The organism is Anabaena sp. UHCC 0399 (assembly GCF_034931465.1).
Taxonomy (GTDB): Bacteria; Cyanobacteriota; Cyanobacteriia; order Cyanobacteriales; family Nostocaceae; genus Trichormus; species Trichormus minutissimus.
Window position 1 is genome coordinate 1 of record NZ_JAYGGZ010000011.1, and the last position, 57478, is coordinate 57478.

Annotated in this window: 57 protein-coding genes, 1 tRNA gene, 2 pseudogenes and 1 riboswitch (1 of these 61 cut by a window edge); of the genes and pseudogenes, 33 read left to right on the top strand and 27 right to left on the bottom strand. The window is 41.5% G+C overall.

From position 1 onward, the window contains the following. Window positions 1–408 precede the first annotated feature (408 nt). Window positions 409–481, bottom strand: a tRNA-Phe gene (locus tag VB693_RS08205). A 78-nt stretch (window positions 482–559) separates the two neighbouring features. Further along, window positions 560–1429, bottom strand: coding sequence for a metal ABC transporter permease (locus VB693_RS08210; protein ID WP_323265833.1), 870 nt, complete (start codon window positions 1427–1429; stop codon window positions 560–562). A 233-nt stretch (window positions 1430–1662) separates the two neighbouring features. On the opposite strand from VB693_RS08210, the gene VB693_RS08215 reads away from it, so the two are divergent. After that, window positions 1663–1929, top strand: a complete 267-nt coding sequence (locus VB693_RS08215; protein WP_242039523.1) for an ArsR/SmtB family transcription factor — start codon at window positions 1663–1665, stop codon at window positions 1927–1929. Window positions 1930–1975: 46 nt separating this feature from the next. Here VB693_RS08215 and VB693_RS08220 read toward each other — a convergent pair whose 3' ends face one another. Beyond that, window positions 1976–2746, bottom strand: a complete 771-nt coding sequence (locus VB693_RS08220; protein ID WP_323265834.1) for a metal ABC transporter ATP-binding protein — start codon at window positions 2744–2746, stop codon at window positions 1976–1978. Between the two features lie 109 nt (window positions 2747–2855). Beyond that, window positions 2856–3839, bottom strand: coding sequence for a metal ABC transporter substrate-binding protein (locus VB693_RS08225; protein ID WP_323265835.1), 984 nt, complete (start codon window positions 3837–3839; stop codon window positions 2856–2858). Here VB693_RS08225 and VB693_RS08230 point away from each other — a divergent pair. Together VB693_RS08230 and VB693_RS08235 are read left to right on the top strand one after the other, a co-directional pair. Beyond that, window positions 3826–3954, top strand: coding sequence for a hypothetical protein (locus tag VB693_RS08230; RefSeq protein ID WP_323265836.1), 129 nt, complete (start codon window positions 3826–3828; stop codon window positions 3952–3954). The two genes, VB693_RS08225 and VB693_RS08230, sit on opposite strands and share 14 nt — an antisense overlap. 391 nt (window positions 3955–4345) lie before the next feature. Continuing rightward, window positions 4346–5944, top strand: a complete 1599-nt coding sequence (locus VB693_RS08235) for an iron uptake porin (RefSeq protein ID WP_323265837.1) — start codon at window positions 4346–4348, stop codon at window positions 5942–5944. A 60-nt stretch (window positions 5945–6004) separates the two neighbouring features. Here the strand turns inward: VB693_RS08235 and VB693_RS08240 are convergent, their stop codons facing one another. Further along, window positions 6005–6832 carry a carbohydrate ABC transporter permease gene (locus VB693_RS08240; RefSeq protein ID WP_323265838.1) on the bottom strand — a complete coding sequence of 276 codons (828 nt, stop codon included), beginning with the start codon at window positions 6830–6832 and terminating at the stop codon, window positions 6005–6007. Between the two features lie 349 nt (window positions 6833–7181). On the opposite strand from VB693_RS08240, the gene VB693_RS08245 reads away from it, so the two are divergent. The 5 genes from VB693_RS08245 (at window position 7182) to folE (ending at window position 12236) form a co-directional block, all read left to right on the top strand. Continuing rightward, complete coding sequence (locus tag VB693_RS08245; RefSeq protein WP_323265839.1) at window positions 7182–7877, top strand: aldehyde oxygenase (deformylating); 696 nt, start codon at window positions 7182–7184, stop codon at window positions 7875–7877. Window positions 7878–8201: 324 nt separating this feature from the next. Then, window positions 8202–9221, top strand: coding sequence for a long-chain acyl-[acyl-carrier-protein] reductase (locus VB693_RS08250; RefSeq protein ID WP_190709868.1), 1020 nt, complete (start codon window positions 8202–8204; stop codon window positions 9219–9221). A gap of 149 nt (window positions 9222–9370) precedes the next feature. Then, on the top strand, window positions 9371–10351 hold the full coding sequence (locus VB693_RS08255) for an acetyl-CoA carboxylase carboxyltransferase subunit alpha (protein WP_190709866.1): 981 nt from the start codon (window positions 9371–9373) through the stop codon (window positions 10349–10351). Between the two features lie 362 nt (window positions 10352–10713). Further along, window positions 10714–11439: an SDR family oxidoreductase gene (locus VB693_RS08260; protein ID WP_323265840.1), complete on the top strand. Its 726-nt coding sequence runs from the start codon at window positions 10714–10716 to the stop codon at window positions 11437–11439. An 89-nt stretch (window positions 11440–11528) separates the two neighbouring features. Continuing rightward, the gene (gene folE / locus VB693_RS08265) at window positions 11529–12236 is read left to right on the top strand and encodes a GTP cyclohydrolase I FolE (RefSeq protein ID WP_237989810.1); all 708 of its coding nucleotides are present in this window, start codon (window positions 11529–11531) and stop codon (window positions 12234–12236) included. A 401-nt stretch (window positions 12237–12637) separates the two neighbouring features. Here folE and VB693_RS08270 read toward each other — a convergent pair whose 3' ends face one another. Then, window positions 12638–13270 carry a phosphoribosylanthranilate isomerase gene (locus VB693_RS08270; RefSeq protein WP_323265841.1) on the bottom strand — a complete coding sequence of 211 codons (633 nt, stop codon included), beginning with the start codon at window positions 13268–13270 and terminating at the stop codon, window positions 12638–12640. Window positions 13271–13423: 153 nt separating this feature from the next. Between VB693_RS08270 and psaK (VB693_RS08275) the strand changes: the two genes are divergently transcribed. Both psaK (VB693_RS08275) and psaK (VB693_RS08280) read left to right on the top strand, forming a co-directional pair. After that, window positions 13424–13678 (top strand): photosystem I reaction center subunit PsaK, encoded by a 255-nt coding sequence (gene psaK, locus VB693_RS08275; protein ID WP_190709858.1) that lies wholly within the window; start codon window positions 13424–13426, stop codon window positions 13676–13678. Window positions 13679–13929: 251 nt separating this feature from the next. Further along, window positions 13930–14208 (top strand): photosystem I reaction center subunit PsaK, encoded by a 279-nt coding sequence (psaK, locus tag VB693_RS08280; RefSeq protein WP_323265842.1) that lies wholly within the window; start codon window positions 13930–13932, stop codon window positions 14206–14208. Window positions 14209–14372: 164 nt separating this feature from the next. On the opposite strand, the gene csaB is transcribed toward psaK (VB693_RS08280), so the two are convergent. Then, window positions 14373–15413, bottom strand: a complete 1041-nt coding sequence (csaB, locus tag VB693_RS08285) for a polysaccharide pyruvyl transferase CsaB (protein WP_323265929.1) — start codon at window positions 15411–15413, stop codon at window positions 14373–14375. 221 nt (window positions 15414–15634) lie between these two features. Between csaB and VB693_RS08290 the strand changes: the two genes are divergently transcribed. From VB693_RS08290 to hisA, 3 genes are all read left to right on the top strand, one after another. After that, window positions 15635–15982 carry a DUF2499 domain-containing protein gene (locus tag VB693_RS08290; RefSeq protein WP_323265843.1) on the top strand — a complete coding sequence of 116 codons (348 nt, stop codon included), beginning with the start codon at window positions 15635–15637 and terminating at the stop codon, window positions 15980–15982. Next, complete coding sequence (locus VB693_RS08295; RefSeq protein ID WP_190709852.1) at window positions 15979–16284, top strand: DUF3593 domain-containing protein; 306 nt, start codon at window positions 15979–15981, stop codon at window positions 16282–16284. Before VB693_RS08290 ends, VB693_RS08295 begins: the two co-directional genes overlap by 4 nt. A gap of 79 nt (window positions 16285–16363) precedes the next feature. After that, window positions 16364–17137, top strand: coding sequence for a 1-(5-phosphoribosyl)-5-[(5-phosphoribosylamino)methylideneamino]imidazole-4-carboxamide isomerase (gene hisA / locus VB693_RS08300; RefSeq protein ID WP_323265844.1), 774 nt, complete (start codon window positions 16364–16366; stop codon window positions 17135–17137). A gap of 408 nt (window positions 17138–17545) precedes the next feature. Here the strand turns inward: hisA and VB693_RS08305 are convergent, their stop codons facing one another. Next, the gene (locus VB693_RS08305) at window positions 17546–18121 is read right to left on the bottom strand and encodes a GNAT family N-acetyltransferase (RefSeq protein ID WP_323265845.1); all 576 of its coding nucleotides are present in this window, start codon (window positions 18119–18121) and stop codon (window positions 17546–17548) included. Between the two features lie 229 nt (window positions 18122–18350). On the opposite strand from VB693_RS08305, the gene bioB reads away from it, so the two are divergent. After that, window positions 18351–19364, top strand: a complete 1014-nt coding sequence (bioB, locus tag VB693_RS08310) for a biotin synthase BioB (protein ID WP_323265846.1) — start codon at window positions 18351–18353, stop codon at window positions 19362–19364. A 124-nt stretch (window positions 19365–19488) separates the two neighbouring features. On the opposite strand, the gene petL is transcribed toward bioB, so the two are convergent. Continuing rightward, window positions 19489–19584, bottom strand: a complete 96-nt coding sequence (petL, locus tag VB693_RS08315) for a cytochrome b6-f complex subunit PetL (protein WP_190709847.1) — start codon at window positions 19582–19584, stop codon at window positions 19489–19491. Window positions 19585–19742: 158 nt separating this feature from the next. Here petL and VB693_RS08320 point away from each other — a divergent pair, with 158 nt between their 5' ends. From VB693_RS08320 to VB693_RS08330, 3 genes are all read left to right on the top strand, one after another. Further along, window positions 19743–20345 carry a Uma2 family endonuclease gene (locus VB693_RS08320; RefSeq protein ID WP_323265847.1) on the top strand — a complete coding sequence of 201 codons (603 nt, stop codon included), beginning with the start codon at window positions 19743–19745 and terminating at the stop codon, window positions 20343–20345. Between the two features lie 110 nt (window positions 20346–20455). Then, a complete protein-coding gene (gene aroB, locus VB693_RS08325) occupies window positions 20456–21547 on the top strand; it encodes a 3-dehydroquinate synthase (protein WP_323265848.1) in 1092 nt (363 codons plus the stop codon). A gap of 113 nt (window positions 21548–21660) precedes the next feature. After that, window positions 21661–22233, top strand: a complete 573-nt coding sequence (locus VB693_RS08330) for a Uma2 family endonuclease (RefSeq protein ID WP_323265849.1) — start codon at window positions 21661–21663, stop codon at window positions 22231–22233. Between the two features lie 291 nt (window positions 22234–22524). On the opposite strand, the gene VB693_RS08335 is transcribed toward VB693_RS08330, so the two are convergent. Further along, complete coding sequence (locus tag VB693_RS08335; protein WP_323265850.1) at window positions 22525–23157, bottom strand: exopolysaccharide biosynthesis protein; 633 nt, start codon at window positions 23155–23157, stop codon at window positions 22525–22527. A 267-nt stretch (window positions 23158–23424) separates the two neighbouring features. Then, window positions 23425–24300, bottom strand: coding sequence for a lipid kinase (locus tag VB693_RS08340; protein ID WP_323265851.1), 876 nt, complete (start codon window positions 24298–24300; stop codon window positions 23425–23427). A 734-nt stretch (window positions 24301–25034) separates the two neighbouring features. Here VB693_RS08340 and VB693_RS08345 point away from each other — a divergent pair. The 3 genes from VB693_RS08345 (at window position 25035) to VB693_RS08355 (ending at window position 28899) form a co-directional block, all read left to right on the top strand. Next, window positions 25035–25463 (top strand): hypothetical protein, encoded by a 429-nt coding sequence (locus VB693_RS08345; RefSeq protein ID WP_323265852.1) that lies wholly within the window; start codon window positions 25035–25037, stop codon window positions 25461–25463. A 564-nt stretch (window positions 25464–26027) separates the two neighbouring features. Continuing rightward, on the top strand, window positions 26028–28721 hold the full coding sequence (locus VB693_RS08350) for a S8 family serine peptidase (RefSeq protein ID WP_323265853.1): 2694 nt from the start codon (window positions 26028–26030) through the stop codon (window positions 28719–28721). Beyond that, window positions 28714–28899, top strand: a complete 186-nt coding sequence (locus VB693_RS08355) for a hypothetical protein (protein WP_323265854.1) — start codon at window positions 28714–28716, stop codon at window positions 28897–28899. Before VB693_RS08350 ends, VB693_RS08355 begins: the two co-directional genes overlap by 8 nt. 5 nt (window positions 28900–28904) lie before the next feature. Here VB693_RS08355 and cobJ read toward each other — a convergent pair whose 3' ends face one another. From cobJ to VB693_RS08390, 7 genes and pseudogenes are all read right to left on the bottom strand, one after another. Continuing rightward, complete coding sequence (gene cobJ, locus VB693_RS08360) at window positions 28905–30593, bottom strand: precorrin-3B C(17)-methyltransferase (RefSeq protein ID WP_323265855.1); 1689 nt, start codon at window positions 30591–30593, stop codon at window positions 28905–28907. Window positions 30594–30673: 80 nt separating this feature from the next. Further along, a complete protein-coding gene (locus tag VB693_RS08365; protein WP_323265856.1) occupies window positions 30674–31051 on the bottom strand; it encodes a hypothetical protein in 378 nt (125 codons plus the stop codon). Beyond that, on the bottom strand, window positions 31023–31610 hold the full coding sequence (locus VB693_RS08370) for a Panacea domain-containing protein (protein ID WP_323265857.1): 588 nt from the start codon (window positions 31608–31610) through the stop codon (window positions 31023–31025). Before VB693_RS08370 ends, VB693_RS08365 begins: the two co-directional genes overlap by 29 nt. A gap of 174 nt (window positions 31611–31784) precedes the next feature. Further along, window positions 31785–32489: a precorrin-2 C(20)-methyltransferase gene (locus tag VB693_RS08375; RefSeq protein ID WP_323265858.1), complete on the bottom strand. Its 705-nt coding sequence runs from the start codon at window positions 32487–32489 to the stop codon at window positions 31785–31787. A gap of 2 nt (window positions 32490–32491) precedes the next feature. Then, window positions 32492–33118: a precorrin-8X methylmutase gene (locus tag VB693_RS08380; RefSeq protein ID WP_323265930.1), complete on the bottom strand. Its 627-nt coding sequence runs from the start codon at window positions 33116–33118 to the stop codon at window positions 32492–32494. A 150-nt stretch (window positions 33119–33268) separates the two neighbouring features. Then, window positions 33269–34636: pseudogene (cobG, locus tag VB693_RS08385) on the bottom strand (precorrin-3B synthase); the annotation flags it as partial. Between the two features lie 37 nt (window positions 34637–34673). After that, window positions 34674–34811: riboswitch (cobalamin riboswitch) on the bottom strand. 24 nt (window positions 34812–34835) lie between these two features. Continuing rightward, window positions 34836–35921 (bottom strand): SGNH/GDSL hydrolase family protein, encoded by a 1086-nt coding sequence (locus VB693_RS08390; protein ID WP_323265859.1) that lies wholly within the window; start codon window positions 35919–35921, stop codon window positions 34836–34838. 187 nt (window positions 35922–36108) lie between these two features. Here VB693_RS08390 and cbiE point away from each other — a divergent pair, with 187 nt between their 5' ends. Further along, window positions 36109–37341 (top strand): precorrin-6y C5,15-methyltransferase (decarboxylating) subunit CbiE, encoded by a 1233-nt coding sequence (gene cbiE, locus VB693_RS08395; RefSeq protein ID WP_323265860.1) that lies wholly within the window; start codon window positions 36109–36111, stop codon window positions 37339–37341. Between the two features lie 44 nt (window positions 37342–37385). On the opposite strand, the gene VB693_RS08400 is transcribed toward cbiE, so the two are convergent. Next, on the bottom strand, window positions 37386–37799 hold the full coding sequence (locus VB693_RS08400; RefSeq protein ID WP_323265861.1) for a hypothetical protein: 414 nt from the start codon (window positions 37797–37799) through the stop codon (window positions 37386–37388). 125 nt (window positions 37800–37924) lie between these two features. Next, window positions 37925–38446 carry a universal stress protein gene (locus tag VB693_RS08405; RefSeq protein ID WP_323265862.1) on the bottom strand — a complete coding sequence of 174 codons (522 nt, stop codon included), beginning with the start codon at window positions 38444–38446 and terminating at the stop codon, window positions 37925–37927. A 374-nt stretch (window positions 38447–38820) separates the two neighbouring features. Between VB693_RS08405 and VB693_RS08410 the strand changes: the two genes are divergently transcribed. Next, window positions 38821–39027, top strand: coding sequence for a hypothetical protein (locus VB693_RS08410; protein ID WP_323265863.1), 207 nt, complete (start codon window positions 38821–38823; stop codon window positions 39025–39027). 188 nt (window positions 39028–39215) lie between these two features. Here VB693_RS08410 and VB693_RS08415 read toward each other — a convergent pair whose 3' ends face one another. Then, entirely contained in the window at window positions 39216–39437 is a 222-nt protein-coding gene (locus VB693_RS08415; RefSeq protein WP_190700857.1) for a DUF4327 family protein, read from the bottom strand. A 205-nt stretch (window positions 39438–39642) separates the two neighbouring features. Then, on the bottom strand, window positions 39643–40104 hold the full coding sequence (locus tag VB693_RS08420) for a hypothetical protein (RefSeq protein WP_190700860.1): 462 nt from the start codon (window positions 40102–40104) through the stop codon (window positions 39643–39645). Between the two features lie 517 nt (window positions 40105–40621). On the opposite strand from VB693_RS08420, the pseudogene VB693_RS08425 reads away from it, so the two are divergent. The 6 genes and pseudogenes from VB693_RS08425 (at window position 40622) to VB693_RS08450 (ending at window position 46975) form a co-directional block, all read left to right on the top strand. Then, window positions 40622–41658 (top strand): annotated as a pseudogene (locus VB693_RS08425) (AI-2E family transporter). Between the two features lie 78 nt (window positions 41659–41736). Next, on the top strand, window positions 41737–41889 hold the full coding sequence (locus VB693_RS08430; protein ID WP_323265864.1) for a hypothetical protein: 153 nt from the start codon (window positions 41737–41739) through the stop codon (window positions 41887–41889). Window positions 41890–42520: 631 nt separating this feature from the next. Then, a complete protein-coding gene (gene dnaK / locus VB693_RS08435) occupies window positions 42521–44416 on the top strand; it encodes a molecular chaperone DnaK (RefSeq protein ID WP_190700868.1) in 1896 nt (631 codons plus the stop codon). A 248-nt stretch (window positions 44417–44664) separates the two neighbouring features. Then, entirely contained in the window at window positions 44665–45597 is a 933-nt protein-coding gene (locus VB693_RS08440) for a TIGR04222 domain-containing membrane protein (protein WP_323265865.1), read from the top strand. After that, entirely contained in the window at window positions 45585–46436 is an 852-nt protein-coding gene (locus tag VB693_RS08445; protein WP_323265866.1) for a DUF692 domain-containing protein, read from the top strand. Before VB693_RS08440 ends, VB693_RS08445 begins: the two co-directional genes overlap by 13 nt. Continuing rightward, window positions 46427–46975 (top strand): hypothetical protein, encoded by a 549-nt coding sequence (locus VB693_RS08450; protein ID WP_323265867.1) that lies wholly within the window; start codon window positions 46427–46429, stop codon window positions 46973–46975. The genes VB693_RS08445 and VB693_RS08450 overlap by 10 nt, the downstream gene beginning before the upstream one ends. Here VB693_RS08450 and VB693_RS08455 read toward each other — a convergent pair. Further along, window positions 46972–48435, bottom strand: coding sequence for a PLP-dependent aminotransferase family protein (locus VB693_RS08455; RefSeq protein WP_323265868.1), 1464 nt, complete (start codon window positions 48433–48435; stop codon window positions 46972–46974). The genes VB693_RS08450 and VB693_RS08455 overlap by 4 nt on opposite strands. Window positions 48436–48540: 105 nt before the next feature. Between VB693_RS08455 and VB693_RS08460 the strand changes: the two genes are divergently transcribed. The 3 genes from VB693_RS08460 (at window position 48541) to VB693_RS08470 (ending at window position 50043) form a co-directional block, all read left to right on the top strand. Then, on the top strand, window positions 48541–49218 hold the full coding sequence (locus VB693_RS08460; protein ID WP_323265931.1) for a pyridoxamine 5'-phosphate oxidase family protein: 678 nt from the start codon (window positions 48541–48543) through the stop codon (window positions 49216–49218). 136 nt (window positions 49219–49354) lie between these two features. Then, window positions 49355–49618, top strand: coding sequence for a hypothetical protein (locus tag VB693_RS08465; RefSeq protein ID WP_323265869.1), 264 nt, complete (start codon window positions 49355–49357; stop codon window positions 49616–49618). After that, complete coding sequence (locus VB693_RS08470; protein WP_323265870.1) at window positions 49615–50043, top strand: type II toxin-antitoxin system VapC family toxin; 429 nt, start codon at window positions 49615–49617, stop codon at window positions 50041–50043. Before VB693_RS08465 ends, VB693_RS08470 begins: the two co-directional genes overlap by 4 nt. A gap of 66 nt (window positions 50044–50109) precedes the next feature. Here the strand turns inward: VB693_RS08470 and VB693_RS08475 are convergent, their stop codons facing one another. Beyond that, on the bottom strand, window positions 50110–51930 hold the full coding sequence (locus tag VB693_RS08475) for a tetratricopeptide repeat protein (protein WP_323265871.1): 1821 nt from the start codon (window positions 51928–51930) through the stop codon (window positions 50110–50112). A gap of 264 nt (window positions 51931–52194) precedes the next feature. On the opposite strand from VB693_RS08475, the gene VB693_RS08480 reads away from it, so the two are divergent. Next, window positions 52195–52389, top strand: coding sequence for a hypothetical protein (locus VB693_RS08480; RefSeq protein ID WP_323265872.1), 195 nt, complete (start codon window positions 52195–52197; stop codon window positions 52387–52389). Window positions 52390–52698: 309 nt separating this feature from the next. Here VB693_RS08480 and VB693_RS08485 read toward each other — a convergent pair whose 3' ends face one another. Continuing rightward, window positions 52699–54255, bottom strand: coding sequence for a hydantoinase B/oxoprolinase family protein (locus VB693_RS08485; protein WP_323265873.1), 1557 nt, complete (start codon window positions 54253–54255; stop codon window positions 52699–52701). A gap of 190 nt (window positions 54256–54445) precedes the next feature. Here VB693_RS08485 and VB693_RS08490 point away from each other — a divergent pair, with 190 nt between their 5' ends. Further along, window positions 54446–54940, top strand: a complete 495-nt coding sequence (locus VB693_RS08490; RefSeq protein WP_323265874.1) for a GNAT family N-acetyltransferase — start codon at window positions 54446–54448, stop codon at window positions 54938–54940. Between the two features lie 123 nt (window positions 54941–55063). On the opposite strand, the gene VB693_RS08495 is transcribed toward VB693_RS08490, so the two are convergent. Both VB693_RS08495 and VB693_RS08500 read right to left on the bottom strand, forming a co-directional pair. Continuing rightward, window positions 55064–57160, bottom strand: a complete 2097-nt coding sequence (locus tag VB693_RS08495; protein WP_323265875.1) for a hydantoinase/oxoprolinase family protein — start codon at window positions 57158–57160, stop codon at window positions 55064–55066. Between the two features lie 161 nt (window positions 57161–57321). After that, window positions 57322–57478, bottom strand: the final stretch of a protein-coding gene (locus VB693_RS08500) for an ABC transporter substrate-binding protein (protein WP_323265876.1). 1670 nt of this gene lie beyond the right edge of the window; only the last 157 of its 1827 coding nucleotides appear in the window; its start codon lies off the right edge, out of view; it ends in the stop codon at window positions 57322–57324.

Genomic DNA, 57478 nt, shown 5'->3' on the forward strand with positions numbered 1-57478 from the left:
TCCTAATCAGAGACTTAATAAAATTATCAATAATCTTGAGTATTAAACCGCAACTGATGGTTCTTTACGTGGTCGTGTTACAGTTCAGTTTTTTTTAACAATCGGGTATCGGTTTTTACGGTAACGCTTTTTTCCTGGTTACTAATCACTGCAAAAAATCCCCCATAGCTTGAGCAACTCTTCCAGGGGTTAATTTCTCAAGAGATTTCTGCCTTGGTGCTAGCCTCTTCCTTTGGGAGAAGGTAGAGGATTGTCGGGAACAATATCACGAGCTAACCACAGCCTACACCATTTGATAGTCTAAACTCACCTTAAAATATCCAATATTTTAAGGTCATAAGCTATCAACCAGACTGGGAGAAAGCTTACAACCCTTGTTATGTCCATGTATTTTTTAGTGTTACTAAATGCCAGGAACGAGACTTGAACTCGTGACACGAGGATTTTCAGTCCTCTGCTCTACCAACTGAGCTATCCCGGCGTGTTTTTTTATTGGCCACGATTAATAATCTTAGCAAACTAAAAATGATTTGCCAAGGGGTTTCAGCAAAAAAAACATTTAGGCAGATTTCCAGCGCAATTTTACCCAGGTGAACACAGCCACAAACAAAAGAAACTGAACCAGCACAATGCTAGGGCCTGAGGCTAGGTTAAAAGCACCGGACACAATAATCCCCACTAGGCTACTAGTAGCACCAACTATTGTTGATAAGACGAGAAAGTTGCTGAAGTGGTGACTCATTAATTTAGCTGTAGAAGCAGGAATGACTAAAAAGGCATTCACCAATAAAACACCTACAGCTTTAATTGCGACAGCTACAGCCAGTGCCAGCAGCACCACAAACCCGTAGCGATACAATTGGACGGGGACAGCTTGAACTTTTGCCACATCTAAATTTAGCGTTAACAAAATTTGCTGTTGCAGCGTTGATAGTAAGAATATGCTGCTAGCTACCAGTACCAGCATTGTTAAAATCAAGTCTGTAAAATCAATTGCCAAAATATCCCCAAACAACACACTCATTAAGTTGCCGCGATAACCTTGGATGAGATTCGTCAGAATTACACCGATCGCTAATGCTCCCGAAAGCACTATACTAAGTACGCTATCACTGGCTAAATCGGTCTTATCAATCAAGTAAAGAACAATCACCCCAAACACTAAGGTAAAAGGTAGCAGCATCCAAGTGGGGTTGATCTGTAGCAGCACACCCAATACTACGCCTACTAATGCGGCATGACCAACAGCATGGCTAAAAAATGATAACTGGCGTAAGGTAACAAAACTACCTAGCAAGCCTCCAAGTATGCCCATGAGAATAGCACCTGCGATCGCACGCTGCATAAATGGGAATTGTAATAAATCTATTAAATCACTGCTACTGGCTACAGCTATCCAGTTGAGATTGCAACTATAAATTAGATACATAATATGAATTTTTACAACTTTTAAAGTGATAAATAAAGTATATATTTGTTTGTGTTTACATAATTGGACAAAAAAAATGTAATATATAAGTATAAATTTAAATACTTTTTAATATAGAAAATTAAATTCTACTAACCCAAATGTTGCAATCAAATACCAAATACTCTCTTATAGATACTAATGTTGTTCAATCCATACCAAATGAGCTACTCACAACAGAAAAAGCTCAACGTATGGCAGATTTTTTTAGCTTTTTGGGAGATGCTAATCGACTCAGAATTCTCTCTTTTTTATCAAATAAAGAGCTTTGTGTCAGTGATTTAGCAGCTTTGTTAGAAATGAGTGAATCGGCTGTTTCTCATCAGCTACGCAACTTACGAGCTATGCGTTTAGTGACGTATCGTAAACAAGGACGTAATGTATTTTATAGCCTTCACGACAATCATATTTTTCATCTTTATCAAGCTGTAGCTGAACACTTAGATGAAAAGGATGAATAATAATTCGTAATTCGTAATTAAGGGATACAGCAAATTTATTTTGAATTTAATGATGATGTTGGTAGCGGCTAAATCCTGGGCCGTAGGTAGCTAAAAGATTTTGGGGTGAGAGAGCAATTTCTGGTTGTCCGGTACAGACAACGGTTTGATTGAGGCAAAGGACGCGATCGCAATGACGGCTGACCATATCAATATCATGGGAAACTTGTAAAACCGTCCAATTTTCTTCCCGCTTCAATTCATTTAGCAACGCATAAAAATCTGCTGCACCTTGCATATCAACTCCAGCAAAGGCTTCATCTAGTACCAACAATTTCCTAGGGATAACTAAACAGTAAGCTAGCAACACTCGCTTGAGTTGACCACCACTCAGTGTTCCAATCGCTTGATTTTGCAAGTGATAAGCATCTGTTCTCCTCAGAGCTTCGGCTACTGCTAAAGATTTTTCCCTGGGTTGACTTCGTAGTTGAGATAAAAATGAATATTTATTTCTATCTGTGGCTACCCACCCTAAACCTACCAACTCTCTGACCGAAATAGGAAAGCTGCGATCAAAGACAAAATTTTGTGGCATATAGCCTAAAAAATGACGTAAATTCCCCAATCTAGCTAGAGGAAGGCCAAATATTTCAATCTTCCCACTACTACGGGGAATCAAATTTAACACTGCTTTAACTAATGTACTTTTACCCGCACCATTGGGGCCAACTATAGCTGTGTCAGTTCCCGGTATTAACTCAAAGGAAACATCCCGCACAGCTAAATAATTACCTTGATATACAGTTAATCCCTCAACTTTGAGAACAGGGGATGTCACGTCGCTTCACTCCGAATTCAAATTACAAAATATTTTGGATTTTAGATTTTAGTAGGGGTGGGTTTACTAGAATCATCGTGAATAATTGAGGATATCTGTGAACCCACCCCTACTTACAGGCTGTTTCTATGGTTTCTAAGTTAGCTTTCATGGCTTGGAAATAATACTGGGGGTCTTTTTCGCCACTTTCTAAAGGATTTAGTGAACCCAAGGTTAACTTTAGGTCTTGGGAAAGACTGGTGAGTAATTTGTTGTCTACTCCTGGCTCACTAAATAAAGCTTTGACGTTGTACTTTTTCACCGCTTTGATAGTATTTTGTATATCTACTGGAGAAAGTTGATCTTCTGGAATTTGCACTACTGCCACTTGTTTGAGGTTATAACGTTGAGCTAAGTATGGATAAGCATCATGAAAGGTGACAAAGGTGCAGTTAGGAGTTTTTTGTAATGTCTGTTGAAATTCAGTATTTAAATTTTCTAGTTCTTGAATGTAAGCACTAGCATTAGCCTCATAGGTAGCTTTATTTGCTGGGTCAGCTGCAATTAAGCCATCACGAATATTTGTTACCTGCTGTTTTACCAACACTGGATCTAACCAAACGTGAGGATTACCCTCAGCATGGTCATGGTCGTGGTCTTTTTCACCTTTTGTGGCTTTCACAACTGGTGAGATTTCATTTAAGGGTTTAATTCCCGCGCTAGCATCAATTTGCTTCAATTGAGAATTTTGGGCATTTTTGATGGTATTTTCCAGAAATTCCTCTAATCCCAACCCATTTTTGACTAAAACATCTGCTGTAGCGATCGCTTTGACATTATCTGGTGTTGCTTGGTAGTCATGTACTTCCGTCCCTGGAGACACTAATATGTCTACCTCTGCTGCATCTCCAGCCACAGCTTTTGTAAATAGATAAGTCGGTAAAAATGTGGCTACAACCTTGATATTTGGTGGCTGTGCTACAGGATTAGATGCAGCTTCCTGTGTCTTTGGTGACTGTTGAGCAGATGTCTTTTCAATGTTGTTGGATGAGTTACAACCAAATGTCACTGACAACATTAGTAAGGTGATTAAGGACAGAATGCCTTTTTGCATAGTATTTTCCTTCCGCAACCATGCTGAAACTGCTGCGATAGCCAAAGGCTTAAGCTTCGCTTATCGCCTACGGCGGGGCGCAGCCCATCGCAATTTAAGTATAGATTTTGAGTGAGAATGAAATTTATTATCTTGGTAATAATAATTCTCATTCTCATTTCGATGATAACATGACTCTGCGTAAGTAATCACAAGAATGTGCTGTACTAGCAACCCTATGCGGAAATTAAATGATATTTTGCAACTTGCTTCTACTGCCTACCTACACAGGTAAGTATGAGTAGGCAACGCTGCGTGAACAACAATCAAAGCAGATTACTAAGCTTAACCTTTACATAACTCCTACTTAAAACAAGAAATTTATGAATTCTTGATTTTTACTGTTACAAAATTTGTTAGGTACTGCTAATATCTTGGGAATCCATTTTCAGAACCTCTGTGATAGCCAAGGCTTGGTATTGGTGTTACCAAGTAAAAATTCAGTATATTTTGAGTGTGAGGATAAAATGCAGAAATTATCGAAGTATTTACTAGCTAGTCCAGTCTTTTGCAGCATGGTGCTATTTTCTGGTACTGCTGCATTTGCGGGGGAAATATCCACCCCAACAGAAATCAATGAATCATCAAGCACCACCACACCAGTTGTCAAAACTGATAACTCTTCTCAAGACCAGGTAATGTCACAAGTTACCTCTGTGTCTCAATTATCAGACGTACAACCGACAGATTGGGCATTCCAAGCATTGCAATCATTAGTAGAACGTTATGGTTGTATTGCAGGCTATCCCAACGGGACATATCGTGGTAATCGCGCTATGACACGGTATGAGTTCGCCGCGGGTGTAAATGCTTGTCTTGACAGAGTTAACGAATTAATTGCTACCGCCACTGGTGATCTAGTCACCAAAGAAGATTTAGCTACCTTGCAAAAACTGCAAGAAGAGTTTTCCGCAGAACTAGCGACACTTAGAGGACGAGTAGACGCATTAGAAGCACGCACTGCTGAATTGGAAGCCAATCAGTTTTCTACCACAACCAAACTACAAGGACAAGTTGTAGCTGTGGTCAGTGACGTGTTGTCAGGCGATCGCGTCAATGATGCGGAAATCACAGACAAGAATACCACTCTGGCATACAGAGCGCGTCTTGAACTTGTCACTAGCTTCACTGGTCAAGATACCCTGTTTACCAGAATTGAGGCTAATAATATTGCCACACCTAACATTAATACTCCAGAGGGTAACCTATTTTTTGCTAGTGCTGAACCCAGTTCCAACGCTAACATAGGTACTTTATGGTACGGATTCCCCGCCACCAAGAATACTCAAGTTAAGCTGATTGCTGTCGGAGGTGCAGCAGACGACCTCACCAGCACAGTAAATCCTTTTGATGGTGATGGAGCTTTCGGTGCTTTGTCTACCTTTGGTACACGTAACCCAATTTACGGTCAAATCGGTGGGACTGGTTTAGGCGTTACCCATCAATTCAGTGATAAGTTAGCACTGAGTCTAGGTTATTTGAGTGGTACAGCTAATAACCCAGCAGCCAAAAACGGTTTGTTTGATGGTGCTTACGGAGCATTGGCACAGCTAACAGTCAAACCAAGCGATCGCATCACTGTAGGGTTAACATATATTAATTCCTACAGACAGCCACTAGTTACAGGTAGCAATGCTGCAACCTTCCAGACTTTGGGTGAAACCTTTTCTAGTAACTCCTACGGTCTTCAAGCATCCGTTGGTATCAGTGAGAAAATCATCTTAGGTGGTTGGGCTGGCTATACCACTAGCCGTACCTTGACAGGGGCTGATCGGGGAGATATTGATATTTGGAACTATGCTGTGACTCTAGCCTTCCCTGACCTTGGCAAGAAAGGCAATTTAGGCGGGATTATCGTAGGCATGGAACCTAAAGTGACAAGTTCCAGTGTTGCTCCGTTACCTGAAGATAGTGATACTTCCTACCATGTTGAAGCATTCTATCAATACAAAGTTAGTGATAATATCACCATCACACCCGGTGTTATCTGGCTAACAGCACCAGATCATAAAGATAACAGCGATAGCGTAGTGATTGGTGCATTGAGAACCACATTTAGTTTCTAATTTTTCACATTTCACTAAAGAGACGCAAAGTTGTTCTTTGCGTCTCTTTTTTGTGTAGGGTTAATTTTTCATTCCTGTTGTGGCAATACCTCTAATAAACTGACGCTGACCAATTAGAAATAGCAACATCACCGGAACAGTCGCAATTGTCACCGCCGCCATCATCAAAGGCCAATTATTGGTAAACTGTTCCTGAAATTCAGCCAACGCTAGCTGCACCGTTCTTAATTCCGGTCGCGTTGTAAACACAAGTGGCTTAAATAAATCATTCCATTCAGCAATAAATGTAAAGAGAAACAGCGTCACTAAGGCGGGACGAGCTAAAGGTAACATGACTTGCCAAAGAATTTGTAGTCTATTCGCCCCGTCAATAGTTGCAGCTTCTTCCAACTCTACAGGAATTGTCTGGAAATATTGACGTAACAGAAAAATCCCAAAACCGTTGACCGCAGTTGGTAAAATCAATGCGCCGTAGGTATTTATCAGGTGTCCCCACTTCAATACCAAAAAGATAGGAATCACTAATAACTGAAAGGGGATGACTAAGGTTGCTAAGACTACCAGTAACAATGCTTGTCTACCGCGAAACTTCAACCTTGCCAACGCATAACCCGCCAACGCCGAAGTCACAATTTGAAATGCCGTCACGGCGATCGCTACCAAGGTAGAATTAGCAAATGCCAATAAAAACTGCCCTCGCTGCCACGCATCGCGGTAATTAGCAAAAGACAAATTCTTTTTGGGCAAAAGTTCTATGTTTGCTCCTGGAGGTGCAAAGGATGTCAGAAAGACCACAAACAGTGGTGACAGGACAATCACCGCACCCAGTATTAGTCCTGCTAGGCTCAAAAAATTGGCAGATTTCAGACTCCAGTTTGTTTTAGGCATGAGTTACACAACAAAGCTTCTCTTCTTTTCTTGTGGCAATAATATATCTGAAAGGGGACTGGGGACTGACTGGAGATAGAGGATAAGAAAGCAGGGGGAGTAGGGAGAGAAAAACACAATCTCCAATACCCAATGCCGATTGTCAGCTAATTACAGCACTAAATTTCAGGAATATTGGGCGCGACCTATTGAATTGGTTAAATTGATATAACTATCACACCCTACAAAAGCTAATCTATAACATAGTGACTTGTTAAGTAAAATTAAACAACAGTGAACATTACCCTAAATTTATGGGGTAAATTTAATTCTGGTATTAAATGATTCAGTTTACAGGAGTAAACATACTATGCAGCAGCTTGCAGCCAATTTAGAACTTGATTTCAAGAGCGAAAAATATAAAGATGCTTATAGTCGCATTAATGCGATAGTAATTGAAGGTGAACAAGAAGCTTATGAGAATTACATCACACTAGCTGAACTGCTGCCAGAACAAAAAGATGATCTGATTCGCCTCTCGAAAATGGAAAATCGCCACAAAAAAGGGTTTGAAGCTTGTGGACGGAATCTGGAAGTGTCGCCAGATATGCAATTTGCTAAAGAATTTTTTGCCGGGTTGCATACTAATTTCCAAGTAGCAGCCGCAGAAGGTAAAGTGGTTACTTGCTTGTTAATTCAATCTCTGATTATTGAATGTTTTGCGATCGCAGCATACAACATCTACATTCCCGTAGCCGATGATTTCGCTCGCAAAATCACCGAGGGAGTCGTCAAAGATGAATATAGTCACCTCAACTTTGGCGAAGTTTGGCTAAAAGAACATTTCACTGACTCTAAGGCAGAATTAGAAGCAGCCAATCGTCAAAATCTGCCCATAGTTTGGAAAATGTTAAACCAAGTAGAAGCAGATGCGGCAACTCTCGCTATGGAAAAAGATGCCCTAGTGGAAGATTTTATGATTCAGTATGGAGAAGCCTTAAGCAATATAGGCTTCACTACCAGAGATATCATGCGCTTGTCAGCCTACGGACTCGCATCTGTTTAAAGAGTGCTGAGTGCTGAGTCCTGAGTCCTGAGTCCTGAGAGAGGAGTCCTGAGTAGTTCTATCCGTAGTGCAACACAAAAAGTCCGTCAAGAAGAACTAAACCCAAATTTAAAAGGACTTTCTACATAAAAACTCAAAACTCAAAACTCAAAACTCAGCACTCAAAACTCAGCACTCAGCACTCAGCACTCAGCACTCAGCACTCAGCACTCAGCACTCAGCACTGTATTCTGACGCTTTGTATAGTATTTTTAAGAGTTAGGTATAGTCTCTTACCCACCGAATCCACGCTTTTGACAAGGCACGCGCCTAATATATCACTACATGTTTGGTCTAATTGGACATCTGACAAGTTTAGAACACGCTCAGGCGGTAGCTCAAGAATTGGGATACCCAGAATATGCCGATCAAGGGCTAGATTTTTGGTGTAGCGCACCACCCCAGATTGTTGATCACATTAAAGTTACTAGTATTACTGGGGACACAATTGAAGGACGGTATGTAGAGTCTTGTTTTTTACCGGAGATGCTAGCAAATCGCCGGATAAAAGCAGCGACAAGGAAAATCCTCAATGCAATGGCTCATGCTCAAAAGCATGGTATTGATATTACGGCTTTGGGTGGCTTCTCTTCAATTATTTTTGAAAATTTTAACTTGGAGCAGTTTAGCCAAGTCCGTAACATCAAGCTAGAGTTTGAACGCTTCACCACAGGCAATACTCACACAGCCTATATTATCTGTCGTCAGGTAGAAGCGGCATCCCAACAAATAGGAATTGACCTTTCCCAAGCCACAGTAGCTATATGTGGGGCTACAGGTGATATTGGCAGTGCAGTGACTCGGTGGCTGGATGCTAAAACTGATGTGAAGGAACTGTTACTGATAGCACGTAACCAAGAGCGTCTCCAGGAATTGCAAGCTGAACTGGGACGCGGAAAAATCATGGTTTTGGATGAAGCCCTACCCCAAGCTGATATTGTAGTTTGGGTGGCAAGTATGCCTAAAGGTGTGGAAATTGACCCCAAGACCTTGAAGCAACCTTGTCTGTTGATTGATGGTGGCTATCCCAAAAATCTAGGAACTAAAATTCAGCATCCTGGTGTGTATGTGTTGAATGGTGGCATTGTTGAGCATTCTTTGGATATTGACTGGAAGATCATGAAAATCGTCAATATGGACGTGCCAGCACGCCAGTTATTTGCTTGTTTTGCTGAATCAATGCTCTTGGAATTTGAGAAGTTATACACGAACTTTTCTTGGGGGCGCAATCAGATTACCGTAGACAAAATGGAGCAGATTGGTCGAGCTTCAGTCAAACATGGGTTTAGACCACTGCTGGTTTAATAAATGGAGAATCAGGAATGGGGACAAATTAATTCAAAATTCTTGCATCTTGCCCTCGAACGAAGTGAAGGGTCAAAATTTTTGCATTAAATACCCCATTCCTAATACCCAATACCCAATACCCAATCCCTAATACCCAATCCCTAACTATGGCTACTACCGAGCGCAAACCGCTACTGTTGGATTTTGAAAAACCGTTAGCTGAACTAGCAAACCGGATTGACCAAATTCGGCAACTTGCAGAGGAAAATGGTGTCGATGTTTCTGGTGAAATTCGCAAACTAGAAGCACGCGCTACGCAACTGCGGGAGGAGATTTTTAGTACACTATCTCCAGCCCAACGCTTACAAGTTGCTCGTCATCCTCGTCGCCCCAGCACGTTAGATTACATTCAGGCTATTAGTGATGAATGGATGGAGTTGCATGGCGATCGCTCTGGTGGTGATGATCCGGCTTTAATTGGTGGTGTGGCTCGTTTGGGTGGGCAACCTGTGGTGATGTTGGGTCATCAAAAAGGACGCGATACTAAAGATAATATCGCCCGCAATTTTGGCATGGCTACCCCTGGCGGTTATCGTAAAGCAATGCGCTTGATGGAACACGCCAATAAGTTTAGTATGCCAATTTTGACGTTTATCGATACGCCAGGAGCTTTGCCAACGGTGGTAGCAGAACGCCAAGGTGCAGGGGAAGCGATCGCCTACAACCTGCGGGAAATGTTCTCTCTGGATGTCCCCATTATCTGTACAGTCATTGGTGAAGGTGGTTCTGGTGGTGCTTTGGGTATTGGTGTCGGCGATCGCTTATTGATGTTTGAACACGCCGTCTACACCGTAGCTACCCCCGAAGCTTGCGCCGCAATTTTATGGAAAGATTCTAGCAAAGCTCCCCAAGCAGCAGTAGCCTTGAAAATTGTCTCCCATGACCTGAAAAACTTGGGCATTATTGACCAAATTCTGACTGAACCTATCGGTGGCGCACACACCGAGCCTCTTCAAGCCGCTAACACCCTTAAACAAGCATTACTAGATAACTTAGAAGAGCTTAATCGTTTAACATCCCCAGAAAGACGGCAACTACGCTATGAAAAATTCCGCAAAATTGGCGTTTTTACGGAAGTTGCTCATTAACAAGCGTTAGAAAATGACTCAATGACACCATAGCAGTGTTATAATGCCTGTGGCTCTTAACGATTTTTAACAATCTTACCAGCCATAGGCATTTGTATGTATATCTGACAAATCAACTCTTTGGGAGTAGTTTGAACAGTATTCATTAATTAGCTTTAATTACATGACCTGAGTTTTCAGGTTATTATTTGTCGTCCTTTGCGGGAAAACGCTTAATTAGGACGCTAATAATAACAAACAATAGTAGCACTTTTCAAGGAAAATTATCGGAATTTAAGATTAAATTAATCTATTTGCTCCGAAAGATTTTCATAATTGAGTGGCAAGGGCTTGCAAAACTGCCAAAAAAATTGGGAGACAGCATGAGTTTTGAGCAGAAACGACGCGCTTTAATCACAGGGGCGAGTAGGGGAATTGGGAAAGCAACAGCATTAGCTTTTACAAAAGCCGGCATAGATGTAGCTTTAGTGAGCCGTTCTCTAGATGAGTTGGAGGCTGTAGCAGCAGCAACACAACATACCGGAGCAACAGCAAAAGTCTATGCTGTAGACCTAGCAGAAGTATCGCAAGTAGAAGCGAAAATGCAAGCGATCGCGCTAGATTTTGGAGATATAGATATTTTGGTCAACAACGCGGGGATAGGCTACACAGCTACCTTAAGTCAAACCCCTCTAGTAGACTGGCAAAAAGTGATGGACTTGAACCTGACGAGTGTATTTCAGTGTATTCAAGGGATTCTGCCTGGAATGCGAACTAGACTTACAGGAACAATCATCAATGTAGCCTCCATTGCTGCCAAACAAGCCTTTCCTAACTGGGGAGCTTATTGTGTGAGTAAAGCTGGTTTATTAGCTCTTTCTCAAACCCTGGCACAAGAAGAACGCGCCCACGGTATTCGTGTCACTACTATTTTCCCTGGTTCTGTCAACACCTCATTGTGGGACACAGAAACTGTTCATGCTGATTTTGACCGTTCCCAAATGCTTACCCCAGAAATTGTGGCTCAATCGATTCTCCATACTGCTTTATTACCACCACAAGCAGTCATTGACGAATTGATTCTTATGCCCAGTGGTGGCGCACTTTAACTAGTCTTTGGTTGTTGCTCATTTGTTTGTGTTGACCAATAACTAATGACTAATAACTCACAATTAAACCATAACCAAGTATTGACATCATGACTATTGCTAGTTCCAACGGTTCTAATCGCTCTCAATCGCCACTAATTCCTGACTTAGCAGAAGCCATCAACACCAGACCAGACCGTAATACTCACGATGGGCGAACACCAGAGTTGCATCCACCTTCTGAGGAAGATATGGAGCAAATGAAGGATGCAGTAAGAGCAATATTAGTAGGCGTTGGCGAAGACCCCGAACGGGAAGGCTTGTTAAAAACACCAAAGCGCGTAGCAGAAGCAATGAGATTTCTGACTAGTGGCTACAACCAATCTTTAGAAGAACTCATCAACGGAGCAGTCTTTGATGAAGGGCATAACGAGATGGTATTAGTCCGGGATATTAACTTCTTCAGCCTCTGCGAACATCATATGTTGCCTTTTATGGGTAGAGCGCACGTTGCTTACATCCCTAATCAAAAGGTAGTAGGATTAAGTAAATTAGCTCGTATCGTTGAGATGTATTCTCGCCGCTTGCAAGTTCAAGAAAGGCTAACTCGCCAAATTGCTGAAGCCGTTCAAACCATCTTAGAACCTCAAGGTGTAGCAGTAGTTATGGAAGCTAGTCATATGTGCATGGTGATGCGGGGTGTGCAGAAACCAGGTTCTTGGACTGTGACTAGTGCAATGGTTGGCGTATTCCAAGAAGAACAAAAAACCCGTGAAGAATTCTTTAACTTGATTCGTCATCAACCAGCATTCTTTTAAAAAATGGTGAATTGGGAATTGGGAATTGGGAATTGGGTAAATCAATAGACCTCTTGCATAAATGCTGAAGCTGTCATGTGGAGCAAAGCGAAACATCTCAAAGATTCTACATTTCATTCACAATGACACATCTCATTTTCGGACTTTTGCAAGAGACTCCATGAGATGCGCTCACAAGGAACAATGAAAATAATGATTTTGCGTTGTTTCAGCCTCTATTTTTAAGGCAAGTCTGATGAGTGGATTTTAGGTGTTGGATTGGGATTTAATCCAAAATCCAAAATCCGTCTTGAAAAGTTGAGCCACTACGTTGGACGGGTTTCCCGGCTTGTAGCAAGTGGCGTTCCTCGGTTGGGAAACCCGCCTACAGAACTTTCCGCAAAATCTAAAATTCCCAGTCCCTACTTCCTATTCCCCAATTTTTCAAACAGTAATGCTACCTTATCTAAATCTTTATCGCCGGGTTTAATTTCTACACCGCTAGATAAATCGATACCGTCGGGCTGAAGCTGACTCAATGCTTCTAGAATGTTATCTGGTGTTAATCCGCCTGCTAGTAGCCAAGGACAACTGGGATGAAATTTTTGTAACATCTGCCAATCTAAAGTTTGCCCTGTACCACCTAACTGCTGAGGATGATAAGCATCCAGTAATAAAGTATCTATGTATTGGGTGTAAATAATTGCTTGCTGCAAATGCTCTATATTGCGGATTCTGAGGGCTTTAATAATTTCTACTTGGGGTAAAGCTTGATGCAACTCGGAGCAAAATTCGGGGGATTCGTCACCGTGTAACTGTACACCTGTTAACTCGGTACGGGAAACAATCTGACTAATTTCGGCAATACTGGCATTAGCGAAAACGCCAATTTTGTCAATATTTTTGGGTAAGTGTGCCACCGCAGCTTGAATTTGCATTGTGGTGACATAACGAGGTGAAGTAGGTACACAGATAAATCCTAGTGCAGTTGCACCCAAAGACGCGATCGCTACTGATTGTTGTGGTTGAGTGATACCGCAAATTTTTACACGCATAGAAATTTTAAATACAGCAAACTTAAAAAACCGAATTTTGGTTGATGAATTTCGGTTGTGTCCTAACTAACTCTATAATTTTCTAGGTCTAGATTAACTTTGACCAAACTTAGTCCTAAGTGCTGAGTATAACTTTTCATAGGAGACACAACCTTGATTACATCTACCTTATTAGCAGCTGCTGCATCTGTACCAGTCACCCCTGAATGGAATCCCACTGTAGGAATTATCATTAGTGCTAGCAGCGTAGTAGCTGTTTTGCTAACGCTCAAAATTCAAAAGCCCCAAGTCGGCCCCAAATTTCCTGGGCTACCTTTAAGTCTCCCCGCATTTGTGGGTGCTATGGCTTTTGGTCATGTGATTGGTATTGGTATTGTCTTAGGATTGACCAACATTGGTCGTCTGTAGGTTTGGATACAAGTAATACGTTATAGCTTACGTATCACCAAGTCCACAACTCTCAAGACTAATTTCTGTTCTTTCTCCAGCCATGAGACTCGATACATGAGTGAAGCTAATTTTTGAGTAACAAACTCGACTTAAGAAGGATGGTTGAACCTTTCTATTGAGAGAGGATGATCCAACCCCTGTTAGTGGAGTATTGACTGGGCTATTAGCTCATAGCTTCGAGACATTTTACTCATGCAGGAGAAAGAACTATGTTTCCATTAACACTGTTAGCAGTGCAAGTTACTGTTCCTAATACTGGTACAACCTGGAACTGGACTGGAACACCGATTATTATTGGCAGTTGTTTATTAGTGCTTTTAATTGCTGGGCGGTCAATTCGCTATCCCCATGTTGGCCCCAAAATGCCTTTACCTTTCCCCTCTTTGTTTAATAATCCTAGTGTTGCTACATTCTTAGCGGCTATGAGCTTTGGTCATATTATTGGAGTGGCTGCCGTTTTGGGATTAACTAATATCGGTGTAATTTGAACCACCCCACCCTACGCTTTCGCTTAGAGGGTGGGGTTTCTACATCCTCAATACTACTTAATATCGGTATTGCGGCAGGAATATCACCCCTTAACTTGGTAGTCGACAAATATAGGTCTAAACGCATTAACATAGAAAGATTTACACTGCGTCAGTTCACAGTATTACGGACTAAGAACTTGATGTAACACATCTCGATGTGTTAATGCGCTATTTACTAAAGATTGGATTTTCTCTGGTAAGATTTGCTGACCATTTTTGTAATGTTCTACCCAAGTTTGACTAATTAAATTGGGATCATCTGGTAAATCTGACAAATTCCAGCCAGGTATGGCCAAATCTTCCATGAGGCGGTTAACTTTGGGATCATAACTCAGGGCAAAACAGCGACATCCTTCAGCAGCAGCCATAATTAAACTGTGCAGCCGCATTCCAATTGCCATCTCTACACCCCGAAATACGCCTTTTAATATCTGCGGATCTTCGAGACACAAAATCTGACTGACATCTGCAAGGTATGGTTTTATGGCTTGAGCAATACCTAAATCTTCGCTTTTTTGAAATGGCAGCAATAAAATAAAAGCCTGAGTTGCTTTTTGGAAATCGACCAAAGCACGAGTTAAATTATTGAGGCGTGTGGGAGTTAATTGGGGATGTTGTCGCAAAGTCACAGCAACTCTAGGCGTAGGTAAATCCGCAATTTCCGGTACAGGCTTGGATGCTAAAGCCCAAACTGGATCAGGTGCAAGGATGTGGGGAATTTGCCAATCAGACAATAAAGCAGCACTGCTGCGATCGCGTACACTCACTTTAGTACAACCAGCAAAATTTTGTCTTGCCATCCAGCGCGTTTGCGGACGAACTAGAGGGCCAATACCCTGCGCCCAAGCAATAGTTTGCAAGCCCATTTTCTGAGCTAACCCCATCAATCCCCCATAATAAAAGGGGCTGATAGTGCTGGTAACATCTTGAATTAAACTGCCACCACCCCAAATTAAAGCATCACAGGAACGTAAAGCTTGCAGTACAGGTACAATAGCCATGCGATTGTGCGCTTCCACATTGTAGCGATCGCGCGTTTCTTCTGGATTACCAGAAAGCACCACAGGTGTAACATGAGATGGTAGCATTTGCAGGAGTGTGGCTAATAAAGCTTCATCACCACCGTTACCTTTGCCGTAATACCCAGATAATAGCGATCGCATCGTTCCCATTGAAATTTTGAATGTTGGATTTAAGGTTATCAACTTTTTCTCAATACTTAACGAGTTGACAGTAATCTTTCTACAAAAAGTTGAATTGCCGTGTGGGAAGATGAGAGGAGTGAGGAGTGCTGTTAGCGGTAGCGCGGCGTTTAGTCGGTGCTGAGTGAGGAGTGAGGAGTCCTGAGTTACAGTCTAATGACCATTGACTATTGATTTTATTTATGAATGCTCTTTCAATTCCTACTTGGATTATTCATATTTCTAGCGTTATTGAGTGGATTGCTGCGATTTGGTTAATCTGGACTTATGGCGAACTCTCAGGAAACCGCAGTTGGTGGGGATTATCTCTGGCGATGTTACCGGCTTTGGTGAGTGCTATGTGTGCTTGTACCTGGCATTATTTCGACAATCCTCAATCTCTAGAATGGTTGGTAACGCTGCAAGCTACTATGACGCTTGTTGGTAATTTTACACTTTGGGCTGCGGCAGTGTGGATTTGGCGTTCTTCCGCTAGTCCCAAGACAGTAGCTAATTCTTTTGAATCAAAAACTATTAAATCAGAGCAATGATATCTAAAGACACCCTATTTGCCCTGTCACTGTTTCCTTACTTGGGTTTCTTGTGGTTTATCAGCCGCAGTCCGCAAATGCCCCGTTTAGCATTATATGGATTTTACGGCACTCTGGTTTTTGTGGCTGTGACGATTCCGGCAGGAATATATGCCAAAATCCATTACCACGAAGCTTTAGCTAACATAGATTGGCTACACGGTGGCGCGGAAGTTTTTTTGACGCTTTCTAATATTTTGATTGTGCTGGGTTTTCGGCAAGCAGTTAAGCAATTACAGGGACAGGTGACAGGTGACAGGTGACAGGGGAAGAAGTGTTAAGCATACCCAATACTCAGTACCCAGTACCTAATAACTATTGACTAAACAGGGGAAAATTTACATGGATGTAATTCCAGCGATTGATTTACTAGATGGTCGCTGTGTGCGACTGTATCAGGGAGACTACGATCGCTCACAGGTTTTTAGCGAGAATCCTGTTGATGTGGCTAAACAATGGGCGGATCAAGGTGCAACAAGATTGCACATAGTAGATTTAGATGGTGCAAAAGCAGGTAAAGTAGTAAACTTGAGTGCAATTGAAGCGATCGCTCAAGCTATTTCTGTACCAATTGAAATTGGCGGTGGTTTACGCGATCAAGCTAGTGTGCAACAAGTGTTTAATCTAGGTGTACAGTGGGCAATTCTCGGTACTGTCGCTGTAGAACAACCACAGCTAGTACAACAACTCTGTCAAGAGTTTCCTGAAAAAATTATTATTGGTATTGATGCTCGTAACGGACTCGTAGCAACTCGCGGTTGGTTAGAAACTTCAAAAGTTTTAGCCGCCCAACTCGCTATACAAATGCAAGAACTAGGTGCAGCCGCTATTATTTACACGGATATTCACCGCGATGGAACTCTAGAAGGGCCAAATATGGAAGCTTTGCGCGAACTCGCTGGCGCAATTTCCATTCCAGTGATTGCTTCGGGGGGAGTCAGTTCTGTCACTGATTTATTAAGTTTGTTGGGGTTAGAACCTCAAGGTGTTACAGGGGTAATTGTCGGACGAGCCTTGTATACTGGTGATATTTCTTTAAGAGAAGCATTACAGGCGATCGGGCCAGGACGTATTCAAGATATACCGCCCAATTTAGGGTTTTCTTCCTTCGCTTGATATAAAATTTTAAATCAATTATTTTGATTTCTGGAAACCTCAGTAACTCTGTTGTAGTTCTTCCATAGAAAGTTAATCAACGGTTTGAGTATCTTTCTCAATCTTCTCCAACTGAAAAAGATTTACGGTAATGGGTTTTCTTCAATATAGAGACGTAATTAAGTTTACGTCTCTATTTTATTATGTAAAATTTTTGACAACTTTCTGGAAACGGTCATATCCTATATGTAGATAAACTTGTCATTAATTACACTATTCCACCCTATGTCTAGCCAACAACCCAATTCCAACCAACCATCCAATAAAAAAGCAACCGAAACAAACAAGAGTAGAAAAAAACCTTTAAATAACGGTCGTCCAGATAAAACAGACCATTAAATCAATTCGCAATTCGTATTCTGAATTGGTTTAATATTCATTGGGTTGCCAGTCAGGATTGATTAGACTAGTCAGAATATGATCTTGCCACTTACCGTTAATTAATAAATAGTCTCTGGCATAACCTTCGACAATAAAGCCTAGTCTTTTGAGAACATTTCCACTGCGTTGATTGTGGGGCATATAGTTGGCCATGATGCGATGAAAATCTAATTCTTGAAAAACATACTCAGTTGCTGCCCGCAAGCCTTCAGTCATATAGCCTTTACCCTGGGCAGCTTCTGCTAAACTATATCCCACATGGCAGAAATGAGCAGCACCCCTGACAAAATTATTGAAATTGATAGTACCAATAACTTCCGTAGGTTGAGTTTTAGGAAAAATAAATAGCTTTAAAGATTGGTCGTGAATAAATTCTAAAAAATTATTTTCTAGTTGATATTCCCAATATTCGTCTGTGAAGAAATGATCTGCCCAAGTGGGATAAAATGGGGTGAGAAAATTTTTATTTCCAATAAAATATTTGAGAATTTTGGGTATTTCTTCTTGAATACCTATTCGCAATAGTAGGCGATCGCTAGTGATTATGGGTAGTTCTGATTTCATATAGCTACTTTACTTATCTTACTTTTTTTACAAAATTTAAAATATATTGTCACTGAGTTTACAGAAATTTTCTCGGTATTCCTTACCCTGGTTGATCAAATGTCTCAAATCTTGGCTGTGGATATTGCTGGCGGAACGCCATCGCAGTAGCCCATCCCGTACTCCAAAAGATGTACGTTAGGGGATATAACAAGAAGACAGCTGTTAATCAATCCAGTCGAGAAGAAGGATGCTAATGTCGGGAATACGCTACGATTGGCAAGAAGTAGAGATTCGGGAAATCTATAATACACCATTGCTAGAGCTAATTTATCAAGCTGCTAGCATTCATCGTCAATATCACAACCCCAAACAAATCCAAGTATGTAAGCTGATATCCATTAAAACCGGTGGGTGTCCAGAAGATTGTAGCTACTGCGCCCAATCTTCCCGTTACCAAACTGAAGTCAAACCCCAAGCACTGTTAGATAAGGAAACAGTCCTGAACATTGCCCAAAACGCTAAAGAAAAAGGTGTTAGTCGTGTGTGCATGGGTGCAGCATGGCGAGAAGTGCGGGATAATTCTCAATTTGATCAAGTTCTGGATATGGTCAAAGATGTCACTGACATGGGTTTAGAAGTTTGCTGTACCTTGGGGATGTTGACAGCAGACCAAGCCAAACGATTAGAAACAGCTGGACTGTATGCTTATAACCATAACTTAGATACCTCAGCAGAATATTACAGCACAATTATCACTAGTAGAACTTATAGCGATCGCCTGAACACCATCGAAAATGTCCGGCAAACCAATGTTACCGTATGTTCCGGCGGTATCCTGGGTTTAGGCGAAACCGTCGAGGATCGTGTTTCCATGTTACACACCCTGGCTAACCTCCATCCTCATCCAGAATCAGTACCAATTAATATTCTCTCCCAAGTGGAAGGTACGCCCTTAGAAAACCAACCAGATGTCCCCATTTGGGATGTTGTCAGGATGATAGCCACAGCCCGGATAGTTATGCCAACTTCCGATGTGCGCTTAAGTGCTGGTAGGGCAAGACTGTCTCAAGTAGAACAAGCTTTTTGCTTCATGGCAGGTGCTAACTCCATCTTTTCCAGCGACGATAACAAGATGTTAACAGTCACAACCCCCTGTCCAGACTACGACGCAGACCAAGAAATGCTGAATTTATTCGGCTTAGAAATGCGTCCCCCGTCCCAAAGACCAAATAGAATGGCTAGTCCGGCGGTTGTGGGATAAGACTAAATAATTCGTAATTCGTAATTCGTAATTCGCAATTAAACTGCGAATTGCGAATTACCAATTGTTCGGTCAGGGTGTAGAATCATTACTTACTCGCACCTCTACACCCCCATACCCTTATTTAAAGGATCTTCGCAGAACGCAGACCGAACAGCAGACCTACAGCTATGCCCATGAACAAAGCCAAGAAGAGGATATAAGATACTACTGCTAACATTTATGTTTCTCCACAATACTTCACTAACTATATTGAATCATTAATTTTTGGTCATTAGTCATTAGTCAACAGTTAATGAAGGAAGATAAACTAGACTAAAACTATATTCATTACTGTCTGGTTGGTGAGCTTGTCAAACCACTGCTTCCTACCCTCAAATGACAAAAACTAACTTATCCCCAACCCTTGCGGTTAATATTCCACCTAATCTGACGCTGACAGTCTCTCATGAGCAGTTTGTGAAATTAGCACTGGCTAACAGAGATTTACAATTAGAACGAACTGCTACGGGAGAGTTAATTGTTATGCCGCCAACCGGCAGCGATACAGGATACAGAAACTTGGATATTGCTGGACAACTGTGGTTGTGGAATCGTCAGACTAAATTAGGTGTAGCATTTGACTCTTCAAGTGGTTTTCATCTACCTAATGACAGTGATCGCTCTCCTGATGCTGCATGGATACGTCAAGACAGATGGAATGCTCTCAGTATAGAACAGCAGGAAACCTTTGCCCCCATCTGTCCTGACTTCGTATTAGAACTACGGTCTAAAAATGATTCTATAGAAAAGTTACGCGCTAAGATGAGAGAATACATAGATAATGGTGCGCGTTTAGGTTGGTTAATCGATCGCAAAAATCAACAGGTAGAGATTTATCGCCCAGGTCAAGATGTGGAAGTGCTAAATCATCCTGTGAGTTTGTCAGGAGAAAGTGTTTTACCGGGGTTTGTATTGGATTTAACCGAAGTTTGGAGTTGACACAACTCACAACTCAGCACCGACTAAACGCCGCGCTACCGCTAACACAACTCAGCACTCTTCCAAAATGCGGTAGAATACAGCCCACTGTGCTTGTTGGGGTTTGGGTAATGACTTCTGTAATTAATGTGAATCTACCACAGCAGTCTTATGAGATTGCGATCGCATCTGGAAGTTTAGAACAACTTGGTCAACAGATGGCTGATTTGAAACTAGGCAAAAAAGTATTGCTGGTTTCTAACCCTACTATATTTAAGCATTATGGCGAAAGAGCCATAAATTCTCTAGAATCTGCTGGTTTTCAGGTAGCTAGCTATTGCCTACCAGCCGGAGAACGCTACAAAACCCCCAATTCTATCCAAAAACTCTACGATATCGCCCTAGAAAATCGCCTAGAACGTTCCTCTACGATGGTGGCTTTGGGGGGAGGCGTAATTGGCGATATGACTGGCTTTGCTGCTGCTAGTTGGCTACGAGGAATTAACGTTGTACAAGTGCCTACTACCCTCCTAGCAATGGTAGATTCGGCAATTGGTGGCAAAACAGGCGTAAATCATCCCCACGGTAAAAACTTAATTGGGGCATTCCATCAGCCACGTTTAGTATTAGTTGACCCAGACGTGCTAAAAACCCTTCCCATGCGTGAATTTCGGGCAGGTATGGCAGAAGTAATTAAGTACGGCGTAATTTGGGATGCTGAGTTGTTTGCCCAAATGGAAGCTAGTAAACACCTCAATCAATTGCGCTACATCAAACCAGAATTAATCAACGCTATTCTCACCCGTTCGTGTCAAGCCAAAGCCGAGGTTGTGGGTAAAGATGAAAAAGAAGGCGGACTACGGGCAATTCTTAACTATGGACACACTATTGGTCATGCGGTAGAAAGCTTAACTGGTTATCGGTTAGTCAATCACGGTGAAGCCGTGGCTATTGGCATGGTAGCAGCAGGCCAAATTGCTCTGAAATTGGGAATGTGGCAGCAGGAAGACACAGAACGTCAAAATGCCCTGATTCAAAAAGCAGGCTTACCGACAAAGTTACCAGAGGGTTTAGATATTGAAGGAATTATTGATGCACTGCAACTAGATAAAAAAGTTAAAAACGGTAAAGTGCGGTTTATCCTACCCACCCAAATGGGTGTAGTCACAATTACCGACGAAGTACCAACAGAGATTATTCGCCAAGTTTTAGAGGCAATGTAAATTACGAATTACGTAAAGCCTGCGGTATAGCTGCGCTTAGAGCGTAGCAGGGCGCAGCCCATTACGAATTACAAATTAGCTAAAATCTAACTAGCCGCCTTCTGGTTTTTGCTATGCTTCTCCAAGCCGACAATCAACTGACTTTGCAGGAGTTCTTAAATCTCCCCCCAGGTGAGGGAGATACCACCTACGAACTCGTTGATGGTAAATCAATTCCTAAAATGTCACCGAAAAAACACCACTCTAAACTAACTCGCGCCCTACTTAATTTAATTGAACAATCATGTGAAGGCAAAGGAGAAGTTTATCCAGAATTATCTGTAGCATTAACCCGTCGAGGAAAAGACTGGCTACCCGTACCAGATTTATTGTACATTTCTAATGAGCGTTTACCCTCCGACTGGGAAGAAGAGGGAGTTTGTTCTGTACCTCCTGATTTAGTAATTGAAATTATCTCTCCTGGACAAACCTTTGGACAAATGGCAGCCAAAGCGCAAGACTATCTAAACGCCAATGTGCTGCGAGTGTGGGTGTTAGACAGCAAAGCCAGAAGTATTACTGTTTTTTATCCAGATGCAGCACCAAAGACTCACATGGGAGATGAATTAATTACAGATTCTCTATTACCAGAATTGCAATTTACAGATGAACAGGTATTTCAAAAAGCAAAAATTCCTTTAAAGTAAAATTTTTGGCTCATCGTGTACTAGCACATATATAGGAGTTGACAGTTGACAGTTGACGGTAGCTCACGAAAAAGTAGGTTTTTAAGCCTCTCTCCTGGCAGGGGAGAATTACCCTGCGGGGGTTTTAAAATTAATCGAACTCATCTTAATCTATCGGGTAACGGCTATAAATAAATATTTGAGCATTGCTGGTATTTTTTCCCGATGCTGCCAAAGACTGAAGGGATATATAAATTAGTAGATGCACCTTAATTAAAAGCAAGCCCTTCAGTCTTTGGCTGGGGGCTTTTATTATCTGAATAAGGATGGTAGCCAACTAGGTGCTAACCACAAGCCATAACCAATAAATCCAAATAGTATGGTAATTAAAATAGTGATGATGTAACTAACACAAATTAGTAACCCATCAGATTCAATAGTGGCGACTGTCAGTAGTAAAATACCAACCGTGGGGATGGGATTAGTAAATGGAACTGGTGACATGAGTAACAGTGTCAGCCAAGAGATACACAAGCCATTGACTCGCCAAGTTAAGGGATGTTCGGCGATTTTAGTCAAACGAGGGCGAGTAATTTTCTCTAAGATTTTGGTGACGCGGCGGAGGTTTTGTAAAATTAACTGAGCAAAAGGGCGAGGGAATTTATAGCGAGCAATTCTTTTAGGTAGCCAAGGCGATCGCCTACCGAGTATCATCTGTATAGATAACATTAAACAAGCAGCACCAAAAGGCCCTGCTAAACCTGGCGGCATAGGGAACAAAAAGGGTAAAACTAATAAAACAATGACTAAGCTAAAACCCCGTTCCGAAGTTTCCGCCAAAATATCACCGAGAGTCAAATGCTGTTCGGTCAATCTTTGTAGTAGTAATTTAATCTCTTGAGAAAATCTCACATGAATTTGGCGTGAGTTGATGTGAGTTGCCACAATGCCCCGCTATAGATAGCTAAAAGAGAATTAAGTTGAAATACAAATGCACCCGTTATCATTCCTTACAATTCCTCAGCATATCAGATTCTCTCTTAGCTATCTACCGCAGATATAGGTATTAGTTAATGGTCTATGGGCATTGGGCAATTCAATGCGTGGATTTTTAATTGGCGATTTTAGATTGGGATATCAATCTAAAATTTTTTGTCTCCCTTGTCTCCAATCCCTAAGTGTTCTTTAATTTTGAATTTATTTCTTCACTCCCTAAACTGGCGGAACGAAAACAGCTACAGCTTTAGGAATAACACGGAACTTAGCCGGGGTGTATGTAGTAATTTCTCCATCGGTATTAATCGGGCGCGGTTTATGTGTATAAACTTCTATTTCTTGTCCAGATAAGGCGCGGACATTTTGCCGATGAATATGTCTCCCGTTTCGCATAGCAGGTAGCAACGGAATCATTTGCCACCAATGTTTAATTTCTAAACTATAAAGGTCTAATCTTTGGTCATCAATTTTAGCATCGTGAACTACAGCCATACCACCACCGTAATAACGACCATTACCTACAGCAATTTGCACTGTTTTGACTCGGAAGCATCTATCTTGCACGCGAATTTCTGCGCTAAAGGGTCGAGATTCCCAAATTACCTGTAATGCTGTAACTGCATATGCCAAAATTCCCCAGCGTCGTTTAAACTCTTTAGTCAGTTTTTGGGTAATTTTTACACTCAATCCTAAGCTGGCAACGTTAAAAAAGTGTTTACCATTGACCCATCCTAAATCAATACGTCGTAATTCTCCAGAGGCTATTGTTTTACAAGCTTCTGGTAGAGAGTTAGAAATACCTAAAGTCTTCGCTAAATCATTGGCAGTTCCTAAAGGTAATATTCCTAAAGGTAACTGAGTCTCTACTAAAGCATCTACTACGGCATTAAGAGTACCATCACCACCACCAACGATGACTAAATCCACATGATTTTTATATTTGTGTATGATATGAGCCAAATGTTTGGGGTTTTCTGTAGATTCTTCAATTAATTCCCAGCCAAATGTTTGCAGGTAATTAATTGCTTCCAAGAGACGTTTTTGTCCCTGGCGGGCATGACGATTTACTAATAGTAATGCGCGGGAACTCATGGGGAGTTTTCTTTAAAGGTAATATATCGAACTTATCCACAGCTATCAGCTCACTTTTACTGGCATTCTGCATTGTTTGGTGGTTTAAATTACCAAAAACATGGTGACAATAGTAGCGGCATAATCTAGCTTAACGCGATTATCTATAACTGGGTTCATGCTTGAGTATGGAATATAAAAATTAGAGGGAGTAGAAATTTTATATAGCAAATTGACCATCCCGGTTCTTAGAAAAATTGGAACTCTGAAGTTTCAATAAGGATAGTATCAAATGTCAGTTAATTTTGTATCACAGGCAAGATTATCCATAAACAAAAATCTATTTTTATACAAGGACTCACTTATAAATTACTCTTAATTATTTCCCTGTTTCATATTTCTAAATTTATGAGATTTAACTAAGCATATTAGGTAATGAAAAATCTATTTTTTTGTATATCACTATATTAGTATTGACAATGCAGGTTTCTGCACTATTACTTACATAATCATTAAAGAAGCCAGGTTTTTCAAGCCAATATCATGGCAGGAATTGAATTGCAATACAGTTTTCTGCAAATTTAACTGCAAGATTGAGCAATTATCAGTGATAAAGCTTGCATTATAGTCAGCAGAAAGGGTGAAGGAATAATTCTTGTAATTTTTTTAATCTGTTTTGTGTCGCTCAAAATTGAGCAGCAACATTCTTGTCAGTTCTAACATAAAGCCAATAAATTCTCATTAGGAGAAAAATCATGTTGAGAAAAATGGTAGTATCTTTATTGACATCTGTTGGGATATTAAGCCTCAACGCTAACTCTGCATTAGCGGAAAGACCTGTTGATTTTAGATACTACAAAACTCTTTACCCATCAAGTTGTAATATTGCGATCGCAGGTGAAAGATATCGTTGCGACTATACAGTCGTTGGGGCTTTCAATGATGCTAGTGCCAATATTAAGCTATGCTCAACCCGCGATTGCTTAATTCTGATCCTTACTCCTACTCAACTAGCTAATGTCGCTGATGGTAACTATTTTTACATTCGCCAAATGGCATGGCAAACTGGTAATTCTATTACTCGTCAATGGAATGTATCTCTAACTTGTAGTTCTAGTGCTGATAGTATGGGATGTATAGGAGAAGTGGAAAATGGTAGTGCGATCGCAATTTATGTTGAGTAGTATTTGAATTAATTGCTTGCAAGCGTGATATTTTAGACTTAACCCAAGTAATAATACTCGATGTATTAATCATTTACTCCCAAATTGTGGAAAATATTGTCCAAAAACTGAAGTTTGTTAGTAAAAGTGAAGCCCAGGAATAGTCCTAAGAGCCACCAGCACTTGAAATAATATTAATTAATCATAGTTTTATTTATTATGTTTCGGAAGTTTTGTACGTGAACTATTTAAGTTTGTACGCATAAGTAACGCCGTAATCTTACGACAAATGTAGTCATGAAAACTGCTGCCAATTGCAACTTTACATAGATTGAGATCAATTGCAATACAGTTTCCTGCAATCTTACATACATGATGGTGCATAGATAAATACCAAATATTGCATCTCAGACAGCATTTAACTGAATGACTAATTTTTATACTTCCTTTATTCTGTGAATTTAAGAAGGTTGCAATTTGCCACTAATAGCTAATGAATTATTAGCTATTAAGAATTCAGCATCTCTAGATCATCAGACTAACTTTTCAATATCAAAACATTTTCACAATTAAAGAGACAAACTTATGACTACTATTCCTTCTGATCCCTTATTTCAGTATCAATGGTATCTCTACAACCAAGGACAATCCGGCGGTACTCCTGGTATGGATCTCAACGTAGTTAATGTTTGGGATGACTATACAGGGCGAGGTGTTCTAGTTGGTGTGATCGATGATGGATTTGATTATACCCACTATGATTTGGATAATAATTACGATACAACGAAAGATTATGACAGCCTTAGTCAAGATTCTGATGCCTTCCCCACTCTATTTGATGATAATCACGGGACATCGGTAGCAGGTATCATTGGTGCTGAGGCTAATGGAGTTGGCACTGTGGGTGTAGCTTTCAATGCCAGGATTACAGGCATTCGGGCTATTCCTGGTTCTATAAATACTGCAACTGATGCTCTGACGCGTGCTGCGAGTTTTGATGTTGTCAATAATAGTTGGGGTTTTGGAGCTAATTTTTTTCTCGATAATTTTTATACTAGTCCACAAGCAGGACAAGCGATCGCTAATGCTGTTACTAATGGACGTAACGGATTAGGCACAGCGATCGTATTTGCCGCCGCAAATGACCGTGAGCAAGGGGATAACACCAACTATCACAACTTTCAGAACTCTCGCCATGCCATTACTGTAGCTGCACTTGATGATGATGGCTTCGCATCTTCATACAGTACACCTGGTGCTTCGATTCTTGTTTCTGCTTTTGGTAGCGATTCATTTGGCAGTATTGTGACTACAGACCGTAGAGGATCTGCTGGTTATGATTCAGGAGACTATAACTACGAGTTTAACGGCACTTCAGCAGCAGCTCCAATGGTTTCTGGGGTAGTCGCCTTAATGCTGGAAGCCAATCGTAATTTAGGTTATCGAGATATACAAGAAATTCTCGCCTATTCAGCTCGCCAAAACGATTTCTATAGCATAGGGGGAAATTACGTTTGGCAAATTAACGGTGCTAACAATTTGAATGGTGGGGGTTTACACGTCAGTCATGACTATGGATTTGGCTTGGTAGATGCTCTTGCTGCTGTGCGTTTGGCTGAGACTTGGCAAAAACAGAGCCGATTTAACAACGAGCAGTCTCTTTCCTATAATTCAGGTAATTTAGGCTTGACTGTTCCAGATAACGATGAGGCAGGAATTAGTCACACTTTTACTGTGGCGGCTGGTTTAGATATTGATTGGGTAGAAGTAGAACTCAATCTGACTCATCCCTATCGGGGTGATATAGTTGTTTTCCTGACTTCTCCTAGTGGGGTTCAGAGTGTTCTGGTTCATCAACCTGGTAATAAGGAAGATGAGGGAGACAATATCGTGTTTAAACTCTCTAGCACGCAACACTGGGGAGAAAGCAGTGCTGGCAATTGGACTCTTACAATCCAGGATTTAGGCCCCACAGATATCGGCATTTTCAATAGTTGGAAATTAAATTTATACGGTGATACAGATACTATCAATGACACTTATTTCTACACCAATGAGTATGGTTTTTATGGCTCAACTACATTAACGGATAGTTCAGGTACTGATACGATTAATGCGGCGGCGATTACTTCCAACTCTTACCTAAACCTGAATCCAGGTTCTACAAGTATCCTCAATGGGACTGTCTTAACCATCAGTACAGGAACTACAATCGAAAATGCTTTTGGTGGCGATGGTAATGACACAATTATCGGTAATAGTGCTGCTAACGTTTTGCATGGTGGTAGGGGTAATGATACTCTCGATGGCGGATTAGGTAACGATACACTCAGGGGTGGCAGAGGAAACGACACATACATAGTCAATAGCACTGGGGATATAGTTACAGAAAACGCCAATGAAGGTACAGATACAGTTCAGTCAACTGTTACTTATACCCTGGGTGCGAATGTCGAGAATTTAACTCTCACTGGTACATCTGCTATTAACGGCACAGGTAACAGTCTGAACAACACGATCGCCGGTAATAGTGGTAATAATAGACTCAATGGCGGTGCTGGTAATGATTTTCTGACTGCTGGTGCTGGTAATGACACCCTTGATGGTGGTACAGGTAATGACAGAATGCTTGGTGGCGGGGGTAACGATATCTACATTGTTGATAGTATGGGAGATTACGTTTCCGAAAATGCCAACCAAGGTACGGACTTAGTTCAATCTTCTGTTAGCTATACATTGGGTAATAGTTTAGAGAATTTAACTCTCACTGGTACATCTGCCATTAACGGTACTGGTAATCATCTTAACAACACTATTACAGGTAACAGTGGCAACAATACCCTAAACGGCGGAGATGGTAATGATACTCTTAATGGTGGAGCGGGTGTTGATACTCTCCTCGGCGGTAAGGGCAATGACATCCTCGTTGGTGGTACTGGTAACGATACACTAACAGGGGGTGTAGGACGCGATCGCTTTACTTTCAATTCCCGTAGTGAAGGTATCGACAGAATTACTGATTTTACCGTGGTTGATGACACTATCGTTGTCTCTGCGGCTGGCTTTGGTGGGGGGTTGGTTGTAGGCGCGGCGATCGCGGCTAGTCAATTTTTCCTTGGTTCAGCAGCTACTACAAGTAGTCAGAGATTTCTTTACGACCGAAATAACGGTGCTTTGTTCTTTGACCAGGATGGCACAGGTGCGATCGCTAAAATTCAATTTGGTACACTCAATACGGGACTGTCCCTAACGAATGCAGATATTTTCGTTAATGCTTGACATCCTCTCCCGCTACACTACAAGCGGTGTAGCGGGAGAAACCCAAGTAGTGAGTCTTGGGTTTCTGTTTCCTTCCCTTCGGGTTCGCCTGTTGCTCCATTTGGGGAGACCCCAAGACCGCACCGGACTTACCATTACTGGACTTTCGCAACTGCCCTTTAGACTTCGCTACCGCTAACAGCACTAATACCGACGTGGTGTATAGACAGAAAAACTACCATCGCTGCGGTTAATAATTCTAGTTTGACTAGAACCGACAATAATCACGGTTCGCATATCTGCAATACCTGGTGTTAACTGTTCAAGGGTAATTACTTGCACTGTTTGCTTTGGTCTGCCGAGATTTCGTGCTAAAACTACCGGAGTATTGGGTGTTCTATAACGCAACAAAATATTTTTCGCGTCAGCTAATTGCCAAGTGCGCTCTTTAGAAACAGGATTGTAAAAGGCAATGGCGAAATCAGCTTGAGCAGCAGCAGCAATACGTTGTTCTATAATTGACCAAGGCTTCAAAATGTCAGATAAGGAAATCGCACAAAAATCATGTCCTAATGGTGCGCCAACGGCGGCGGCGGCGGCTTGCATGGCGGAAATTCCCGGTGCGACGTGAATATCAATAGTGTCCCATTCGGGCTTGTGGTGGTGGTCGAGGACTTCAAACACGGCAGCCGCCATTGCATAGATACCAGGGTCGCCGGAAGAAACTACGACTACATACCGTCCAGTCGCAGCTAAATCTAAGGCCATACTTGCGCGTGCGATTTCTTCGCGGTTGTCTGACTCATGGCGTTGTTTTCCCACTGCGAGAGAACCTACTAAATCTAGATAAGTTTTGTAGCCTACTAAGTCAGTGGCAGATTTGAGAATTTCTTTGACTTCCGGTGACATCCATTGAGAACTACCGGGGCCTGTACCGATAATCGCTAAACGTCCTCGTGGCTGACCGATGGTGTTGGGGTCTATGGGTTGGGGGGAAATAGCGATCATCGCCATCTGGGATGAAGTGGAAATTAATTTACCATCTTTACCTGTTGCTGCTAGGGCTATTTCTTGCGCTTTTAAGTCTTCATGGAAAAAGCGAGTCGGGACACTGTAGAAACTGGCGATGGTATGTATATTTGGGTTAGCGGCGATAGCGATGGGTGCAAATATGCCGGCGATAGATGCGGGGGCGATGTCTGCATTTGCTAGTAATGCTTGTACTGAGTCTAGAGTAACATCAGTGTGAGTGATGGCGATCGCAACATTTTTGGGATGATATACCAGACAGTTAGCTGTAGGAGTCACACAGCGTTCTGTGACTCGAATAGTTAAATCACCGTTGGGGTCAATGGGTAACTGACTATTACTTAACCAAGGTGCAGTTCCTTCTAACTTTACCTGCTCCCCTGCTAATAAATCAGAGATAAATTTTTTAGCATCCTCTGGGTTGGCTAAATGATACTCAGGGGGAGGGGATAACAACGCCGTGCGGAAACGGATATCGCCTGTAGTGGTAATTGCTGCTTGGGTATCCAGTACCTCAGCAATGCGCCGTGCTAAATCATTGACTCCATTGAGTCCCCCCAAAAGCGGGACAACTGCGCTACCATCCTCAGCCACCGCTAACACTGGCGGTTCTTGGCGTTTGTCGGAAATTAGGGGTGCTAGGGTTCTGATGAGAATACCCGCCGCACAAATACCAATTAGGGGTGTTCCTTCAGCAAACAATTCCCGCAGTGTGTCGCCGAAATTAGTGAAGCTGATATCAACCTCTGAGGTGCGACCTGCTAAACCGTATAGCGTCGCCCCTGGTAAGACGGTGATGATTTTGCGGGCTAGTGCTACGCTATTTTGACTTAATACTACAACGGCAGGTGCAACCTTATTCATGGAATTTCTGGAACTTGGGAATGGATATCTTAGTTAATCTTCTTCAAATCAAACCACAGATGAATAAATATCATCTTGTGCTAGCAGTCTAGTATTTCTTGAATAACACTCTTCAAATCTGTATCGGCAGGACGTTTTGTAAACTGCTCATGACTATAAATCCAAACAAGCTTGATTGTAGAGGTAGTAGCATTAACCAAATACATCAATCTAATTTGTCCTGAAGCTCCCTTGGAAAATCTCAGTTCCAACTTATGAAATGTCCATTCTTCAGGTAGTCGAATCTTTCCCGGTAAAGGTTCTTGACGGGAGTTGTAGGGATAGGGGTCTTCTAGCAAATCTTCCAAAACCTGGGCGACTAATTCAACAAAACCATTTCCATGAAACTTTGCAAGTTTTTTAAAAGAACGCTGAAAATTATCAGATTTCTCAATCGAGAAGGGAGTTGAGCCAGTCACGGACTTCTCCTTTAGCAATACGAGTTGAGGATTCTGAATTACAACTGTCTTCCAACACTTTAGACATTATAGGCTCATAAGCAGGATTTTCACGCTCTATTAAATCAAGCTTTTGATAACCTAATGCCTTCATATCTTCCAGCAAAATTGGCTGAGTTGAACTAGCATCTGAAGATAAACCCTTGCGTGCTTTTATCCACGGAAACTCTAAATGAGTCATATTACTGAGTCGGTAAGCATGATAGCCACCAAAATATTCCCAGATTTCTTCTAAAACCTCTTTCTGCTCATCAGGAATCTGTGATAGAAATTCTTGTCCAGGTATAGGTAATTGTTGTGCTTCAAATTCACTGTAAAACCCGTAAGCAGGAGGACACACAGGCCCGTATCGCCATGCTTGAATTTCTTCATCAAACAATGGCTGATTATACAAGGCTAAATGCAAGCTTTGTGAATAGTACAGAAGCTTTTGAACTTTCATATTTGTCATTTCTGCTTCGATACCATCTTCGTAGGCTCTCACAATAAAGTAGCGAGCCACGTCTAGACAATTAATCATAGGTCAGACCCGCAAACTGAATCAAGCTCACTAACATAGCAAATAAATCTCATATTAGCGCGTCTACATACTATATTAACCAATAATTGCTATTACATAGTACAAAAATACTAAATATTTTTAGCTGGTATGAGTTGATCAAATAGGCTGTAGAAATCCATTTTTACCAAACTTCTATAACCGACTCTTACTAGGTATAACAATCATGGCAAAGTAAGGTACTTCAGCCGGATCAACCTCATCTATGGGTACAATCCTTTGGTGTGCTGTTGTTGCCCGTTCAATATATAACGCCCGTGATGCTAATCCTAATTTATACAGGATATCTCGCACCTTTGTAAAGTGGCGACCGAGTTTCATAATGGCTGCTGCATCAGTTGTCAGCAATTTTGTGGTGAGTTCTTCGGCTGGGAGGGGTGCAGGTAAAACTGTGAGAACATCGTTGTAGTAGGTGAACGGTACACCCAAGGACACAGCACACGCCATTAATGAAGATACTCCGGGGACGACTTCCGTTTGGTAGTGTTCAGATAGGCGTGTAAATACATACATAAATGAGCCGTAAAAAAACGGGTCGCCTTCACACACTACTACTACATCCCTTCCGGCTGCTAGATGTGCGGCGATGGGTGCAACTTCTTGGTCGTAAATTTCCTGGGCTTTTTCTGGTTCTAAGGCGCGGGGGAGGTGATAGGCTACTTCGATTTGTTCGCCTGTGAGATATTGAGAAACGATCGCTCGCGCTATACTCTCTTTATCTGTGGCTGACTGATAGGCAATCACGGGTGCAGCACGCAATAGCCGCAAGGCTTTCAGGGTCAATAGTTCTGGATCTCCTGGCCCTACACCAACTCCATAGAGACGACCTTTAGCTGTCATAATTATTCTGCCTCCGTTGCGAGGGCGTTAACTGCGGCTGCGGCGATCGCACTGCCACCGCGCCGACCATGTAAAGTTAAAAATGGTACATTGCGGCTATCTGCTGCCAGTGCGGCTTTTGATTCGGCTGCTCCCACAAACCCCACGGGAAAACCTAAAATTACCGCAGGTTTGGGACATCCTTGATCTAGCATTTCCAGTAATCTAAATAATGCTGTGGGTGCGTTACCAATGGCGACAACTGCCCCCTCTAGATAAGGTTGCCATAATTCCAAAGCCGCCGCCGACCTAGTATTACCTAACTTTTTCGCTAATTCTGGGACTTCTGGCTCATTGAGGGTGCAGATAACTTGGTTATTGGCAGATAAGCGTTTCCTTGTCACTCCGTCAGCTACCATGCGACAATCACACAAAATCGGTGCGCCTGCTGCTAGTGCTGCCCTGGCTGACTGTACTGCCGTTGCTGAATATCCTAGGTCTGTGACGATATCCGTCATTCCACAGGCATGGATGAGACGCACTGCAACTTTAGCTACATCTGCGGGTAGTATATCTAGATTGGCTTCCGAACGAATGATGGCGAAGGAATTACGGTAGATTTCATTGGCATCGCGGATGTATTCAGGCATGGAGTTCGGATGAGAAAATAACTGTTGTAGTTGGGCGGGTGGGTAGCGGTTGGCAAATTCCCCAAAAGATTCGGCGGGATTTAAGCGTTTGTTTTTATACACATTTAACATCTGCTCCATGAGGGCGGGTAAGTCGGTAAAGCTTACATCATCATAGAGTTCACGTCCAAATTTTTGGTTACTGTCTCCCACATAGACTTGATAGCGTTCCTCACTGACACCGAGTAAAGCAATATCACTTTTACCATGCTGGGCGCAGGATTTTTCACAGCCGCTCAGGTGGATATTTACGGGATGTTCTAAGTTGACGCGGGATTGGAGATAGTCTGCTAATACTAAGGCGTGAGTTTTGGTATCTGTCGCCGCAGCTGCACACCCCTGATTACCAGAACAAGCTACTAAGGCACTTTTAATGTTAGTTGGTGAGGCATCTAATTTTAAATCAGTGATTTCTCTTTGAACCTCAGTCAGTCTGTGTTGGGGAATGTCTGTTAGTAGTACATTCTGCCAGGGGGTAAGTCGGAGTGTTCCATTACTGTATTTTTCGGATAAGTCGGCTAAACCTCGTAGTTGCTGCGTTTCTAAGCGGCCTAGGGGTAATACTATGCCGATGTAATATAACCCTGGTTGGCGTTGGGAATGGATACCGATGTGGTGATATTGGTTGTTTGACCTCTCCCCTACAAGGGAGAAACTTTTCTCTTTCTCCCCCTTCCCTACTAGGGAAGGGGGTAGGGGGGTTAGGTTTCTTCTCCTCAACGGAAATGATAATTGCGGCTCAACTTGTTTTAGGTAGTTATCTAAACCCAGGTGATTGATTACTTCTCTGAGTCTTGGTTTACGTTGAGTATGGGGATTGATTTTCTCACGCAGAGGCGCAGAGGCGCAGAGAGGATGAGAGTGAGTTAGATAGATATCTGTTAAGGTGGCTAGGACTGATAGGGATTGCTCTGGTAATATTAAGATCCCGGTGTCGGTGGGGGGTTTGCCTTTTGCGCCTGCACTGAGATAGAGGCGGAAGTAGGTTTTATTGTCTATTGCTACCGCGCTCAATGTGATATCGTTGGGGCGATCGCCAACGGAAACTAAACCACCACCATCAAAACAGACGCTAAATTTTGCGGATAGTCCTGATAAGGTGGAATGTTGGGTAATGTAGTTGTCCCAGTTTTGGACGAAGGGGCGGGTATCGATGAGTTCTTGGGGGTCAATACCAGCTGTGGGACTGGTCATAATGTTGCGGATTTGGTCTACACCACTGTTGTTAGAACCTAATCCTAAGTTCTGGAGTTGTTGGAGGACTTCAGGTTCTATCCCTTGGCGAATTTCTCGGATTTGCAGGTTGGCGCGGTTAGTTACGTCTATGTAGCCACCGCCGTATTTGTCGGCGATATCTGCGATCGCCTGACATTGTTTACTATTAATTATGCCCCCTGGTATTCTGATGCGCGATAAGATTCCATCTTGGGCAGGTGTGGCATAAAATAAACCAGGGCAAGGGGTAGAACCAGACAGCAAAACTCCAACTCCTTCCCTGTGCGACGCAGGGAGTAGACGACGGACGATCTCTTGAAGTTGGCATTCTGACTCAAAAACTTTTTTGTTTTATTACAGCTGCGGCACAGTCCCGGAATCTCACCAGAGTTTCCCAACTTCAAGTTTTAGTAATTTAACATGATCAGGCATTCAGAAAATTGAATGCTTCATATTATTTTGATCAACCTGACAAATCTGTAGATGTATGTTTTTTTACAGATGCTTGATTTTTTCTCTGTTTGCCCTTGCGAACCGCTATAGATCCTAAAACAGCACCGACGGCTAGCTGAGATAAGATCATTGATGGCTCAGGAACTAATGTTTTATGAGCTAGGTTGCCAATAAATCTATGCGCAGCACTGGTAGGATGTAGGGCATCCCAAAATAGATACTCATCTGGATTGTCACAAATTTCGGGTGGTGGTGAGGAAGGATTAGCAAATAGCGGAGAGTTCATTAAGCAAGGATCTTTGACATTTGTCAAATTAAACTTTGATGGTGTAATAATGGCTTGTTGAAATAGAGAACCTGCATCCAATGTTTTGAGCTTAATTCCAGGCTGGTTAGGATTAGATTGCCCAAAAGCTTGAGAAAATAAGAAATTATGTCCCAAACTTAATTGATTCAGTCCCTCAGAAACTACTTGACCTTGACTGGTAGCAATTGGTGTGCTGCCCAAAAGTGGTAAATTAACAACTAAAAAATTGCGTGCGCCAAAATTATAAAGTGTATCAACCGCACCAACTAAATTAGCAACTGGCTGGTTGGGATTTGTCACTCCAGCACCTACGTAATCGTTTGCACCAGCCCATAAGATATAAAGTGCTTGTGAATCAGCAATGGGATTCGCTTGTATAAATTGAGTAATTTGTTGTGTTAATCCTACGTATCCAGGGAGTCCAGGAATCGGAAAAGTGTTTTGATCACCAGTGGTAGCACTATTCACAGCAAAGTTAATACCTGTAGGGCTATTCCCGCCGGCAAGTTGAGATACTGGAGGTAAGGGTAATCCTAATTTCGATGCTAGTTGATCTAACCAGATGGGGCCGTTAGAAAATCGCCCATTAAAGTAACCAACCTGACTGGGAGGAAGGCCTGGTATGATTGCGGAGGAGTTGCCTGTATCGGTAAGACTATCACCAAAAGCGTATATGCTGCTGAAGTTGGCTGCTTGCGCTGCGGTGGGCATCACAGCTACAAATGTTAGGGGTAGGGAAGTAAAAACGATGGTTTTGCATATTTGATTGATAAAGTTTTGTAAGTGCATGATCTATGTCCTCTACTACTTAAGTAGGTATAATTAATTTCATTTGACACTAATTTAGGTACTCTTCAGGAAATTTATAGTTAAATTTCAACATTTATGTTTGATAGTGTTGTTGAATACTTAAGTTTTGAGAAAGGTGGGGAACGCAGAGGATCGCAGAGGTTAACGCGGAGGTACGCAGGAGGTTATGAGGGGGAAGTGGCTGTCTATTATAGGTGTTGGTGAGGATGGGTTGGCGGGATTGAGTGCGATCGCTTGTTCTCTGGTGGCTGAAGCTGAGATAATTGTGGGAGGCGATCGCCATTTGGCTATGTTACCTACTGATGATGCACGGGAGAAAATATCTTGGTCTTCTCCTATTAGTGGTTCTATAGACGCAATTATTCAGCGTCGGGGTAGGTCGGTGTGTGTATTAGCCAGTGGTGATCCTCTCTGTTATGGGGTGGGTGCTACTTTGATACAACACATTCCCATTTCGGAAATGACTATTATCCCTGCGCCTTCAGCTTTTAGTCTCGCTTGTTCCAGATTGGGATGGTCTTTAACTGAGGTGGAAACTTTGAGTTTATGCGGTCGTCCCCCGGCTTTGCTGCAATCTTATATCTATCCTGGTGCGCGGTTGTTAATTTTGAGTGCAGGGAAAGATACGCCAGGGGTTGTGGCGGAAATTCTGAGACAGCGCGGTTTTGGTAGCAGTCAAATCACTGTTCTGGAACGGATGGGCGGTGTTCATGAAAGGATAATCACAGCAACAGCCGCAACATGGGAGACAGAAGATATTGCAGATTTAAATGCGATCGCAGTACATTGTCTTGCTGATGCTGGAATTATACCTTTATCTAGGCTACCAGGATTACCAGATGACGCTTATCACCATGATGGACAGCTAACGAAACGGGAAGTTAGGGCTGTGACTCTCTCAACCCTCGCACCCACACCAGGACAATTACTTTGGGATGTAGGCGCGGGTTGTGGTTCTATATCTATAGAATGGATGCGAACTCATCCCAGATGTCAGGCGATCGCTATTGAACAAAATTCTACTAGACTGCAATATATTGCTGATAATGCCGCCGCTTTGGGTACTCCCAATTTAAAAATCGTTGAGGGGAAAGCACCATCAGCCCTGAAAGACTTACCCCAACCAGACGCTATCTTTATTGGTGGTGGAGTCACAGCCGATGGATTATTTGACATTTGTTGGCAAGCATTACGCCCCGGCGGACTTTTAGTTGCTAATGTCGTCACTATAGAAGGTGAGCAAACCTTATATAAATGGTATGAAAAAGTAGGCGGCAGTTTCACCCGCATAGCTATTCAACGGGCAGAACCTATCGGTAAATTTTTAGGCTGGAAAGCAATGGCGAATGTTACGCAATTCGTAATTCGTAATGGACTGCGTCCCGCTACGCTAACGTAATTCGTAATTGGGGATGAGTAACTCTCTCCCCTGTCACCTATCCCTCAAACTTTCAACACTTGATCTAGTAAATTCCTCGCAGGTTGGGCTTTAGTCAGTGCTGTTTGATGGTCGCTATAAGCACGAACCAAACGAGATAGACTGTTTACGCCTGTTTTGAGTTGATCTAGTTCTTCACCAGCAACTAGTTCACCGTCTAGCATTCGCCCAATCAAAGGTTTGATATCGCCCACGTCTTGCCGAACTTTTTGCAGCTTTTCTAAAGCACTCAGTAAGCCTTTAAGAGAGTTTAAGATTTCATCAATATCTTGAACATCCTGTACATCCTGTACATCCTGCACATCTTCAACTGTTTCAGGCGTATCTTCTGTTGTCTCAGTCTCTTCAATCTCTGAAACTACAGGCAATTCTTGTACAGATGTTTCCGTTTCATTTTTCACCCCGGTTGTTTTTGCCATCAACGCTTCCTCTAGCAATTTTCCTTAGTCTACCAAGAAAGATAGGGGACAGGGGATTGGGCATGAGGGAGAAAGACCAAAGTAACATCTTGCGGTCTCTAGATTATCCCTATATTCCTAACCTCTCACATTGCTGATGTTGCGACGAGATTATCAGGAGTCACGGAAGTTAAACTTTGAACTGTTAACACAGAACAGGGCGCATGATGTAATACATAATTGCTAACGCTACCTAGGAAAAATTCACTTAATCCACTTAGTCCCCGACGACCTAAAACAATTAAGTCAGCGTTCCAACTCCGGCTAATGTCACATATAATCCGGCTGGGTTCGCCAAGTTCTTGAGTAAAATCTGCTGTTATGTTTTTAGCGATCGCTTGATTATTTAACAGGGTCAAAAACTCAATTCCCTCTTGCTTTAAATTTTCCCATTGACCTACATAATATTCCACACCATGAGTTTGAGAAGTACCATAGGTGCTTTGTGTTTCCATTGCGGAAGCATTCAGGTAATCATCATTAAAAGGTGAAATAACGTGTAGCAACAATAATTCGGCATTGTTTGCTGTTGCTAAATTTAGGGCGTTGTCAAAAACCTGCCGCCCCATGTCATTCTTGTTCAGCGCGACTAAAATTTTGTTAAACATAATTCAAAGTCCTGAGTCAATCGGTAAAAAATGGCGCGGTCAGTAAAAAACTCCTAAATCTCACAACTCTGTTTATAGGAAGAAAATTTGAGTTTCTTGTGAGGATGTTGGGTTTTTCCTCCCTATTTTCTCCTGCTTCCTCTACTTTCTTGTCTTCTCTTACCTATCGCCTATTATCTGTCCCCTAACTCTTAATTGAAAACTTCAATTTTAATGTACAAAAGTTACGAAGTATTGCTGATTATTGTTTTACTCACACAAAACTCATATTCCCTCATTATTCTCTAGATAGAAATACTTATTTTATGAAAAACTCTTTTCCTTTGAATTAGTTAATTCCAATCAATCAATCTTTAATAAGAGGATTTAAAGTTATGACTAACTGTCCTTGTTGTTCTGGTTTACTTTTACGGCATCTCCGTAATTCTCAAGTTCACTGGTTTTGCCGCCACTGTTGGCAAGATATGCCAGTATTTTACAGGGAAAACCCTGCTTCTTTAGTTGATATCCTTGTCAGTAATTTCTCTTACAGTTTTGATCAGCAACAATCTGATCAAAGACTTATGAGTGCTGAGTCCTGAGTCCTGAGTAATCTGTCAATAAATACTCTTTCCATCTCCCTTCGTTCACCTGTCACCTGTCACCTGTCACCTCAACTTTAGATAAAATGCTTAAACCCTCGAATCGATTCGAGGGTTCTAATTTTGTGGTTAATTTTGTAAAGTGAATTTATCAAGGATGCTATTAATGGGGATCATGGTTTAATGCTTCAGTCTTCTTCCCATTTTTCATGACTTAACAAGTCAATAATTCTATCTCTGAGCAAAAATTCATTTTTTTCTAACTCTAGCTCAAAGAATGGCCAATCACGGTCTGGAATATATTTACAGAGAGTATAAATTGGCTGTTGACGGTTAAGAAGTTTTTTGGAGACTAATTGACGGGCTTCATCCTTGATAACCTCAATATCATATTTGACAACAGTATTCATAGCTTGTTCCTTCGCTATTGATCAAGGAATTGGGAGTGAAAACAATAAATGTCTATACTCCACCTTAAACTTATCAAAAAATAGTGTAAATTGTGAGGACTCTAAAGATTAAAGCTTATTTGGGTTAGTTTGTTTTCATCCTTTAGATAGAATCATTCCCCAAATATTCGTGATAGTCTCTGCGTGGTATAAATGGATATACGTTTTAAGGTTTTTTAGATTTTTGCATTTTCAATTGCTGAGAACGCATAGCTTCGCGACCCAGAAGAAACATTCCCGTTACACCCAAACTGACAAACCAAATATATTGATACCAGTATTTGTGAATCTGCTCAATCGTACTCATTTTTGGGTGTAAAGTATTGCAATAAAGCAATAATACCAAAATCATCAAAGCCCCAAAACCAACGAAGCTTAAACCGACAAATATCCTCGCTGGTTGTAATTCAACATCACTAATTGTTTCTAAGTCAATTTTTGAGAGTTCCTGTAAATAGTCCTCAGCTAGAATTGAGGCTGCTTGTAAACTATTACTTAGCTTTGGAGGCAAAATTGTCGCAAGTGTGGCAACTGTAGGGCGACGGATGAACGCTTCAGTATCGCGCAACAATACCAATGGCTTATGTACTGTAGCAGTTTGGGCAGTGGCTTTGCTTTCAAAATCCATAGCACGCCTGAGAAACAACAGGATACAGGATTTGAACCTCGCATGACTTCTTGTCAGGCGATTCCTGCTTCAACGATCTCCGCCTGGGTTAATCCAGGTCTTCTAAGTTCTCCACAGGCGTTTAAAGCCTCCGGCGCACCGACGGCGGCTAAACTAATCTAAACACAAATCGAATTAAACATACCATATCAAATGGCACAAAAGCCCGGAATCCAATTCTTTTGACCGATGCCCATTTTAGATTGAAGAAAATCCAAAAACTCAAAGCCCCATACCCCATCGGGGTCAATCCAAAATCCAAAATCCGTTAACTTTCGGCTTCTGCCTTGAGGTAATATAGCAATGCTAAATCATTCCTGAGAGCCAAAAAAATTGGGGTTCTGAGTTTCGTAAGTCTCACAAATCAAATAGGATGGCGATAGTAGTTTTTTACTGGACAGAGTTAAATGAATGTCTGTTTTAGTCTCTGGTAAACTTTATTTAAAAAATAAAATTTTATTATATTAAATATTTATATATGAATGAAAAAACTATTAAAAGAATCTGGGATCAATTAAATAATACCAAGCTAATACGCTATGTATTACTTTTTGCATTGGGCTGGGGAATTATTCAAGTATTAAGCTATTTTGCCACAGTAATCGTTATTTTTATTTTTGCAGCTATTCTCGCATTTTTGTTGAGTTATCCAGTACGGTGGTCTGAGCGTTTTCTACCACATAGTATTGCAGTTATAATTGTTTTTTTACTCAGTTTACTTATTGTATTAGGGTTGGTAGCCACACTGGGTTTTGCAATTCTATCTCAAGGTCAAGAACTAGCAAATCAAGCACCTAAATTTCTAGATTCTGCCATTAGTATATTAGATAGATTACAAACTTTTTTGACGAATTTAAATTTTCGAGTCGATTTTAAAGCTATAGAAAATGAACTCCGAAATCAGGTATTATCATTTATTGGTAATGGTTTGGTGAATATACCGAATTTACTATTTAATTTCGTAGATTTGATTTTGATAGCAGTCGTAGCTTTTTTTATGTTGCTAGATGGTCAAAGAGTTTGGCGTTTTATTTTGAAGATTTTTCCGGAAAATATGCGGGATAAAATAACAGTAGCAATTCAACAAAATTTTTTAGGTTTTTTTTGGGGACGCTTATTATTATCTTTGTTTTTTGGAGTTTCAATATTTATTATATTCATTATTTTGCAATTACCTTATGCACTATTTTTGGCAGTGATCGCAGGTGTATTTGATTTAATTCCTGGCATTGGAGCTACAATCGGAATTGCTCTAGTTTCTCTCATTGTTTTACCTCAAGGAATTTGGGTAAGCCTAAAAGTATAATCGGTTGTGTCCTTCTCCAGCAAGTAGAAGAAAACTTACTCATGCCGCGAATTATGCAAGGCTCAATTAACATGAATCCAGTCTTTATGTTTTTTGCCTTATTAGTAGGAGCTAAGGTTGCAGGATTGGTGGGAGTTTTCTTATCCATTCCCTTAGCGGGAGTATTAATTAGCTTGTTTGAAATTGAAGAGATGCAGGGAGGGGGTTAAACCAATTCGCTATGATCCTCCCGCCCGGCTAACGCTCTAAGCGCAGCTACGCCGCAGACAAGTGCTGACTTGGAATATATGGAAGTGAAGCTAGGACAACCAGCCATCATTACCAGTGAATATGGCGATTTTACAGGCGAACTCAGGGGAACAGTCGAGCAAATCGGGCTGCAAATCTGTAAAACCCGCATCAATCAAAACCAAAATCACCCTACTGGTCTATCAAGTTAGTTTTGACTGTTTGTAGTAAGGACTTTAGTCCTGATTTTTCTAAGGACTAAAGTCCTCTCTACGTTCCCTGCGGGACGCTGCGCGTTCACGCAGTGTTCCGTAGGAAACGCGGAGCGTGTCGTAGACAGACGCTACGCGAACACTACAAACTTGCTTACCCCTCAATTCAAATTTGATGACCTACTACCCTACTTCTGCTAAAACGGGATCTGTATTCTATCAGACCTGCCATTTTTTTGCCTTTGAGTCCGATTACTTAGTATAAACACTGGTTTATCTTGCCTCATTATGGGGTGATTTACATCTAAAGACGGCAAACACCACATTAACTTTACGGTTGACCCTAATTACTCAAAGTATTAATTCTCATAAATTAGACAGAGTGAAAGCAGTTTAATCGATGAACCAACTAGAAACATACTTTAAAATTAACCGTCCCATCCATTGTTCGGGAAAACACCCTTCATGGACTGGCTACACAAGCTCAGTATATATATCAGCGTAACTTGGATTTACAACTCCAAAAGGTTATCGATGCTGAATGAACTGCTTTTTTAACTAGTTGGTTCAAAGATTAAATCTCTTATATTCCCATTCATTCATTTGTAGTTATACGGAGCCAGCACCGAAAATGGCAAAAGTAGTTGGAATTGATTTAGGTACAACTAACTCCTGCGTCGCAGTAATGGAAGGTGGTACACCAACGGTTATTGCTAACGCTGAAGGGTTTCGCACCACCCCCTCAGTAGTAGCGTTTGCTAAAAATGGCGACACTTTGGTAGGACAAATTGCCAAACGCCAAGCAGTGATGAATCCAGAAAACACTTTCTACTCTGTAAAGCGTTTTATTGGTCGTCGCTTTGATGAAGTTACTAATGAAGCCACAGAAGTTTCTTATAAAGTTCTCAGCAGTGGCGGTAACGTCAAGCTAGACTCTTCTGGTAAACAATTTGCACCAGAAGAAATTTCTGCGAAGGTTCTCCGTAAACTAGTGGAAGACGCTAGTAAGTATTTAGGCGAAACTGTCACCCAAGCCGTAATCACCGTTCCTGCCTACTTCAATGACTCCCAACGTCAAGCCACCAAAGATGCTGGTAAAATCGCTGGCATTGAAGTCATGCGGATTATCAACGAGCCTACAGCCGCTTCCTTAGCTTACGGCTTCGACAGAAAGAGCAACGAAACCATCCTGGTATTTGACTTAGGTGGTGGTACATTCGACGTATCTGTTCTGGAAGTAGGCGATGGCGTGTTTGAAGTATTGTCTACTTCTGGTGATACCCACCTTGGTGGTGACGACTTCGATAAAAAAATCGTTGATTACTTAGCTGAACAATTTAGAAAAGACGAAGGTATCGACCTCCGCAAAGACAAACAAGCTTTACAACGTCTGACTGAAGCCGCAGAAAAAGCTAAAATTGAGCTTTCTAGCGTTACTCAAGCAGAAATCAACCTCCCATTCATCACCGCTACCCAGGATGGCCCTAAACACCTGGATACGACTTTAACTCGTGCCACATTTGAAGAACTTTGCTCGGACTTAATTGACCGTTGCCGCATCCCCGTAGAAAATGCTCTCAGAGATGCCAAGTTAAACAAGAGCAATATTGATGAAGTCGTATTAGTTGGTGGTTCGACCCGTATTCCCGCAGTGCAGGATGTGGTCAAGCGGGTACTGGGTAAAGAACCCAATCAAACTGTTAACCCTGATGAAGTTGTGGCAGTTGGTGCAGCTATTCAAGCAGGTGTTCTGGCTGGTGATGTGACAGGTATCTTGTTGTTAGACGTATCACCACTATCCTTGGGTGTAGAAACCTTGGGTGGCGTGATGACCAAGATTATTCCTCGTAACACTACTATTCCTACCAAAAAATCAGAAGTCTTCTCGACTGCTGTTGATGGTCAAACTAATGTAGAAATTCACGTCCTTCAAGGGGAACGGGAATTTGCTAACGATAACAAGAGTTTAGGAACTTTCCGCCTGGATGGTATTCCTCCCGCACCTCGTGGTGTTCCCCAAATTGAAGTAACCTTCGATATCGACGCTAACGGTATCCTCAACGTCGCCGCGAAGGACAAAGGTACTGGTAAGGAACAATCTATCAGTATTACTGGTGCTTCCACCTTAGATAAAACCGACGTTGACCGGATGGTGCGTGAAGCCGAACAAAATGCGTCTTCGGATAAAGACCGTCGGGAGAAAATTGAACGCAAGAACCAAGCCGACTCCTTAGCTTACCAAGCAGAGAAGCAGCTGCAAGAATTAGGCGATAAAGTGCCAGCTGCTGATAAAGAAAAGGTTGAAGGTTTGGTAAAAGAAGTGCGGGAAGCCGTTGCGAAGGAAGATGACGAGCAAATCAAGAAGTTGACACCAGAATTACAACAAGCATTGTTTGCAGTTGGTAGCAACATCTATCAGCAAGCTGGTGGTGCTGCTCCTGGTGCTGAACCTCAAGATGGCGGTGCTACTCCTCCCTCTGATGGCGGTGATGATGTGATTGACGCTGACTTTACTGAAAGTAAGTAAGTGGGCAATGAGAGAGTAGAGAGTAGTTAAGTATAAACGGTGATAACCCCGGTTTCTTGAAAAAACCGGGGTTTTTGTTGTAAAAATTCTGTATGGTTTTCCCTCTGTTGAGTGCTATGACCGACCGACGGTCGGAGACCATCACCTACTGTGCTAATATTTTAGATACCAGAGTGGAGAAAACGCTGCAAAAATATTAACTTCAATTTCTCTGATTTCCAGTAATTTCCTCACAAGGAGTATAAGCAATGGATTCATTGCTGCATAACCCGATCGCAGATATGTATGGGTCACAATTTCTATTGTTTTATGGCTCTGTCATTGCTATTACACTGTTAGCCTGCTGGCGGTTGGTGCAAGATCCCACTAAAAATCAGCCTCTGCGGTTAATTCCATCTGTTCCAGACCCCTACGAAATTGCTTATTTGCGTTTCCAAAAAGCGGGAATTGCTTATGTGGCATTATTTAACCTACTTGTGCAAGGTTATTTGCAAATTAGTGAAAAGTCCATCAGCCACGCACCCAATCATCCCGATGTTTCTCAATTAAAACCAATAGAACAGGAAGTATTTCAGAAATTTTCCGTACCTAGTGCAGCCATAACATCTTTAACGTCGGCAACCCAGAGTGTAGAATCATACTGCCATATCTATGAAGGGCAACTGCACAATGAACAATTGTTGTCTGCTGCCAATTGGCAAGAATGGAAGATGAAAGTTGGTTTAATTGGGGGGATGATTATTTTTAGCCTTGGTGGTTATAAGCTAATTATTGCTTTAGCTAAAGGACGGTATAACGTCGGCTTTCTGATTATTATGGGTGTAGTTTCTATTATCTGGCTTTTTGGGCAAGTTAATGGGCGATCGCGTCTGAGTTATCGGGGATACAAATATCTGCAACAACTTGAGGAAGCATTTGCGCCCTTAAAGTCTAAAACCAAAAATTTCGGTGTCTGTTCTGCATTGGAATACAACTTACTGATAGCACTTTTTGGCATTTATACTCTGAAAGGAACTACTTACGACTCATACTATCAAGCATTCTTTCCCCCAATAATCTATAGCACAACTAGAACAACTAGCAGCCGCAGCACCTCTTCCGGTAGTTCTTGCAGTAGTAGTTCTTGCGGTGGTGGTTGCGGTAGTTCCTGCGGTGGTGGCTGTGGCGGTTGTGGAGGTTAGACGCAGTGCTGGCTGATTTACCAACGTTAGGCGTGGGGTTAGGTTTTCGCCAACCCTGCAAAAGTGATTTGTTTCTCAACCGCCAACAGGTTGACTTTTTGGAAATTGTGGCGGAACACTATTTAGATACATCTTGGCAACAACAACAAGAGTTGGAATTATTAGCCAGTCATTTCCCCATTATTCCCCACGCTATCAATCTATCTTTAGGCAGTGCGGAGGGTGTAGATACAGATTATCTTCGCCCACTAGCAGCACTAATTAAGCAACTTAACCCGCCTTGGTGGAGTGAGCATATTTGTTTTACTAAAGCAGGCGGGGTTGATATTGGGCATTTGTCTCCATTACCTTACACCAAAGAAGCGGTACAAGTGCTTTGCCGCAACATTGCAAAAGTGCGCCGCTGGATTGATGTGCCATTAATTCTGGAAAATATTACCTACATGGTGACACTTCCCGGTGCGGAAATGACCGAAGCCCAATTTTTGGCAGAAGTTGTTGAAAATGCTGATTGTGGCTTGTTATTAGATGTGACAAATCTCTACATCAATGCTGTGAATCACGACTATGATGTGCAGGCATTTTTGCAAGATTTACCTTGGGAACGTGTCGTCCAATTGCATTTTGTGGGCGGACATTGGCATGATGGCATACTAATTGATAGCCATTCCCAATCAACACCCTCCCAAGTGTGGCAACTTATTGATGAGGTTGTGGCGCGTGTAGCGGTAAAAGGGATTGTTTTAGAACGGGATGAAAATTTACCAGCTTTTGCAGAATTGACAGGAGAACTGCAACAGGCGCGACAAATTGGTAGGAGACATGGTAGATGGGATTAGAAACAACCCAGCAAGTCCTCGCCCAACTTTACACTAATACGGAGTTGAGAGAACGTTTCTTTGCTCACCCCCAAGCCGTTGGTTTAGAGATGGGACTGAATTGTGATGAAGCGCAGCAGTTAGCACAACTTTCAGCGCAGCAGGTGAATGTGTTTGCTAATTCCTTAAAGTGGAAGCGGTTGGGAGAGGTGCGGGAGTTGTTACCACGCACTGCTAAGGAAATGGGTAAAAATTTTACTCCCTTGTTTTGGCGATATGCGGAAACCCCTATACCCCAAGGTATGAAAAAACATCGCCAAGATGCGATCGCTTTTGCTAACTTTATCATCCAAGTTACTCAAACCGAGGGGATTGAGCCAGCTTGCATAGGCGATTTAGTGCGCTATGAAAAAACTTGGCTGTTGACTTACGACTCAGCTATCTGCTGGAGAATTTGTTGGTTTGGTTATGCTATTCATCAAGACTTTAGCAAAAAACCAGCGATCGCTATTTGGCTGCGCCTAGGGAGAAATTCACCACTACGTCATTTTGTGCTTTAGTCGGGAATTACCTCAGCCAGTCGTCTGACTCCCTCTTGAATTTGCTGTTCATTGAGTTCCGCATATCCAAAGATAAATTCACTACCAGGACTATCTTTTAAATATTGTGGATATGCTGCGCCAATACCTACGTTAGCTAATGCCGCACGTTTGACTATTTCGTCATCATGAATTTTAGTATTTATTTTTACCATCAGGTGCATTCCGGCATTTTCTCCCATAATTTCAATTCTGTTACCAAAGTGGGTAGACAAAGACTGCACCAAAGTTTGTCTACGTTGGTTGTACAGCGATCTCATCCGTCTGATATGGCGTTCTAAATGTCCTTCCGTAATAAAATCAGTCAGGGCGTATTGTTCTAATAGACTACATTGTCTGTCTGCTAACCATTTTGCCCGCGAAAATACATGAACTAAATTCTCTGGTAAAACTAAGTAGCCCAGACGCAAAGCCGGAAAAAGCACTTTAGAAAATGTCCCGACATAGATCAGAGAGTTACCTTGATCTAATCCTTGCAACGCGGGTATGGGACGTTCACCGTAACGATATTCACTATCATAGTCATCTTCAATGATCATCACCCCTGATGTTTGCGCCCAAGCTAATAACTCCAAGCGACGTGGAAGAGATAACACCGCACCTGTAGGAAATTGATGGGATGGAGTGACATAAAGAAGTTTGATGTTAGGCATTATACTAGTTTTTAGTTCATTGACTATTAATCCTGATTGATCCACAGATACGGGAAATAACGTAGCTCCTTGTGCTAAAAAAGCTCGTCTAGCACCTAGATAGCCTGGATCTTCTACCGCAATCCAATCACCCCTGTCAATGAGCAAGCGTGTAATCAAGTCAAGTCCTTGTTGTGAACCACCCACAATCATGATTTGTTCAGCACTACAATTAACCGCCCTAGACCGAGAAAGATAGGAAGCGATCGCCTCTCGCAATGGTTGATATCCCAGAGAATAAGCAGTATAGTCCAGCACCTCTTGACTAGCATGACAATGACGAGAGATTAACTTGCGCCATAAATCTATGGGGAAGTGATCAAAAGCTGGTCTTCCATAGCTGAAGCTGATTTCTAGTTCTGCTTCTGGGAGGCGTAAAAATGCGTTGTCGTTCAAACTTTCACCATAAGCTGATAAACGTATTGATGAACTGGCTGGTGATAATTTTGACAGCATAGGTGCAGCATTGAGTAACTCATCGGGAAGTTGGCGACAAACAAAAGTCCCCGAACCCACAATGGTTTCTAAATAACCTTCACTCAAAAGTAGGTCATAACTTTGGGTGACAGTTGAACGGGAAACACCAAGCAATTGAGCCAGCGATCGCGTTGAAGGTAATTTTTGTCCAGGGGTGAATCTTCCTGAAAGAATGGCTTGGCGTAGTTCTTCGTAAACTTGGCGATATAGAGGTAAAGGTACGCGGGGGTCGATATTAATTGCAAAGTCCATGACAAATGACAAATTAAATTGGACTGGTTATTTAATCAAAAAGTGGCTCTTGTGTCACTCCACTTACCCGCATACTCTAACGATATAGAGTTAAAAATTACCGTTATGTCTCCACAAAAAGCACCTAGCCCAAGAACGACAGTGAAACGCGTACCCCAACGAGCCGACTATGAACATGACACAATTTATCAAATTCTGGATGAAGGATTAGTCTGTCATGTGGGTTTTGTTGCTGAAGGACAACCCGTTGTGATTCCGACAGCCTACGGACGAGTAGCAGACACACTATATATTCATGGCTCACCCGCTAGTCGGATGCTGAAAACACTCCAACAAGGTCTTGATGTCTGCGTTACAGTGACTTTAATTGATGGGTTAGTGCTAGCGCGATCGGCGTTTCATCACTCAATGAATTATCGCTCAGTAGTCGTCTTTGGTAAAGCCATACTGGTGGAGGATACAGAGCAAAAATTAGCTGCGCTGAAAGCATTTACAGAACACGTTATTCTGGGAAGATGGGAAGAAGTGCGATCGCCTAATCGCCATGAATTAGCGGGAACTATCGTGTTATCTCTACCTTTAGCCGAAGCCTCAGCCAAGGTTCGCACTGGTAGACCCCTTGACGATGAAGCTGATTATCAAATACCTGTATGGGCGGGAGAGATTCCTTTAAAATTGACTGCGGCTACACCCATAAATGATTCCCGGTTAGAATCAGGTGTAGCAATACCTGCATATATCAGCAATTACACTAGACCGCAACTAGCTAACGAAGTGTGTTAGCTTTTAGCGTAGATTCCACTTATTTTCACTTTTCCGTGGTTGCATCTGCTGAGAATAAGTTTAGTCCTATACTGTTGCTGCTACTTACAGCAGGATTAGGCTAGGCTGCGCGTTTTCTGAAAAGGAACATAAATCTATGAATATTCAGCTGATCGAGTCTCTAGCTAATGCGATTAAAGCTTTGTCTCCTCAAGAACGAGAGTTATTAAATCAAAAACTAACGCATCAATCTAATTGGCACAATTTACGCTCAAGAATTTCAGCCAATGCTCAAGTAATTCAGCAACGGCGTAATAATCAACCATTGAAACCAGATATTGATCAAATTATTTATCAAATGCGAGAAGAAAGAGATCAACAACTGATAGCAGATTTTTTGTTTGATCCAGAACAATTATGACCAAACAATTGATTTGTGTAGATGCTAATTTCGTAGTTAAATTAATTAACAACTATTCTGAAACTTCGCCTTATCTAATATTATGGGATAACTGGGAGCAAAATAAAATTCAGATTATTGCCCCGACTCTCTTATCTTACGAAGTCACGAATGTATTTCATAGAATACAACTGGCAAAACAACTACTGAAGACAGAAGCACGGGAATCTCTCAACCTGGCTCTAAATTTACCCATTCAGTTTTACGGTGATAGTCAACTCCATCAACAAGCCTGGGAAGTCGCTCAACAATTTAATCTCTCTGCTACTTATGATGCTCATTACTTAGCATTATCTCAAAGATTTCAGGCAGATTTTTACACAGGCGATAAACGCCTATTTAACACAGTTAGTTCTGCTTTTGATTGGGTTCATTTAGTTGCATAATCCTTGCTCAAATCCCCTAATTATCATAATTATGGGGATTTACTTCAGTCTTCTTACTATAATAAATTACTTCAATGCAGCCATCATTTCTAAAATTTGTTGATGGTATTGTCTATTACCTTCATGATTATAAAGGTCAGCAGATTTCTTTAAATCTCTCATTGCGCCATCTCTGTCTCCTAAATTACGCCGAATTTCAGCCCGTAATAAATACGCTGAAGCCCAATAAGGTTGATGCTGTAAGGCTTGGTTTAAATCGCCTAATGCTGCTTGATGGTTTTCGAGGTGAGTATAACTACGACCTCTGTTGTACCAGTCTTCAGCATCATGAGGATCAATGGCGATCGCTTGAGTATAATCTGTTATGGCTTGGTGATAGTCGTTAAGCGCATAATAAGCATTGGCGCGGTGGCTATAAAATAGGGCAGACTGGGGATTGATTGCTAAGGCTTGGGTGTAATCAGCGATCGCGCCTTGATAATCTTGCTGTTCATAATGCCAAGCACCCCGGTTATAATAGGCTTCGACTAGTTGGGGATTGATTGCTAAGGCTTGGTTGTAGTCAGCTAGTGCGCCTCGATGATCTCCCAACTGGCGACGAGCATTAGCGCGATTGCAATAGGATGGGGCAAAATGGGGGTCAAATCTGATGGCTTGGGTGTTATCTGCTATTGCTCCCAAAAAATCTTTTAAGGCTTCATGGACGATCGCTCGCCCGTAGTATGCTTCTACTAAGTTGGGATTTATTTGTAATGCTTGATTATAGTCAGCGATCGCACCTTGATAATCTCCCAGATGGCGGCGAGCTGTAGCGCGATCGCAATATCCTTCTGCAAGTTGGGGACATAGTGCTAATAATTGATCGCTATCTGACAGTGCGCCGGGATAATCTCCGATTTGGCGGCGAATGTTGGCGCGGAAACCGTAGACTAAAGCTAAATGAGGATCAATTTGTAATGCTTGGCTATAGTCAGAGATCGCACCTTGATAGTCTTCCTCTACTACTCGAATTAAACCCCGTTCTGCATAGGCTTGCGCGTCCTCTGGGTTTAAATGAATGGCTTGGTTTAAATCTTTTAAGGCTAAATCATACTCTTGCAGGCGAGAGAGAATCACACCGCGATTGTAGTATGCTGTGGAAAAATTAGGATTAAGTTCTATAGTCCGGTTGTAATCGGCGATGGCGGCGTTATAGTCGCCTAAAGCATAGTAGGCGTTACCCCGATTTTGATAAGCTTCCACCAAGGTAGGATCAAGCTGGATAGTGCGTTCATGATCAGCGATCGCCTGGCGATATTCCCCTAAGTTATAGTAAACATTACCGCGACTACTGTATAGTTCTGCTAAATAGGGATGCCATTGCAAAGCTTCCTGAAAATCTGATATCGCTCCTTGAAAATCGCCCTGATCAGCACAGGCTACGCCGCGATGATAATAAGCGTAAGCAATATCTATATTAATATCACTAGCTAACTGTGGATTGACTGCTATGGTGTGCATATAATCAGCGATCGCTTGGTTGTATTCTCCCCAGGCGAAGTAAGCTTTACCCCGATAGTAATAGGATGCAGTAATTGTCGGGTTAATCTGCAATACTTGATTATAATCCGCGATCGCACCTGCATAGTCAGCCAAACAGTAACGCGCAAATCCCCGATAGTAATAAGCTTCAGCTAAATTAGGATTAATTTTAATGGCGCGACTTAAAGGAGCGATCGCCGCTTGATAATCTTTGAGTTCATTACACAGAGTCATCCCTTGGTTCAAATAAGCTACTGCATAGTCAAGTTGTTGTTTGGCTGCTTCAGTGTGATTTGCGATCGCTCCTTGATAGTCTATTGGCAAATTTGTATAGAGTCCCTGTTGGAAAAAAGAGTCAGCATTCATCTAATTTTTTTATCTTTTTACACTAAGCATGAGTTTGATGAGCCTCAACTTGCCATTAATAGGGTAGGACACTGTATCTTGATTAAACTATAAATTTAGCCATAATATCAATATATAGATAGCTATATTTGCCACAATTTTTATTTCATGCCATTGAAATATGTGAAGATATGAAAGATCCAGCTATTATCACAATTGGATGTAGTGAAAATCATCACCATCTCAAACCAAATTATCTAGATTTCATCGGGTGGAGCGCGAAATATGTACGACAAAGAGGACATCAAAGCGATGCTTGATAGCATGAGTGTCGTGGATGTGCTAAGAATCATGTCTCAAATTTGTTATGAAAAAGCTGAATATCTTAGAACAGACTACCAAGATAGTGAAACAGCAAGAGCCTGGGAGAAGGTGGGTAGAGCCGTAGGTAAGATAAAAATAAAAACAGAATTATATTAATCAGACAGTTAGAATCAATCCCGTGAATTTATCTCCACGGGATTTTTAATTAAATAGCTTCCAGGGAATAAAATTAATAGATACTGTTTCTACTTAGTCAACTACCAAAAGTATTAATTTTATATCACCGACTGCTTTGAGAAATCGGGGATATTGTGTTTCGCGAATAATTGACGAGAAAAGGTAGAGACGTTGTATGCAATGTCTCTACAGTTGTAGGGGAGAGATACTCTAGTCTTTGGAGAGGGGTTTTCTAGATCCCGTGAAAAGTCAGTTCCTAATTACGAATTACGAATTACGAATTACGAATTACGAATTACCAAAACCTCCACCTCCAGGAGTAGCGATCGCAAACACATCCCCAGGGTTCATCTCTACCGTTGCTGTACTAGCTAAATTCTCTTGAACACCATTTTCGCGTTCTACCCAGTTGCGTCCCACTTGTCCAGCTTCGCCGCCATTTAATCCAAAGGGAGGTACAACCCGATGTCCAGAGAGAATATTAGCTGTCATCGGTTCTAAAAAGCGCAAGCGACGAATCACTCCATTACCGCCTTGATGTTTTCCTTTACCCCCACTATCAGGACGCAGACTAAAACTTTCCAAGAGTACAGGGTAGCGGGTTTCTAAAACCTCTGGATCAGTCAAGCGAGAATTTGTCATATGAGTCTGAACTGCATCCGTACCATCAAAATTCGCTCCCGCTCCAGAACCGCCACAGATGGTTTCATAATATTGATAGCGATCGTTCCCAAAAGTAAAGTTATTCATCGTTCCTTGAGAAGCCGCCATCACACCCAAAGCACCATACAAAGCATCGACAACAGTTTGGGAAGTCTCCACATTACCAGCAACTACGGCGGCTGGAGAAGTTGGGTTCAGCATACAACCTTCAGGAATAATAATGTCTAAAGGTTTCAGACACCCAGCATTGAGAGGAATACTATCATCTACTAAAGTCCGAAAGACATATAAAACTGCTGCGTGAGTCACCGCTTTAGGTGCATTAAAGTTACTATTTAACTGCCCAGATGTGCCAGTAAAGTCAATTTTAGCACTCCGACTTTCGCGGTTAATTATGACTTGTACTTGAATCTTTGCACCGCTATCCATCTCATAAATAAATGAGCCATCTTTAAGCACATCAATTGCTCTTCTCACAGACTCCTCTGCATTATCTTGGACAAATTTCATATAAATTTGAACTGTTTCTAACCCGTATTGAGAAACCATCTTAGATAGTTCTTGTACTCCCCGTTCATTGGCAGCAATTTGTGCCTTGAAATCAGCTATATTTTGGTGAGGATTACGAGCAGGATAGGGATGATTTAATAATAATTCTCGTACCGCACTTTCCCGAAAATTATCCTGTTCTACCAAGAGGAAATTATCAAACATAATTCCTTCCTCCTCTACAGTTTTACTATGAGGAGGCATAGAACCAGGCGTAATCCCACCGATATCAGCTTGGTGTCCGCGAGAGGCGACGTAGAAGAGGGGACTGGAGATATTTTCGCCAGTTTCTAGGAATACTGGTGTAATGGCGGTGACATCGGGGAGGTGAGTTCCACCGTTGTAGGGATTATTGGATAAATAAACATTGCCTGGTTTAATGGTGTCGCCTTGATCATTAATTAAACTGCGGACACTTTCACTCATTGAGCCTAAATGTACGGGAATATGAGGGGCATTAGCTACTAATAATCCCGAAGCATCGAAAATTGCACAAGAAAAATCCAATCGTTCTTTAATATTTACCGATGCGGCTGTATTTTGTAGGACAATTCCCATTTGTTCGGCGATGAACTGATAGAGATTTTTAAAGATTTCTAAGCGCACAGGATCGGGTTGAGATGTAGTATACATTGTAATTTGGACTCCTTTAATGTGAAGAAAATTGTAAGATATAGCTAGCTATTGTTTGTAATTACAAAAAGATAGAGGTTTGTAGTAAGGACTTTAGTCCTGATTTTTCTAAGGACTAAAGTCCTTACTACGAACTTGATTATCTATCAATTGGAATTTTATAGCCTATGATAGTAATGGAGAATTAACAATGAGGGTTCGTCCTGCTACTATTGATGACATATCGTTGATTTTTGCATTTATCCAAAAAAAGTCAGAATTTGATAGAAGCGTTGGTGCTTATTCTGGTGTTTTGCAAGTCACTGAAGATAAAATCCGAAAAACAATTTTTGCAGCAGTCCCTTTCTCTTATGTTTTATTTGCAGAAAACTCAAAACAGGTAGTGGGATTTGCTTTGTATGGGTTTAGATATTCATCTTTTGTCGGTCAACCAAGTATTTGGCTTGATGATTTGTATGTAGATGAAGAGATGAGAAGTCAGGGTACAGGAATAGCATTGATGAATTATTTAGCACAAATTGCCAAAGAAAATAGCTGTACTCATATTGCTTGGACTGCTGATACTCGCAATATTCGTGGTTTAAAGTTTTATGATCGCCTTGGTGCAAAAATTATAGAACAAAAGGGCGATCGCTGTTTCTTTACCTGGACTGGAATAAAACCTGAGCAAGAAAGAAGACAATAAACGGCATAAAAAAGAGCCTTAGACAAAATTTGGGCTGTGCAGAATACTTGATTCTAAGTCCTGGTTCTGCACACAATACTTTAAATCCACTCGGAATATTTTCGTTAGTTAGCATGATGAATATTACAGCCTTTGCAAAATTAAATGATTGCGCTCAGTTAATCGGGCTTGCCAATTCGGTTCAATTACAATTGTGCTAATTTTTTCGACAATGATAGCAGCACCATTGATACAATCTCCTAGTTGTAAATCTTCCCGGCGATAAACTGGCGTATCATGCCATTTTTCAGCAGTAAACATCTTGACTATTTCCACAGGTTGGGGGAATTTATCTACAGGTTTAGTACGAGTAATTAAAGTTTCTTCAGGAGTATCCATTTTCTGAATTACTTCTACTGAAATAGATTCAACAATTAAGGCTTTTTTTGACTGCAAAAAACCATAGCGAGACTTATGCTTATCTGCAAATGCTATTTGTATCACGGTTACATCTGCATCAAAATTAACACTTAAGGTAGAATCAGTCCCCTCATATTTTAAATTCAGGGTTTGAATTATTTCTTCTTCAATGCTGCTTTCGTTTTGGCTGAGTTCACTTCTGGCTTGGGTTTCTAAAGACTTCATCAATTGTATTAATTGAGGAATTAATGCTTGATTTAAAGGCTGTTCCACTCCCCCAACTCTGGTAGCTCTAACATCAGCTAATCCCATCCCATAAGCTGAAAGAACGCCAGCATAAGGATGTAGGAATATTTGTTTCATCCCTAAAGTATCAGCAATTAAACAAGCAACTTGTGCGCCTGCACCACCAAAACAACAAAGAACATATTCCGTGATATCATAACCACGTTGTAGGCTAATTTTTTTAATAGCATTAGCCATATTTTCGACAGCGATCGCAATAAATCCTGCTGCTACTTGTTCTGGTGTACGATAATTACCTGTAACGGTGGCAATATCTAGGGCTAATTGGTTAAATTTCTCTAAGACAATATCTTTATCTAAAGGTAAATTTCCATCACTGCCAAAAACAGACGGGAAATATTGGGGATGAATTTTACCTAACATCACATTAGCATCTGTCACCGCTAAAGACCCACCACGCCGATAACAAGCGGGGCCAGGATTTGAACCAGCCGATTCTGGCCCGACTCGATAACTAGAACCATCAAAAAAGAGAATTGAACCACCGCCAGCAGCAATTGTATTAATCGATAATACAGGAACTCGCATTCTTGTCCCAGCGATTTCAGAATCTAATTGACGTTCATACTCTCCTTTAAAATGGGCAACATCTGTACTTGTTCCGCCCATATCGAAGGTAATTACTAAATTAAAACCTGCTCTTTTGCTGGTTTGGACTGCACCAACAATACCACCAGCCGGCCCGCTTAAAATGCTATCTTTACCTTGAAATTGTGTAGCATCAGTTAAGCCGCCATCAGATTTCATAAACATTAACTTGACGTTAGGTAACTGACTCGCTACTTGGTTAACATAGCGTCGTAAAATTGGAGTTAAATAAGCATCTACAACGGTTGTATCTCCTCTACTTATCAATTTCATTAATGGACTAACTTGATGAGATATAGAGATTTGTGTGAAGCCAATTTCTTGAGCAATTTCTGCTACTTGTTGCTCGTGTTTGGGGTAGCGATCGCTGTGCATGAACACAATAGCACAACTACGAATCCCTGTATGATAAACTGCCTGTAAATTTTGCTTGACTTGTGCAATATTTACAGGTACTAATTCATTACCATTAGCATCATAACGTTCATCTACTTCAATTACTTGCTCATACAGCATCGTCGGTAAAATAATTTGACGAGCAAAGATATTAGGACGGTTTTGGTAGCCAATTCTCAGGGCATCTTTAAACCCTTTAGTAATTAGTAAAACTACTCTATCTCCTTTTCTTTCTAACAGTGCATTAGTTGCTACTGTTGTCCCCATTTTGACTACTTTTATTGCTGCATCGGGAATAGGTTCATTGTTTTTGATGCCGATAATATCCCGAATTCCTTGAATAACTGCATCTTGGTATTGTTCAGGATTTTCAGACAGTAATTTATAGACTATTACCCATTCTTGATTAGGGAGAGGCACAATTAAAAATCGTGCCTCATGTCTTGAGAGTCTGTCTATAATTGGCTGATCATCAGTTACAGCTACAATATCTGTAAATGTGCCACCTCTATCTGCGAATACTTTTAACATAGTGCGATTTCATCTATCAACTAAAAGTAGAGTAGCAGCGATGTTTGGGATATTTCTACTTCATGTGTGGTATATTTTGACAACAAGCGTAGACAAAAATATTTTTTATCTCACGCGGAGGCGCAGAGAGTAAGAGTTTGATTCTCTGCGTGACTTTGAGTTTAAATTGTCCATTGCCATTTTTGTTGCGGTGAATTCCATTTTACAGCAACTATTTCTGTGGGGGGATTAATGCGATCGCCTGTTTTTTCAAATTGAATATCTCCTGTCACTCCCCTGATTTTTCTTTTTTGATATTTGAAATATTGATCCATATGT

Excerpts from the sequence above, each read along its gene's own strand:
- folE (WP_237989810.1), top strand. The coding sequence starts at position 11,529 with ATGACTATTGCTAGTTCCAACGGTTCTAATCGCTCTCAATCGCCACTA.
- VB693_RS08390 (WP_323265859.1), bottom strand. The coding sequence starts at position 35,921 with ATGCACTTACAAAACTTTATCAATCAAATATGCAAAACCATCGTTTTT.
- VB693_RS08290 (WP_323265843.1), top strand. The coding sequence starts at position 15,635 with ATGAATGCTCTTTCAATTCCTACTTGGATTATTCATATTTCTAGCGTT.
- VB693_RS08465 (WP_323265869.1), top strand. The coding sequence starts at position 49,355 with ATGAATATTCAGCTGATCGAGTCTCTAGCTAATGCGATTAAAGCTTTG.
- VB693_RS08340 (WP_323265851.1), bottom strand. The coding sequence starts at position 24,300 with ATGAGTTCCCGCGCATTACTATTAGTAAATCGTCATGCCCGCCAGGGA.
- csaB (WP_323265929.1), bottom strand. The coding sequence starts at position 15,413 with ATGCGATCGCTATTATCTGGGTATTACGGCAAAGGTAACGGTGGTGAT.
- VB693_RS08490 (WP_323265874.1), top strand. The coding sequence starts at position 54,446 with ATGAGGGTTCGTCCTGCTACTATTGATGACATATCGTTGATTTTTGCA.
- VB693_RS08230 (WP_323265836.1), top strand. The coding sequence starts at position 3,826 with ATGCCTTTTTGCATAGTATTTTCCTTCCGCAACCATGCTGAAACTGCT.
- VB693_RS08470 (WP_323265870.1), top strand. The coding sequence starts at position 49,615 with ATGACCAAACAATTGATTTGTGTAGATGCTAATTTCGTAGTTAAATTA.
- VB693_RS08225 (WP_323265835.1), bottom strand. The coding sequence starts at position 3,839 with ATGCAAAAAGGCATTCTGTCCTTAATCACCTTACTAATGTTGTCAGTG.
- VB693_RS08245 (WP_323265839.1), top strand. The coding sequence starts at position 7,182 with ATGCAGCAGCTTGCAGCCAATTTAGAACTTGATTTCAAGAGCGAAAAA.
- VB693_RS08215 (WP_242039523.1), top strand. The coding sequence starts at position 1,663 with ATGGCAGATTTTTTTAGCTTTTTGGGAGATGCTAATCGACTCAGAATT.
- VB693_RS08380 (WP_323265930.1), bottom strand. The coding sequence starts at position 33,118 with ATGCCTGAATACATCCGCGATGCCAATGAAATCTACCGTAATTCCTTC.
- VB693_RS08480 (WP_323265872.1), top strand. The coding sequence starts at position 52,195 with ATGTACGACAAAGAGGACATCAAAGCGATGCTTGATAGCATGAGTGTC.
- VB693_RS08345 (WP_323265852.1), top strand. The coding sequence starts at position 25,035 with ATGTTGAGAAAAATGGTAGTATCTTTATTGACATCTGTTGGGATATTA.
- VB693_RS08355 (WP_323265854.1), top strand. The coding sequence starts at position 28,714 with ATGCTTGACATCCTCTCCCGCTACACTACAAGCGGTGTAGCGGGAGAA.
- VB693_RS08475 (WP_323265871.1), bottom strand. The coding sequence starts at position 51,930 with ATGAATGCTGACTCTTTTTTCCAACAGGGACTCTATACAAATTTGCCA.
- VB693_RS08485 (WP_323265873.1), bottom strand. The coding sequence starts at position 54,255 with ATGTATACTACATCTCAACCCGATCCTGTGCGCTTAGAAATCTTTAAA.
- VB693_RS08260 (WP_323265840.1), top strand. The coding sequence starts at position 10,714 with ATGAGTTTTGAGCAGAAACGACGCGCTTTAATCACAGGGGCGAGTAGG.
- cobJ (WP_323265855.1), bottom strand. The coding sequence starts at position 30,593 with ATGAATAAGGTTGCACCTGCCGTTGTAGTATTAAGTCAAAATAGCGTA.
- VB693_RS08255 (WP_190709866.1), top strand. The coding sequence starts at position 9,371 with ATGGCTACTACCGAGCGCAAACCGCTACTGTTGGATTTTGAAAAACCG.
- VB693_RS08295 (WP_190709852.1), top strand. The coding sequence starts at position 15,979 with ATGATATCTAAAGACACCCTATTTGCCCTGTCACTGTTTCCTTACTTG.
- VB693_RS08410 (WP_323265863.1), top strand. The coding sequence starts at position 38,821 with ATGACTAACTGTCCTTGTTGTTCTGGTTTACTTTTACGGCATCTCCGT.
- aroB (WP_323265848.1), top strand. The coding sequence starts at position 20,456 with ATGACTTCTGTAATTAATGTGAATCTACCACAGCAGTCTTATGAGATT.
- VB693_RS08420 (WP_190700860.1), bottom strand. The coding sequence starts at position 40,104 with ATGGATTTTGAAAGCAAAGCCACTGCCCAAACTGCTACAGTACATAAG.
- VB693_RS08305 (WP_323265845.1), bottom strand. The coding sequence starts at position 18,121 with ATGAAATCAGAACTACCCATAATCACTAGCGATCGCCTACTATTGCGA.
- VB693_RS08415 (WP_190700857.1), bottom strand. The coding sequence starts at position 39,437 with ATGAATACTGTTGTCAAATATGATATTGAGGTTATCAAGGATGAAGCC.
- VB693_RS08400 (WP_323265861.1), bottom strand. The coding sequence starts at position 37,799 with ATGGCAAAAACAACCGGGGTGAAAAATGAAACGGAAACATCTGTACAA.
- VB693_RS08330 (WP_323265849.1), top strand. The coding sequence starts at position 21,661 with ATGCTTCTCCAAGCCGACAATCAACTGACTTTGCAGGAGTTCTTAAAT.
- hisA (WP_323265844.1), top strand. The coding sequence starts at position 16,364 with ATGGATGTAATTCCAGCGATTGATTTACTAGATGGTCGCTGTGTGCGA.
- dnaK (WP_190700868.1), top strand. The coding sequence starts at position 42,521 with ATGGCAAAAGTAGTTGGAATTGATTTAGGTACAACTAACTCCTGCGTC.
- petL (WP_190709847.1), bottom strand. The coding sequence starts at position 19,584 with ATGTTAGCAGTAGTATCTTATATCCTCTTCTTGGCTTTGTTCATGGGC.
- VB693_RS08370 (WP_323265857.1), bottom strand. The coding sequence starts at position 31,610 with ATGATTAATTGTCTAGACGTGGCTCGCTACTTTATTGTGAGAGCCTAC.
- VB693_RS08460 (WP_323265931.1), top strand. The coding sequence starts at position 48,541 with ATGTCTCCACAAAAAGCACCTAGCCCAAGAACGACAGTGAAACGCGTA.
- VB693_RS08250 (WP_190709868.1), top strand. The coding sequence starts at position 8,202 with ATGTTTGGTCTAATTGGACATCTGACAAGTTTAGAACACGCTCAGGCG.
- bioB (WP_323265846.1), top strand. The coding sequence starts at position 18,351 with ATGCTAATGTCGGGAATACGCTACGATTGGCAAGAAGTAGAGATTCGG.
- VB693_RS08240 (WP_323265838.1), bottom strand. The coding sequence starts at position 6,832 with ATGCCTAAAACAAACTGGAGTCTGAAATCTGCCAATTTTTTGAGCCTA.
- VB693_RS08235 (WP_323265837.1), top strand. The coding sequence starts at position 4,346 with ATGCAGAAATTATCGAAGTATTTACTAGCTAGTCCAGTCTTTTGCAGC.
- VB693_RS08350 (WP_323265853.1), top strand. The coding sequence starts at position 26,028 with ATGACTACTATTCCTTCTGATCCCTTATTTCAGTATCAATGGTATCTC.
- VB693_RS08405 (WP_323265862.1), bottom strand. The coding sequence starts at position 38,446 with ATGTTTAACAAAATTTTAGTCGCGCTGAACAAGAATGACATGGGGCGG.
- VB693_RS08320 (WP_323265847.1), top strand. The coding sequence starts at position 19,743 with ATGACAAAAACTAACTTATCCCCAACCCTTGCGGTTAATATTCCACCT.
- psaK (WP_323265842.1), top strand. The coding sequence starts at position 13,930 with ATGTTTCCATTAACACTGTTAGCAGTGCAAGTTACTGTTCCTAATACT.
- VB693_RS08210 (WP_323265833.1), bottom strand. The coding sequence starts at position 1,429 with ATGTATCTAATTTATAGTTGCAATCTCAACTGGATAGCTGTAGCCAGT.
- cbiE (WP_323265860.1), top strand. The coding sequence starts at position 36,109 with ATGAGGGGGAAGTGGCTGTCTATTATAGGTGTTGGTGAGGATGGGTTG.
- VB693_RS08430 (WP_323265864.1), top strand. The coding sequence starts at position 41,737 with ATGGAAGTGAAGCTAGGACAACCAGCCATCATTACCAGTGAATATGGC.
- VB693_RS08270 (WP_323265841.1), bottom strand. The coding sequence starts at position 13,270 with ATGCGTGTAAAAATTTGCGGTATCACTCAACCACAACAATCAGTAGCG.
- VB693_RS08455 (WP_323265868.1), bottom strand. The coding sequence starts at position 48,435 with ATGGACTTTGCAATTAATATCGACCCCCGCGTACCTTTACCTCTATAT.
- VB693_RS08450 (WP_323265867.1), top strand. The coding sequence starts at position 46,427 with ATGGGATTAGAAACAACCCAGCAAGTCCTCGCCCAACTTTACACTAAT.
- VB693_RS08495 (WP_323265875.1), bottom strand. The coding sequence starts at position 57,160 with ATGTTAAAAGTATTCGCAGATAGAGGTGGCACATTTACAGATATTGTA.
- VB693_RS08440 (WP_323265865.1), top strand. The coding sequence starts at position 44,665 with ATGGATTCATTGCTGCATAACCCGATCGCAGATATGTATGGGTCACAA.
- VB693_RS08375 (WP_323265858.1), bottom strand. The coding sequence starts at position 32,489 with ATGACAGCTAAAGGTCGTCTCTATGGAGTTGGTGTAGGGCCAGGAGAT.